Annotated in this window: 55 protein-coding genes (1 of these 55 cut by a window edge); 32 read left to right on the top strand and 23 right to left on the bottom strand. The window is 60.0% G+C overall.

Annotation, left to right across the window (positions count from 1 at the left end; all coding sequences use genetic code 11):
- The 5 genes in view from HMPREF3140_RS13485 to trpA are tightly spaced (at most 9 nt apart) and all read left to right on the top strand, a layout consistent with a single transcriptional unit that may run on beyond the window.
- Window positions 1-368: the 3' end of an anthranilate synthase component 1 gene (locus tag HMPREF3140_RS13485; RefSeq protein WP_004176488.1), read on the top strand. 1195 nt of this gene lie to the left of the window's left edge; 368 of the gene's 1563 nt are visible here — the last part of the coding sequence; its start codon lies beyond the left edge, outside the window; it ends in the stop codon at window positions 366-368.
- Window positions 368-1963: a bifunctional anthranilate synthase glutamate amidotransferase component TrpG/anthranilate phosphoribosyltransferase TrpD gene (gene trpD, locus HMPREF3140_RS13480; RefSeq protein WP_004148109.1), complete on the top strand. Its 1596-nt coding sequence runs from the start codon at window positions 368-370 to the stop codon at window positions 1961-1963. Before HMPREF3140_RS13485 ends, trpD begins: the two co-directional genes overlap by 1 nt.
- 3 nt (window positions 1964-1966) lie before the next feature.
- Complete coding sequence (trpCF, locus tag HMPREF3140_RS13475) at window positions 1967-3325, top strand: bifunctional indole-3-glycerol-phosphate synthase TrpC/phosphoribosylanthranilate isomerase TrpF (protein ID WP_014907770.1); 1359 nt, start codon at window positions 1967-1969, stop codon at window positions 3323-3325.
- Window positions 3326-3334: 9 nt separating this feature from the next.
- Complete coding sequence (gene trpB / locus HMPREF3140_RS13470) at window positions 3335-4528, top strand: tryptophan synthase subunit beta (RefSeq protein WP_002901730.1); 1194 nt, start codon at window positions 3335-3337, stop codon at window positions 4526-4528.
- The gene (gene trpA / locus HMPREF3140_RS13465; RefSeq protein ID WP_002901728.1) at window positions 4528-5337 is read left to right on the top strand and encodes a tryptophan synthase subunit alpha; all 810 of its coding nucleotides are present in this window, start codon (window positions 4528-4530) and stop codon (window positions 5335-5337) included. The genes trpB and trpA overlap by 1 nt, the downstream gene beginning before the upstream one ends.
- A 3-nt stretch (window positions 5338-5340) precedes the next feature.
- Here the strand turns inward: trpA and HMPREF3140_RS13460 are convergent, their stop codons facing one another.
- On the bottom strand, window positions 5341-5823 hold the full coding sequence (locus HMPREF3140_RS13460; protein WP_023279917.1) for a MarR family winged helix-turn-helix transcriptional regulator: 483 nt from the start codon (window positions 5821-5823) through the stop codon (window positions 5341-5343).
- Between the two features lie 74 nt (window positions 5824-5897).
- Here HMPREF3140_RS13460 and HMPREF3140_RS13455 point away from each other — a divergent pair, with 74 nt between their 5' ends.
- A complete protein-coding gene (locus HMPREF3140_RS13455; RefSeq protein ID WP_023279916.1) occupies window positions 5898-6845 on the top strand; it encodes a quinone oxidoreductase family protein in 948 nt (315 codons plus the stop codon).
- A gap of 35 nt (window positions 6846-6880) precedes the next feature.
- Here the strand turns inward: HMPREF3140_RS13455 and HMPREF3140_RS29125 are convergent, their stop codons facing one another.
- Window positions 6881-7153, bottom strand: coding sequence for a hypothetical protein (locus HMPREF3140_RS29125; protein ID WP_004163829.1), 273 nt, complete (start codon window positions 7151-7153; stop codon window positions 6881-6883).
- A 118-nt stretch (window positions 7154-7271) separates the two neighbouring features.
- On the opposite strand from HMPREF3140_RS29125, the gene HMPREF3140_RS13445 reads away from it, so the two are divergent.
- The 3 genes from HMPREF3140_RS13445 (at window position 7272) to ybiX (ending at window position 11300) form a co-directional block, all read left to right on the top strand.
- The gene (locus HMPREF3140_RS13445) at window positions 7272-7979 is read left to right on the top strand and encodes an SDR family NAD(P)-dependent oxidoreductase (protein ID WP_004183694.1); all 708 of its coding nucleotides are present in this window, start codon (window positions 7272-7274) and stop codon (window positions 7977-7979) included.
- 309 nt (window positions 7980-8288) lie between these two features.
- Window positions 8289-10574: a catecholate siderophore receptor Fiu gene (locus tag HMPREF3140_RS13440; protein ID WP_032411350.1), complete on the top strand. Its 2286-nt coding sequence runs from the start codon at window positions 8289-8291 to the stop codon at window positions 10572-10574.
- A gap of 48 nt (window positions 10575-10622) precedes the next feature.
- Window positions 10623-11300, top strand: coding sequence for a PKHD-type hydroxylase YbiX (ybiX, locus tag HMPREF3140_RS13435; RefSeq protein ID WP_004140326.1), 678 nt, complete (start codon window positions 10623-10625; stop codon window positions 11298-11300).
- 84 nt (window positions 11301-11384) lie between these two features.
- Here the strand turns inward: ybiX and ompW are convergent, their stop codons facing one another.
- Window positions 11385-12023 carry an outer membrane protein OmpW gene (ompW, locus tag HMPREF3140_RS13430; protein WP_002901634.1) on the bottom strand — a complete coding sequence of 213 codons (639 nt, stop codon included), beginning with the start codon at window positions 12021-12023 and terminating at the stop codon, window positions 11385-11387.
- Window positions 12024-12292: 269 nt separating this feature from the next.
- Between ompW and HMPREF3140_RS13425 the strand changes: the two genes are divergently transcribed.
- The 5 genes from HMPREF3140_RS13425 (at window position 12293) to yciA (ending at window position 17022) form a co-directional block, all read left to right on the top strand.
- On the top strand, window positions 12293-12706 hold the full coding sequence (locus HMPREF3140_RS13425; RefSeq protein ID WP_002901633.1) for a YkgJ family cysteine cluster protein: 414 nt from the start codon (window positions 12293-12295) through the stop codon (window positions 12704-12706).
- A 25-nt stretch (window positions 12707-12731) separates the two neighbouring features.
- The gene (locus HMPREF3140_RS13420) at window positions 12732-13475 is read left to right on the top strand and encodes a YciC family protein (RefSeq protein ID WP_002901632.1); all 744 of its coding nucleotides are present in this window, start codon (window positions 12732-12734) and stop codon (window positions 13473-13475) included.
- Between the two features lie 54 nt (window positions 13476-13529).
- Window positions 13530-14069 (top strand): septation protein A, encoded by a 540-nt coding sequence (locus HMPREF3140_RS13415; protein WP_023279914.1) that lies wholly within the window; start codon window positions 13530-13532, stop codon window positions 14067-14069.
- A gap of 271 nt (window positions 14070-14340) precedes the next feature.
- Window positions 14341-16524, top strand: coding sequence for a TonB-dependent siderophore receptor (locus tag HMPREF3140_RS13410; RefSeq protein ID WP_032412986.1), 2184 nt, complete (start codon window positions 14341-14343; stop codon window positions 16522-16524).
- Window positions 16525-16623: 99 nt separating this feature from the next.
- On the top strand, window positions 16624-17022 hold the full coding sequence (gene yciA, locus HMPREF3140_RS13405) for an acyl-CoA thioester hydrolase YciA (protein ID WP_002901629.1): 399 nt from the start codon (window positions 16624-16626) through the stop codon (window positions 17020-17022).
- Between the two features lie 29 nt (window positions 17023-17051).
- Here the strand turns inward: yciA and HMPREF3140_RS13400 are convergent, their stop codons facing one another.
- Window positions 17052-17588, bottom strand: coding sequence for a YniB family protein (locus tag HMPREF3140_RS13400; RefSeq protein WP_023279913.1), 537 nt, complete (start codon window positions 17586-17588; stop codon window positions 17052-17054).
- A gap of 188 nt (window positions 17589-17776) precedes the next feature.
- Between HMPREF3140_RS13400 and hxpB the strand changes: the two genes are divergently transcribed.
- From hxpB to HMPREF3140_RS13380, 4 genes are all read left to right on the top strand, one after another.
- Complete coding sequence (gene hxpB, locus HMPREF3140_RS13395; protein WP_004140335.1) at window positions 17777-18445, top strand: hexitol phosphatase HxpB; 669 nt, start codon at window positions 17777-17779, stop codon at window positions 18443-18445.
- A gap of 149 nt (window positions 18446-18594) precedes the next feature.
- Window positions 18595-19356, top strand: coding sequence for a 2-dehydro-3-deoxy-D-gluconate 5-dehydrogenase KduD (kduD, locus tag HMPREF3140_RS13390; protein WP_004176511.1), 762 nt, complete (start codon window positions 18595-18597; stop codon window positions 19354-19356).
- 91 nt (window positions 19357-19447) lie between these two features.
- A complete protein-coding gene (locus HMPREF3140_RS13385) occupies window positions 19448-20038 on the top strand; it encodes a metal-dependent hydrolase (RefSeq protein ID WP_002901611.1) in 591 nt (196 codons plus the stop codon).
- 135 nt (window positions 20039-20173) lie between these two features.
- Window positions 20174-21565, top strand: coding sequence for an L-cystine transporter (locus HMPREF3140_RS13380; protein WP_004151918.1), 1392 nt, complete (start codon window positions 20174-20176; stop codon window positions 21563-21565).
- A gap of 59 nt (window positions 21566-21624) precedes the next feature.
- Here HMPREF3140_RS13380 and cedA read toward each other — a convergent pair whose 3' ends face one another.
- Complete coding sequence (cedA, locus tag HMPREF3140_RS13375; protein WP_008807754.1) at window positions 21625-21879, bottom strand: cell division activator CedA; 255 nt, start codon at window positions 21877-21879, stop codon at window positions 21625-21627.
- Between the two features lie 190 nt (window positions 21880-22069).
- Between cedA and katE the strand changes: the two genes are divergently transcribed.
- The gene (gene katE / locus HMPREF3140_RS13370; RefSeq protein ID WP_002901554.1) at window positions 22070-24328 is read left to right on the top strand and encodes a catalase HPII; all 2259 of its coding nucleotides are present in this window, start codon (window positions 22070-22072) and stop codon (window positions 24326-24328) included.
- A 57-nt stretch (window positions 24329-24385) separates the two neighbouring features.
- Here the strand turns inward: katE and chbG are convergent, their stop codons facing one another.
- From chbG to osmE, 8 genes are all read right to left on the bottom strand, one after another.
- Window positions 24386-25144 carry a chitin disaccharide deacetylase gene (gene chbG / locus HMPREF3140_RS13365; protein ID WP_023279912.1) on the bottom strand — a complete coding sequence of 253 codons (759 nt, stop codon included), beginning with the start codon at window positions 25142-25144 and terminating at the stop codon, window positions 24386-24388.
- A 12-nt stretch (window positions 25145-25156) separates the two neighbouring features.
- Entirely contained in the window at window positions 25157-26503 is a 1347-nt protein-coding gene (locus HMPREF3140_RS13360; RefSeq protein ID WP_004209901.1) for a 6-phospho-beta-glucosidase, read from the bottom strand.
- 110 nt (window positions 26504-26613) lie between these two features.
- Complete coding sequence (chbR, locus tag HMPREF3140_RS13355; RefSeq protein ID WP_002901552.1) at window positions 26614-27438, bottom strand: transcriptional regulator ChbR; 825 nt, start codon at window positions 27436-27438, stop codon at window positions 26614-26616.
- 27 nt (window positions 27439-27465) lie between these two features.
- Window positions 27466-27813, bottom strand: coding sequence for a PTS N,N'-diacetylchitobiose transporter subunit IIA (chbA, locus tag HMPREF3140_RS13350; RefSeq protein WP_004140356.1), 348 nt, complete (start codon window positions 27811-27813; stop codon window positions 27466-27468).
- A gap of 53 nt (window positions 27814-27866) precedes the next feature.
- Window positions 27867-29225, bottom strand: coding sequence for a PTS N,N'-diacetylchitobiose transporter subunit IIC (chbC, locus tag HMPREF3140_RS13345; RefSeq protein ID WP_004148091.1), 1359 nt, complete (start codon window positions 29223-29225; stop codon window positions 27867-27869).
- 11 nt (window positions 29226-29236) lie between these two features.
- On the bottom strand, window positions 29237-29353 hold the full coding sequence (locus HMPREF3140_RS28805) for a hypothetical protein (protein ID WP_004217133.1): 117 nt from the start codon (window positions 29351-29353) through the stop codon (window positions 29237-29239).
- A gap of 19 nt (window positions 29354-29372) precedes the next feature.
- Window positions 29373-29693 carry a PTS N,N'-diacetylchitobiose transporter subunit IIB gene (gene chbB / locus HMPREF3140_RS13335; RefSeq protein ID WP_002901547.1) on the bottom strand — a complete coding sequence of 107 codons (321 nt, stop codon included), beginning with the start codon at window positions 29691-29693 and terminating at the stop codon, window positions 29373-29375.
- Between the two features lie 278 nt (window positions 29694-29971).
- The gene (osmE, locus tag HMPREF3140_RS13330; RefSeq protein ID WP_002901544.1) at window positions 29972-30310 is read right to left on the bottom strand and encodes an osmotically-inducible lipoprotein OsmE; all 339 of its coding nucleotides are present in this window, start codon (window positions 30308-30310) and stop codon (window positions 29972-29974) included.
- A gap of 282 nt (window positions 30311-30592) precedes the next feature.
- On the opposite strand from osmE, the gene nadE reads away from it, so the two are divergent.
- The gene (gene nadE, locus HMPREF3140_RS13325; RefSeq protein WP_004151921.1) at window positions 30593-31420 is read left to right on the top strand and encodes an ammonia-dependent NAD(+) synthetase; all 828 of its coding nucleotides are present in this window, start codon (window positions 30593-30595) and stop codon (window positions 31418-31420) included.
- A 100-nt stretch (window positions 31421-31520) separates the two neighbouring features.
- The gene (gene cho / locus HMPREF3140_RS13320) at window positions 31521-32384 is read left to right on the top strand and encodes an excinuclease Cho (protein ID WP_023279909.1); all 864 of its coding nucleotides are present in this window, start codon (window positions 31521-31523) and stop codon (window positions 32382-32384) included.
- A gap of 87 nt (window positions 32385-32471) precedes the next feature.
- Here cho and spy read toward each other — a convergent pair whose 3' ends face one another.
- The 6 genes from spy to HMPREF3140_RS13285 all read right to left on the bottom strand — a co-directional run bounded on the left by spy (window position 32472) and on the right by HMPREF3140_RS13285 (window position 39324).
- The gene (gene spy, locus HMPREF3140_RS13315; protein ID WP_004217130.1) at window positions 32472-32957 is read right to left on the bottom strand and encodes an ATP-independent periplasmic protein-refolding chaperone Spy; all 486 of its coding nucleotides are present in this window, start codon (window positions 32955-32957) and stop codon (window positions 32472-32474) included.
- Between the two features lie 343 nt (window positions 32958-33300).
- The gene (gene astE / locus HMPREF3140_RS13305) at window positions 33301-34266 is read right to left on the bottom strand and encodes a succinylglutamate desuccinylase (RefSeq protein WP_004224242.1); all 966 of its coding nucleotides are present in this window, start codon (window positions 34264-34266) and stop codon (window positions 33301-33303) included.
- Window positions 34267-34275: 9 nt separating this feature from the next.
- The gene (gene astB / locus HMPREF3140_RS13300) at window positions 34276-35601 is read right to left on the bottom strand and encodes an N-succinylarginine dihydrolase (protein ID WP_023279908.1); all 1326 of its coding nucleotides are present in this window, start codon (window positions 35599-35601) and stop codon (window positions 34276-34278) included.
- Window positions 35598-37076 carry a succinylglutamate-semialdehyde dehydrogenase gene (gene astD / locus HMPREF3140_RS13295; RefSeq protein WP_023279907.1) on the bottom strand — a complete coding sequence of 493 codons (1479 nt, stop codon included), beginning with the start codon at window positions 37074-37076 and terminating at the stop codon, window positions 35598-35600. The genes astB and astD overlap by 4 nt, the downstream gene beginning before the upstream one ends.
- Window positions 37073-38107 (bottom strand): arginine N-succinyltransferase, encoded by a 1035-nt coding sequence (gene astA, locus HMPREF3140_RS13290; protein ID WP_002901491.1) that lies wholly within the window; start codon window positions 38105-38107, stop codon window positions 37073-37075. Before astA ends, astD begins: the two co-directional genes overlap by 4 nt.
- Window positions 38104-39324: a succinylornithine/acetylornithine transaminase gene (locus tag HMPREF3140_RS13285; RefSeq protein ID WP_002901489.1), complete on the bottom strand. Its 1221-nt coding sequence runs from the start codon at window positions 39322-39324 to the stop codon at window positions 38104-38106. Before HMPREF3140_RS13285 ends, astA begins: the two co-directional genes overlap by 4 nt.
- Window positions 39325-39762: 438 nt before the next feature.
- Here HMPREF3140_RS13285 and xthA point away from each other — a divergent pair, with 438 nt between their 5' ends.
- The 8 genes from xthA to HMPREF3140_RS13245 all read left to right on the top strand — a co-directional run bounded on the left by xthA (window position 39763) and on the right by HMPREF3140_RS13245 (window position 47415).
- A complete protein-coding gene (gene xthA, locus HMPREF3140_RS13280) occupies window positions 39763-40569 on the top strand; it encodes an exodeoxyribonuclease III (RefSeq protein ID WP_016946405.1) in 807 nt (268 codons plus the stop codon).
- Between the two features lie 213 nt (window positions 40570-40782).
- Window positions 40783-41439 (top strand): TVP38/TMEM64 family protein, encoded by a 657-nt coding sequence (locus HMPREF3140_RS13275; protein WP_004190824.1) that lies wholly within the window; start codon window positions 40783-40785, stop codon window positions 41437-41439.
- A complete protein-coding gene (locus tag HMPREF3140_RS13270; RefSeq protein ID WP_004151923.1) occupies window positions 41426-42136 on the top strand; it encodes a TVP38/TMEM64 family protein in 711 nt (236 codons plus the stop codon). Before HMPREF3140_RS13275 ends, HMPREF3140_RS13270 begins: the two co-directional genes overlap by 14 nt.
- Entirely contained in the window at window positions 42133-42693 is a 561-nt protein-coding gene (locus HMPREF3140_RS13265) for a carboxymuconolactone decarboxylase family protein (RefSeq protein ID WP_004176519.1), read from the top strand. Before HMPREF3140_RS13270 ends, HMPREF3140_RS13265 begins: the two co-directional genes overlap by 4 nt.
- 2 nt (window positions 42694-42695) lie before the next feature.
- Window positions 42696-43874, top strand: a complete 1179-nt coding sequence (locus HMPREF3140_RS13260) for an ABC transporter substrate-binding protein (protein ID WP_020802460.1) — start codon at window positions 42696-42698, stop codon at window positions 43872-43874.
- A complete protein-coding gene (locus HMPREF3140_RS13255) occupies window positions 43847-45382 on the top strand; it encodes an ABC transporter permease subunit (RefSeq protein ID WP_031589887.1) in 1536 nt (511 codons plus the stop codon). Before HMPREF3140_RS13260 ends, HMPREF3140_RS13255 begins: the two co-directional genes overlap by 28 nt.
- The gene (locus tag HMPREF3140_RS13250) at window positions 45382-46014 is read left to right on the top strand and encodes an ATP-binding cassette domain-containing protein (protein WP_004176522.1); all 633 of its coding nucleotides are present in this window, start codon (window positions 45382-45384) and stop codon (window positions 46012-46014) included. The genes HMPREF3140_RS13255 and HMPREF3140_RS13250 overlap by 1 nt, the downstream gene beginning before the upstream one ends.
- Window positions 46015-46107: 93 nt before the next feature.
- Window positions 46108-47415, top strand: coding sequence for a sulfurtransferase (locus tag HMPREF3140_RS13245; protein WP_023279898.1), 1308 nt, complete (start codon window positions 46108-46110; stop codon window positions 47413-47415).
- Window positions 47416-47466: 51 nt separating this feature from the next.
- On the opposite strand, the gene HMPREF3140_RS13240 is transcribed toward HMPREF3140_RS13245, so the two are convergent.
- A complete protein-coding gene (locus HMPREF3140_RS13240; RefSeq protein ID WP_004183674.1) occupies window positions 47467-48090 on the bottom strand; it encodes a CDP-alcohol phosphatidyltransferase family protein in 624 nt (207 codons plus the stop codon).
- Window positions 48091-48176: 86 nt separating this feature from the next.
- On the opposite strand from HMPREF3140_RS13240, the gene HMPREF3140_RS13235 reads away from it, so the two are divergent.
- Window positions 48177-48587: a pyrimidine (deoxy)nucleoside triphosphate diphosphatase gene (locus tag HMPREF3140_RS13235; protein ID WP_004183673.1), complete on the top strand. Its 411-nt coding sequence runs from the start codon at window positions 48177-48179 to the stop codon at window positions 48585-48587.
- A gap of 182 nt (window positions 48588-48769) precedes the next feature.
- Complete coding sequence (gene gdhA / locus HMPREF3140_RS13225) at window positions 48770-50113, top strand: NADP-specific glutamate dehydrogenase (protein ID WP_031589882.1); 1344 nt, start codon at window positions 48770-48772, stop codon at window positions 50111-50113.
- A 43-nt stretch (window positions 50114-50156) separates the two neighbouring features.
- Here gdhA and HMPREF3140_RS13220 read toward each other — a convergent pair whose 3' ends face one another.
- From HMPREF3140_RS13220 to selD, 3 genes are all read right to left on the bottom strand, one after another.
- Window positions 50157-51137, bottom strand: coding sequence for an NAD(P)H-quinone oxidoreductase (locus tag HMPREF3140_RS13220; RefSeq protein WP_016946407.1), 981 nt, complete (start codon window positions 51135-51137; stop codon window positions 50157-50159).
- 179 nt (window positions 51138-51316) lie between these two features.
- Complete coding sequence (locus HMPREF3140_RS13215; protein WP_023279896.1) at window positions 51317-53263, bottom strand: DNA topoisomerase III; 1947 nt, start codon at window positions 53261-53263, stop codon at window positions 51317-51319.
- A gap of 4 nt (window positions 53264-53267) precedes the next feature.
- The gene (gene selD / locus HMPREF3140_RS13210; RefSeq protein ID WP_023279895.1) at window positions 53268-54311 is read right to left on the bottom strand and encodes a selenide, water dikinase SelD; all 1044 of its coding nucleotides are present in this window, start codon (window positions 54309-54311) and stop codon (window positions 53268-53270) included.
- A 225-nt stretch (window positions 54312-54536) separates the two neighbouring features.
- Between selD and phoC the strand changes: the two genes are divergently transcribed.
- On the top strand, window positions 54537-55283 hold the full coding sequence (phoC, locus tag HMPREF3140_RS13205; RefSeq protein ID WP_002901387.1) for an acid phosphatase PhoC: 747 nt from the start codon (window positions 54537-54539) through the stop codon (window positions 55281-55283).
- The last annotated feature ends 272 nt before the right edge of the window (window positions 55284-55555 follow it).

The following is a 55555-nucleotide window of genomic DNA, read 5'->3' as shown; positions in this document are numbered from 1 at the left end:
TGGTCTCCCGTGTAGTAGGCGAATTGCGTCAGGATCTCGACGTCCTCCACGCCTATCGCGCCTGCATGAATATGGGCACCCTCAGCGGCGCGCCGAAGGTCCGCGCCATGCAGCTGATTGCCGCCGCCGAAGGTAAACGCCGCGGCAGCTACGGCGGCGCGGTGGGCTATTTCACCGCCCACGGCGACCTCGACACCTGCATCGTCATCCGTTCCGCCTACGTGCAGGAAGGTATCGCTACCGTCCAGGCCGGAGCCGGCATTGTGCTCGACTCGGTTCCCCAGTCGGAAGCGGATGAGACCCGAAATAAAGCCCGCGCGGTGCTGCGCGCCATTGCCCAGGCCCATCACGCGAAGGAGATTTTCTGATGGCTGACATTCTGCTGCTCGATAATATCGATTCCTTTACCTATAACCTGGCAGACCAGCTGCGCGCCAACGGCCATAACGTAGTGATTTATCGCAACTCCGTTCCGGCGCAGGCGCTGATTGAGCGTCTGGGCACCATGGACAACCCGGTGCTGATGCTCTCCCCGGGCCCGGGTACGCCAAGCGAAGCCGGCTGCATGCCGGAGCTACTGACCCGTATGCGCGGCAAGCTGCCGATCATCGGCATCTGCCTCGGCCACCAGGCCATTGTCGAAGCCTACGGCGGCTATGTCGGCCAGGCGGGGGAGATCCTTCATGGCAAAGCCTCCAGCATTGAGCACGACGGCCAGGCGATGTTTGCCGGTCTGGCTAACCCGCTGCCGGTGGCGCGCTACCACTCGCTGGTCGGCAGCAATATTCCCGCCGGGCTGACGATTAACGCCAATTTCAACGGTATGGTGATGGCGGTGCGTCACGATGCGGATCGGGTGTGCGGCTTCCAGTTCCACCCGGAATCGATCCTCACCACCCAGGGCGCGCGACTGCTGGAGCAGACCCTGGCCTGGGCGCTGCAGAAGCTGGAGCATACCAACACCCTCCAGCCGATCCTTGAGAAACTGTACCAGGCGGAAACCCTGAGCCAGCAGGAGAGCCACCAGCTGTTCTCCGCCGTCGTGCGCGGCGAAGTGAAGCCTGAGCAACTGGCCGCCGCGCTGGTCAGCATGAAAGTGCGCGGCGAGCAGCCGCAGGAAATTGCCGGCGCCGCTACCGCGCTGCTGGAAAACGCCGCGCCGTTCCCGCGCCCGGACTACCTGTTTGCCGACATCGTTGGCACCGGTGGCGACGGCAGCAACAGCATCAATATCTCCACCGCCAGCGCCTTTGTCGCTGCGGCCTGCGGGTTAAAAGTGGCGAAACACGGCAACCGCAGCGTCTCCAGTAAATCAGGCTCTTCTGACCTGCTGGCGGCCTTCGGCATTAATCTCGATATGAACGCCGATAAATCCCGCGCCGCGCTTGATGAGCTGGGCGTCTGCTTCCTGTTCGCGCCGAAGTACCACACCGGTTTCCGCCACGCGATGCCGGTCCGTCAGCAGCTGAAGACCCGCACTCTGTTCAACGTGCTGGGCCCGCTGATCAACCCGGCGCATCCGCCGCTGGCGCTGATTGGCGTCTACAGCCCGGAACTGGTGCTGCCGATCGCCGAGACCCTGCGCGTGCTGGGTTATCAGCGCGCGGCGGTGGTGCACAGCGGTGGGATGGATGAAGTCTCGCTGCATGCGCCTACGGTGGTGGCCGAACTGCATAACGGGGAAATTAAAAGCTATCAGCTGACCGCCGACGACTTCGGCCTGACGCCTTACCATCAGGCGCAGCTGGCGGGCGGCACCCCGGAAGAAAACCGTGACATTCTGACGCGCTTGCTACAAGGTAAAGGTGAAGCCGCTCACGAAGCCGCCGTCGCCGCCAACGTCGCCATGTTGATGCGTTTACACGGGCATGAAGATCTGAAAGCTAACGCTCAGCAGGTACTGGATGTGCTGCACAGCGGCGCGGCCTATGACAGAGTGACCGCCTTAGCGGCAAGAGGGTAAAGAATGCAAACCGTTTTAGCAAAAATCGTTGCCGACAAAGCGATTTGGGTGGAAGCCCGCAAACAACAACAACCGTTAGCCAGTTTTCAAAATGAGATCGTTCCGACGCAGCGCAATTTCTATGACGCGCTGGCCGGCACCCGCACCGCGTTTATTCTCGAGTGCAAGAAGGCCTCACCGTCGAAGGGGTTGATTCGCGAGGATTTCGATCCGGCAGCGATCGCCAGCATCTACAAGCACTACGCCTCGGCGATCTCGGTGCTGTGTGATGAGAAATATTTCCAGGGCAGCTTCGATTTCCTGCCGATCGTCAGCCAGGTCGCGCCGCAGCCGATCCTGTGTAAGGACTTCACCATCGACCCTTACCAGATCTACCTGGCGCGCTACTATCAGGCCGACGCCTGTCTGCTGATGCTCTCGGTGCTCGACGATGAACAGTATCGTCAGCTCTCGGCGGTGGCTCACAGCCTGAATATGGGCGTGCTGACCGAAGTCAGCAATGAAGAGGAACTGGAGCGCGCCATCGCCCTGAAGGCGAAGGTGGTGGGCATTAACAACCGCGACCTGCGCGATATGTCGATTGACCTTAACCGCACCCGTCAGCTGGCGGCGCGTCTCGGCCCGGATGTCACGGTGATCAGCGAATCCGGCATCCATACCTATGCCGAAGTGCGCGAGCTGAGCCACTTCGCCAACGGCTTCCTGATCGGCTCCGCCCTGATGGAGCAGGCGGATCTGGAAGCGGCGGTTAAACGCGTGCTGCTCGGCGAGAACAAAGTGTGCGGCCTGACGCGCCCGCAGGATGCCCAGGTGGCCTGGGAGTCCGGCGCCATCTACGGTGGGCTGATCTTCGTCCCGACCTCGCCGCGGGCGGTAAATGACGCCCAGGCCAAAGCGGTGATCGCCGCTGCGCCGCTGCAGTACGTCGGCGTCTTCCGCAATGCGCCGCTGGAGGAGGTGGTCGCCCGCGCGCAGGCTCTGGGGCTGGCCGCCGTGCAGCTGCACGGTGATGAAGACCAGGCCTATATCGACGCGCTGCGCGACGCCCTCGCGGACAACGTCCGCATCTGGAAAGCGCTGAGCGTCGGCGAAACATTCCCGGCCCGTACGCTCCGCCATGTCGACAAGTACCTGCTCGACAACGGCCAGGGCGGCAGCGGCCAGCGCTTTGACTGGAGCCTGCTGCAGGGCCAGGATCTGCGCAACGTCATGCTGGCGGGCGGCCTCGGCGCCGATAACTGTGTGGAAGCGGCCAAAAGCGGCTGTGCCGGACTCGATTTCAATTCAGGCGTAGAGTCGCAACCCGGGATTAAAGACGCCAGCAAGCTGGCCTCCGTATTCCAGACGCTGCGCGCATATTAAGGAGCAATAATGAGCACTTTACTGAACCCCTACTTCGGCGAATTCGGCGGCATGTATGTGCCGCAGATCCTGATGCCCGCCCTGCGCCAGCTGGAAGAAGCCTTTGTCAGCGCGCAGAAGGACCCGGCCTTTCAGGCGGAATTCACCGACCTGCTGAAAAACTACGCCGGTCGTCCGACGGCCCTGACCAAATGCCGGAATCTGACCGAAGGCACCCGCACCACCCTGTACCTGAAACGCGAAGATCTGCTGCACGGCGGCGCGCACAAAACCAACCAGGTGCTGGGCCAGGCTCTGCTGGCCAAACGGATGGGCAAAACTGAAATTATCGCCGAGACCGGCGCCGGCCAGCACGGCGTCGCCTCAGCGCTGGCCAGCGCCCTGCTCGGCCTGAAATGCCGTATCTACATGGGCGCCAAGGACGTCGAGCGCCAGTCGCCGAACGTGTTCCGTATGCGCCTGATGGGCGCCGAGGTGATCCCGGTGCACAGCGGCTCCGCCACGCTGAAAGATGCCTGTAACGAGGCGCTGCGCGACTGGTCCGGCAGCTACGAAAAGGCGCACTATATGCTGGGCACCGCCGCCGGTCCGCACCCGTTCCCGACGATTGTGCGTGAATTCCAGCGCATGATTGGCGAAGAGACCAAAGCGCAGATCCTTGAAAAAGAGGGCCGCCTGCCGGACGCGGTGATCGCCTGCGTCGGCGGCGGATCAAACGCCATCGGCATGTTCGCTGATTTTATCGAGGAAACCAACGTCGGCCTGATCGGCGTGGAGCCCGCCGGACACGGTATCGAGAGCGGCGAGCACGGCGCGCCGCTGAAGCATGGCCGCGTTGGGATCTACTTCGGTATGAAGTCGCCGATGATGCAGACCGCCGACGGCCAGATCGAAGAGTCTTACTCCATTTCCGCCGGGCTGGACTTCCCGTCCGTTGGGCCGCAGCACGCGTTTCTGAACAGCACCGGTCGCGCTGACTATGTGTCGATCACCGACGACGAAGCGCTGGACGCGTTTAAAGCGCTTTCCCGCCACGAAGGGATTATCCCGGCGCTGGAGTCCTCTCACGCTCTGGCCCACGCGCTGAAGATGATGCGCGAGAACCCGGAAAAAGAGCAGCTGCTGGTGGTTAATCTCTCCGGCCGCGGCGACAAAGACATTTTCACCGTACATGACATCCTGAAAGCGCGAGGGGAAATCTGATGGAACGCTATGAGACGCTGTTTGCCCAACTGAAAAATCGCCAGGAAGGCGCCTTCGTCCCCTTTGTCACCCTTGGCGATCCGGGACCGGAGCAGTCGCTGAAAATTATCGATGCGCTGATCGAAGGCGGCGCCGATGCCCTTGAACTGGGGATCCCTTTCTCCGACCCGCTGGCGGACGGCCCGACCATCCAGGGCGCGGCCCTGCGCGCCTTCGCCGCGGGAGTGACCCCGGCGCAGTGCTTTGAGATGCTGGCGGCGATCCGCCAGAAGCATCCGACCATCCCAATCGGCCTGCTGATGTATGCCAACCTCGTCTTCAGCCCGGGCATCGATGCGTTCTATGCCCAGTGCGCCCGCGTCGGCGTCGACTCGGTGCTGGTGGCCGACGTGCCGGTGGAAGAGTCCGCCCCGTTCCGCCAGGCGGCGATGCGCCATAACATCGCGCCGATTTTCATCTGCCCGCCCAATGCGGATGACGACTTACTGCGCCAGATTGCCTCTTATGGCCGCGGCTACACCTATCTGCTGTCGCGCGCCGGAGTGACGGGTGCGGAAAATCGCGCCGCGCTGCCGCTGCACCACCTGGTGGAGAAGCTGGCGGAATATCACGCCGCGCCGCCGCTGCAGGGCTTTGGTATCTCCGCGCCGGAGCAGGTGAGCGCCGCTATTGACGCCGGAGCCGCCGGGGCTATCTCCGGTTCCGCCATCGTCAAAATCATCGAACGCCACCTCGATGAGCCGCAGACCATGCTCGACGAGCTGAAAGCCTTCGTCCAGAGCCTGAAGGCAGCGACCAAAACCGCCTGACCATCAGCCGCCTGGCATCGCGCCAGGCGGCGATGATTTCTGCAAACTGTCGGCGTATTTGCGCGTTAAGCGAAACAGCGCCTGCACTTCATCTTCCGGCCACTGCGCCAGCACCTGATTCATTAACCGCCGCCGCGCTACCGCAATACTGTCGATCATCTGTTGTCCGCTGGCGCTAAGCGTCACTTCGCTGATCCGTCGATCATGACGGTTCGGTTGCTTACAGGCGAGTCCCTGGGCTTCCAGTTTTTTCACCTGGCGGCTGACGGTGGTGTAATCGCGCCCTAAATGATCCGCCAGCTCAACCACCCCCACCGGGCCATGGCGCCCTACCGCCACAAGCAGCGGAAACAGCATCTGTTCCAGCTGGACGCCGGCTGCCTGCAGGATCTGCTCATCGCGCAGCGGCTGATTCATTACGCTGATGATATCCAGCAGCGCGCCGTGAAAGTCGGTAATGTCGTAGTCATTATGTGCATCTTGCATGTATTAATTTTCCGCGTATAGTGCTGCAAAACAATATGTGTATTTTACACATAATTCCCGACAGGAGATAATTTATGAAAGCAGCCGTGGTTTTTGATCTCGCAGAAGGCCCGGTTTGGGCCGATTTTATCGACCCGCAGCCCGCGCCCGGCCAGACGCTCATTGACGTCCGCGCCGCCGCGATAAGCCATGTGGTTAAGGCCCGGGCATCCGGACGCCATTACAGCTTCGACGGCAATCTGCCCTTTGTGCCTGGTATCGATGGCGTCGGCACCACACCTCAGGGCCAGCGCGTCTACTTCGCCTTCCCCACCGCCCCCTTCGGCAGTATGGCGCAGCGGGCGCCGGTCGCCCTGCAGAATTGTCTGCCGCTGCCGGATGCGCTCGATGATATCCAGGCGGCGGCAATGGCCAACCCCGGTATGTCCGCGTGGGCATCGCTGGTGACACGCGCCCAGCTTCAGGCCGGCGAAACGGTGCTGATTAATGGCGCCACCGGCAGCGCCGGTCAGTTGGCGGTACAGATTGCCCGCTATCTGGGGGCGAAAAAAATCATTGCAACCGGGCGCAATGCGCAGTCGCTCGCGGCGCTGGACGCCGATGAGTGTATTCAGTTAACCGCTGATGATAAAACCTTGAGCGGGCAATTTTCAGCGGTCAGCGCCGCGCAGATCGATGTGGTCATCGATTACCTGTGGGGACACAGCGCGGAATTATTATTGCCGGCACTGGCGAAATATACCCCTGCCGGCAGTCCGGTGCGCTATGTGCAGGTGGGTTCCCTGGCTGGCGCCGATATCGCGTTAAATGGCGCAGTGCTGCGTTCCGCCCCGCTCCTGCTGATGGGCAGCGGGATCGGTAGCCTGTCGGTATCGCAGCTGCTGGCGGCGACCGGCGAAATGCTGCAGGCGGCGGTGCCGGGGAAATTGACCGTCGCCACCACCCCGCGGCCGCTGCAGGAGATCGCGGCGGCCTGGCCACAGGACGACAGCCAGAAGCGCACGGTTTTCACCCTCGGATAAAAAATCGCTTCCGCACAAAAGATGGGGTTGATATCTTAAATGAGAAATATTATCTTTCTCATCACTGAATAGTTGAGTAAATCACTCAGGTATTCAGTACGACATTGCTCACATTGCTTCCAGTATTTTTGCCCGCACTTGTGCGGGCTTTTTTTACTCGCGACACACCTCACGCACCCGCTGCCGCAGCCAGCGGTGGCCGGGGCCTGCTCCAGACGCGGATGCCACGCCTGCGAAACCGTAATCACCTCGGTACTGACCGGCAGCGGATCGAGAGCCGCCAGCAAATTAAAATCGGGATCGTTCATTATCGCTCCAGTCGCCAGACAGGGCGTTTGCTGCAAGATATGAGTGCACTGGCGGCGTCTTCCGCCCGATCTCGGGCCTGATTATAGTGAAGACCTCCTTTCTGCAGCGAGAGACATCATGAAATCCGATCAGCACAACACTATCCTCATCGTCGGCGCCTCGCGCGGCCTTGGCCATGCTATGGCGGCGACGTTCCTGCAGCACGGCTGGGAGGTCATCGGCACCGTGCGCGATTTATCATCCCACACGCCGCTCCACGACCTGGCCAAGACGCATCCCCTGCGGCTACGCCTGGCGACGCTCGACATTCGCGATGAAGCCCAGCTGGCCGCGCTGCAGGCGACGCTTCCCCCGGCAAGCCTCGATATGCTGTTTGTCAACGCCGGTACCACCAATCGTGACCCATCGCAGACCATTGGCGACGTCTCCACCGAGGAGTTTTACCAGGTGATGCTCACCAATGCCCTGGCGCCGATGCGGGTTATCGAGCGCCTGCAGCAGGCCGTTAAACCGCAGGGGCTGCTCGGCGTGATGTCCTCTGGCCAGGGGAGCCTGACCAATAACCTTACCGGCCAGCGGGAACTCTACCGCGGGAGTAAAGCTGCGCTGAATATGTTTATGCGCAGCTTTGCCGCTCGCCCCTCCTCGGCCTCCCATCCGCTGGTGGTGATGGCCCCGGGATGGATCCGCACCGAGCTCGGCGGGGCAGATGCCCCGCTGACCATCGAAGAGACGATCCCACGCCTGGTGAACGTCCTGCTCGACAAACGGCAACGTCCGGGACTGGAGTATCTGGATTACCAGGGCCGTACCGTGCCCTGGTAATCCGTGCCGGAACAACCATCATATGGCCGCCCGGAAGTTAACCCCGCCCGGCGCGGCTTGCTACCGACCTTATTCTGCAGCACATTCCCTATATTTCCGCTTTATCGTTCAAAAAATGTGAATTATGTAAATCGAAGTGAAGAAAGTTGTTTTAAGGTCAACTTTTCTATGTAAATATTAAGGCAAATGATAACTATTCTTTTTATCATTTATAGAATCACGCCGGGTCAGCGCAAGCCAGACGACGAATAACGTCGCTTTTGCGCGGTGTGATATGTGCTCATAACAAAAAATAAGCCTGCATTTATCATGGAAAAAAACGCTTCTCTGCCTTTCGGCAGTTTCAACTCATTGGCATTGTTTACAGGTCTGTGTCTGGGAGCCTCGCCGGCAGCAGGCATCGCAGCGGAAAATTCGGTCAAAAATAGTGAAGAGACGCTGGTAGTGGAAGCCGCTCCGCCTTCACTCTACTCCCCCGGCGCTTCCGCCGATCCCAAGTTCAATAAACCGCTGGTCGATACCACCCGCACCATCACCGTGATCCCGGAACAGGTGATTAAAGATCAGGGCGTCATCAACCTGACTGACGCCCTCAAAAACGTTCCCGGCGTGGGGGCGTTTTATGCCGGGGAGAATGGCAGCTCAACCACCGGGGATGCCATCTTTATGCGCGGCGTGGATACCTCTAACAGCATCTATGTGGACGGCATTCGCGACATCGGCAGCGTGACGCGCGATACCTTCAATACCCAGCAGGTGGAAGTCATCAAAGGGCCCGCCGGCACGGACTATGGCCGCAGCGCGCCCTCCGGCTCGATCAATATGATCAGCAAGCAGCCGCGCCTTGACTCCGGGATCGACGGCTCGGCCAGCATCGGCAGCGCCTGGTCGCGCCGGGGCACTCTCGACCTGAACCAGGCGTTTAGCGACAACGCTGCGTTCCGTCTGAACCTGATGGGGGAAAAAACCCATGACGCTGGTCGGGACCGCATTGAAAACGAACGCTATGGCATCGCACCGTCGCTGGCCTTCGGCCTTGATACCCCAACTCGTCTGTATCTGAACTATCTGCACGTCCGGCAGAACAACACCCCGGATGGCGGGATCCCTACCGTCGGCCTGCCGGGCTATTCGGCGCCTTCGCCGAAGTATGCCGCACTCAACTCCGCCGGGAAGGTCGATACCAGCAATTTCTATGGCACCGACTCCGATTACGATAAATCTACTACCGACAGCGGTACCCTGCGCTTCGAACACGATCTGACGGAGAATACCACCGTGCGCAATACCACCCGCTGGTCGCGAGTGAAACAGGAGTATCTTTTGACCGCGGTGATGGGCGGCGCGAACAATATCACCGCCCCCGATATCAATGACGTCAACACCTGGAGCTGGTCGCGTCTGGTTAATACCAAAGATGTCAGCAACCGCATTCTGACCAACCAGACCAATATCACCTCGACCTTCGATACTGGCTCGATAGGCCATGACGTCAGCGCCGGCGTGGAGTTTACCCGGGAAAACCAGACCAACTATGGCGTTAACGCCAGGACCGCGCCGGCGGTGAATCTCTACCATCCGGTGAGCAACCTGTCGATTGGCGGGCTGGACAGAAACGGGGCGAACGCCAACGGCCAGACCGATACCTTCGGGATTTATGCCTTTGATACGCTGACGCTAACCGAGCGGATTGAGATCAACGGCGGGCTGCGTCTCGACAATTACCATACCAAATATGACAGCGCCACCGCCTGCGGCGGCAGCGGACGCGGGGCTATCGCCTGCCCGCCCGGACAGTCGACCGGCAGCCCGGTCACCACTGTCGATACCGCTAAATCCGGCAATCTGGTTAACTGGAAAGCCGGGGCGCTGTACCGCTTAACCGAGCAGGGCAATGTCTACGTCAACTACGCCATCTCACAGCAGCCGCCGGGAGGCAGCAGCTTCGCCCTGGCCGCCAGCGGCAGCGGCAACAGCGCTAACCGAACCGACTTTAAGCCGCAGAAGGCAAAATCCAGCGAGCTGGGCACCAAGTGGCAAATCTTCGACAACCGTCTGCTGCTCAGCGCGGCATTATTCCGCACCGATATTGAAAACGAAGTGGCCGCCAACGATGACGGAACCTGGTCGCAGTACGGCAAAAAGCGCGTGGAGGGGTATGAACTCTCCGCGACCGGAAACCTGACCCCGGACTGGACGATTATCGCCGGCTACACTCAGCAGCATGCGACAGTGACGGAGGGACAGAACGTTGCACAGGATGGATCTTCCGCCCTGGCCTACACCCCGAAACATGCCTTTACGCTGTGGACGCAGTATCAGGCCACCAGCGATCTGTCCGTCGGCGGCGGTGTGCGCTATGTCGGAAGCCTGCGCCGGGGCAGCGATGGTGCGGTCGGTACCCCGGATCACACCGAGGGCTACTGGGTTGCCGACGCCAAACTGGGCTATCGGGTCAACAGAAACCTCGATCTGCAGCTCAATATGTATAACCTGTTTGATACCGATTACGTGGCCTCCATCAACAAGAGCGGCTATCGCTATCATCCGGGCGAACCCCGGACCTTTATGCTGACGGCGAACGTCCATTTCTGAGTCTGCGCGTGGGGCCGTTGCGCCCCACCTTTTAGAGAGAACACCGCGATGATGTATCACATTCCTGACGTGCTATCGACAGACCAGGTGGCGGAATTTACCCGGCAGCTGGCGCAGGCCGAGTGGGTCGACGGGCGGGTTACGGTGGGTAGCCAGGGGGCGGCCGTCAAACAGAACCAGCAGATCGATACCCGAACGCCGCTGTATGCCCGCCTGCAGGCCGCTGTGCTCGATATGCTGCGCGGCCATCCGCAGTTTTTTTCCGCCGCGCTGCCGCGGACGATTTCCGCGCCGTTGTTTAACCGCTATGGGCCAGGGGAGACCTATGGTTTTCACGTCGATGGCGCCGTTCGCCAGAACGGCGAGGCGGGCTGGATGCGCACTGATCTGTCAGCGACGCTGTTCCTTTGCGATCCGGAGAGCTATGAGGGTGGCGAACTGGTGATTGAAGACACCTATGGCCAACATCGGGTGAAGCTCCCGGCCGGGCATCTGGTGCTCTATCCCGCCAGCAGCCTGCACTGCGTCACCCCGGTCACCCGCGGCGTCCGCCAGGCCTCTTTCCTGTGGATCCAGTCGATGGTCCGCGACGATAAGCAGCGTGCGATGCTTTACGACCTGGACCGCACCATCCAGTCTCTGAAGGCCCGCTTTGGCGACGGAGAAGAGGTCCTCTCCCTGCTCAACATGTATCACAACCTGCTGCGCCAGTGGACGGAAGTGTGATCCGCTGTTGATGACAGAGGCTTGCGGCAGACAGGTGTGACGAGACAATGAACTGGCCATCCGTTGGCCAGTTTACAGAAGAATTTAGAACCGATAGCCTGCGGAGAACATAAACACCCACGGATCCAGACGGGTGCTGACTTTCTGGTCCACGCCGCCGGCTTTGAATTTCACATCGGTATCGATATCCATGTACCACACCGACATATTCAGCAGCCAGTCGCGGTTAATCAGATAATCGAGGCCGACCTGCCCCGCCGCGCCCCAGGAGTCCTTCAGGCTCAGATCGGAAAGCCCGGCCGCCTTGCCGGTATCGTTAAAGTCTTCATTAAAGAAGGTGGTGTAGTTGATACCGGCCCCCACGTACGGGCGCACCTTGCTTTGCGCATCGCCAAAGTACCACTGCGCCATCAGGGTGGGCGGCAGCTGATGGACGGTGGCGATAGTCCCGGTTGGCCCGGTGCCGACCTTATGGCGGAACGGCGTCGCGGCAAGCAACTCCACGCCAATGTTATCGGTCGCCATATAGGTAAAGGTTAAACCCAGCTGGGTATTGTTACTGACGTTGAAACTGCCAAGGCTGCCTAACACATTGTCAGAGCCCTCCGTCGGTCGGACGGTGGCGGTCCCGGCACGAATGAAAAACTCACCCGCTTCATGCGCCCAGACGCTGCCGGTAGAAAGCGTGCCAAGAATCAATGCCGCCGCTGCTAACTTCTTCATATCCACTTCCTCATTATGGTTTTTCAGCGCGGCCAAATATACCTATAACGAGTTACGTTTGATCTGTTTTAGATCACACTAAGTCCTCAGATTTAACATTTATTGATCCAGATTAATTTTCGCTACCGATCGCAATGCCTTGAATTGTTCGCACATCAATTTTCACTTTTCGCGCAAAAATTTATTTCTGCCCCTCTTGCCGTCGCTGAGGCGGCTGGATAAGTTAACTGCCGACAATCTGTGTTGATGCGTTTTTTTCAGGTGTAATTATGAGTGAAATCAACCCGTGCATGACGTGCGGTGCCTGTTGTGCGTATTTTCGAGTCTCTTTCTACTGGGCGGAAGCCGACGATGCGGGCGGCCTGGTGCCCTCCGCGCTGACCGAACCGCTGACCCCTTTCCTGCGCTGCATGAGCGGCACCAATCAGCGCCAGAGCCGCTGCGCGGCCCTGTCTGGCGATATCGGCGACGCCGTTCACTGCACTATTTATGAAAACCGGCCTTCGCCGTGTCGCGAATTCGCCATGTCCGGGGAAAATGGCGAGGAAAACGATGCCTGCAACCGGGCGCGGGCGCGCTACGGCCTGCCACCATTGCGGCCTCTTTACAAAGATATACCTGCCCTGACCGGCGCAGAGAGTGCTACGACGGAACGATTTGCGGTACAATCGCCGGCTAGTTAACACCTGCGACACTCAAGGAGAATGCATGTCTATCACGGCGAAGTCCGTCTACCGTGACACCGGGAATTTTTTTCGTAATCAGTTCATTACTATTTTACTGATTGCGCTGTTGTGCGCGTTTATTACGGTAGTACTTGGCCATGCCTTTTCACCCAGCGACGAGCAGCTGTCGATACTCAGCGAAGGCGATAACCTCGCCGGTAGCGCCGGGCTGTTCGAGCTGGTGCAGAACATGACGCCGGAGCAGCAGCAGGTTCTGCTGCGCGCCTCGGCGGCATCAACCTTCTCGGGTCTGGTAGGTAATGCGATCCTCGTCGGCGGCGTCCTGCTGCTGATCCAGCTGGTCTCCGCCGGTCATCGCGTTAGCGCCCTGCGCGCCATCGGCGCCTCGGCGCCGGTACTGCCCAAGCTGCTGCTGCTGATCCTGTTCACCACCTTCCTGGTGCAGATGGGGATGATGCTGGTGCTGGTGCCCGGCGTGCTGCTGGCCATCGTGCTGGCCTTTGCGCCGATCATGCTGGTACAGGACAAAATGGGCATCCTCGGCGCCATGCGCAGCAGCATGCGCCTGGCGTGGGCCAATCTGCGGCTGGTGGCGCCGGCTATTATCGGTTGGCTGGTGGCGAAAACCCTGCTGTTACTGTTTGCTTCCAGCTTTGCCGCCCTGACGCCAAACGTCGGCGCGGTGGTGATTAATACCATCAGCAACCTGATTTCCGCCCTGTTGCTGATCTATTTATTCCGCGTGTATATGCTTATCCGCAGCTAATTTTAACCAGGACCGGGGCCTTCCCCGGTCCGTCCTGAAAGACGGGATCGATGTATGAAGCAGTTTCTGGATTTTTTACCGCTGGTGGTCTTCTTTGCCTTTTATAAGCTTTACGATATCTACGCCGCCACCACGGCGCTGATTGTGGCGACCGCCGTCGTGCTGATCTACAGCTGGGTGCGCTACAGGAAAGTGGAAAAAATGGCGCTGATCACCTTCGTGCTGGTGGCCGTCTTCGGCGGGTTAACCATCTTCTTCCATAATGATGAGTTTATTAAATGGAAGGTGACGGTGATCTATGCCCTGTTCGCCGGCGCGCTGCTGTTCAGCCAGTGGGTGATGAAAAAGCCGCTGATCCAGCGCATGCTGGGTAAAGAGCTGAGCCTGCCGCAGCAGGTCTGGTCGCGACTTAACCTGGCCTGGGCGCTGTTCTTTATTCTCTGCGGGCTGGCCAATATCTATATCGCCTTCTGGCTGCCGCAGAATATCTGGGTTAACTTTAAGGTCTTTGGTTTAACCGCCCTCACGCTGGTCTTTACCTTGCTGAGCGGGATCTACATCTACCGTCATATGCCGCAGGACGACCACCACTAACCCCTCCGCCGGCGCGCCATCGCGCGCCGCGCTCGCCCCCTATAAGCTTACTGCACTGGCAAACATTCCCTGCAACCACACAACCTCAGCGCATACGCTGACAGCTTCCCGGCCACACTGTGCAGGCTCTCTTCACGATTTCTCTCAACTGCATAAAAAGTTGCGGTAATTGTGAGGATTTTATGGAGATTCATCTCGTTACATTGTAATGATAATTGTTATCATTAATATTCTCGATCTCATTTTGCATTGTTTTGAAAAGGATATTTACATGAGATCGCCGCAATATTCTGTGCCCACGACCCTGGCGCTGGTCATATCCAGTCTCCTCGCCCCTAACGCCTTTGCTGAAGAATCAGAACAAGATACCGAAACGATGATTGTGCGCAGTACGGCGGAAGAGGCGCTTAAGCAACAGCCCGGGGTGTCGATTATCACGGCTGAGGATATTGCTAAGCAGCCGCCGGTCAACGATCTCTCAGACATCATCCGTAAAATGCCCGGGGTGAACTTGACCGGCAACAGCGCCAGCGGCAGTCGGGGCAACAACCGCCAGATTGATATCCGCGGCATGGGGCCGGAGAACACCCTGATCCTGATAGATGGGGTACCGGTCACGTCACGTAACGCGGTTCGCTATAGCTGGCGCGGCGAACGCGATACCCGGGGCGACAGCAACTGGGTACCTGCCGAAATGGTCGAACGGATTGAAGTTCTCCGCGGTCCGGCAGCCGCGCGCTATGGTTCCGGCGCGGCGGGCGGAGTGGTCAATATCATTACCAAACGTCCGACCAACACCTGGCACGGTTCGCTGTCTTTCTTCACCAACCAGCCGGAAAACAACAAAGAAGGCACGACCAATCGCGCTAACTTCAATCTCAGCGGCCCACTGGCCGGCGAGGCGCTGACGATGCGCCTGTATGGCAATATCAATAAAACGGAACCCGACGCCTGGGATATTAACCATGCGCAAAACGGCTCTTACGCTGCGGGGCGCGAAGGGGTCCGCAATAAAGACATTAACGCGCTACTGTCATGGAAAATGACCCCGCAACAAATTCTCGATTTCAGCTACGCCTATAGCCGTCAGGGGAATATCTATTCTGGCGATACCCAGTACAGCAACGGCAATCTTAGCCCGAACGGGCTGGTGGACTCCCTGTACGGCCACGAAACTAATCGCCTCTATCGCCAGTCCTGGGGACTGACCTACAACGGTCTATGGGATTGGGGCCAGTCCAAAGCCGGTGTTTACTACGAGAAAACCAACAATACCCGCCTGCAGGAAGGCTCTACCGGCCGCGTCGAAGGCATGATCAACAGTGAAGATTATGCCACCAGCCGTCTGGAATCCTGGCGTACTACCTCGGAATTCAATGTGCCTTTCTTCTGGCTGGCGGACCAGACGCTGACGCTGGGAATGGAATGGAACCATGATCAGCTCGACGACCCGGCATCGATGCAGGCCACTAACAGCAACGGCGAGACTATCCCTGGGACCTCGGGCGACCCTACGCAACGCAGTACCAAAAACAGCGCCACCCTCACCGGTATCTATCTGGAAGATAATATCGAAGCCGTGCCCGGCACCAACCTGATCCCCGGCATTCGCTTCGATTATCATAATCAGTTTGGCAGTAACTGGAGCCCCAGCCTCAATCTGTCCCAGGAGCTCGGCGATATGTTCACACTGAAGGCCGGTATCGCGCGCGTGTTTAAAGCGCCAAACCTCTATCAATCCAGTAAAGGCTATTTGCTCTCCACCCGCGGCAACGGTTGTCCAAACACGATCGCTGAAGGCAGCTGCTACCTGCTAGGTAACCCTGACCTCGACCCGGAGATCAGTATCAACAAAGAGATCGGTATCGAATTTAACCTTAATGGTTACGCTGCCGGGGTCACCTGGTTTCGCAACGATTACAAAAACAAAATCGTCTCCGGAACAGAGGTACTGGGCTATACCTCCAGCGGCAATAATATTTTGCAATGGCAGAACGGCGGCAAAGCCGTGGTCGAGGGGCTGGAAGGAAATCTGCTGATCCCGGTGCTGAGAGATGTCCTCAGCTGGCGGACCAATGCCACCTGGATGCTCAAATCTGAAAGTAAAGAGACAGGCAACCCGCTGTCGGTTATCCCGAAATATACCGTTAACACGATGCTCGACTGGCAGGTAAACGACGCCCTGTCTGCGAATGTGAACTGGACGCTTTATGGCCGTCAGAAGCCGCGTCAGTATGCGGAGATCCGCAACGAAACCGGGACCCTTGCCACCACCGAGGTTGGCGCCTATTCCATCGTGGGTATTGGTACTCAGTATCAGCTAAACCGGGATATTCGCCTGAATGCCGGAATAAGTAATCTATTTGATAAACAACTGTATCGCGAAAATGCCGGCGCCTCGACCTACAATGAGCCTGGCCGCGCGTATTACGCCGGCGTTACCCTCTCCTTCTGAACCACCGCGCCCGCGCCAGCGGGCGTATTCCCCTATTCTCACTGCGCTATTTTCATAGTAGCATCCCGCTGATCGTCTTTGACCACAGCAGAGTAGAGCATGACAACAACAGATCTCGCCCCAAAGGGCGAAATGGTTTTACGCACCCTGGCAATGCCGGCGGATACCAATGCCAACGGGGATATTTTTGGCGGCTGGCTGATGTCGCAAATGGATATTGGCGGCGCCATTATGGCCAAAGAGATCGCCCAGGGTCGCGTGGTGACCGTGCGGGTGGATGGGATGACCTTTTTACGTCCGGTCGCCGTTGGCGACGTGGTGTGCTGCTACGCCCGCTGCGTGAAGCGCGGCAACACCTCGGTGACAATCAATATCGAAGTGTGGGTGAAAAAAGTCTCTTCAGAACCGATTGGCCAGCGCTACAAGGCGACGGAAGCGCTGTTTATCTACGTTGCCGTTGATAATCAGGGAAAACCACGTCCTCTGCCAGCGGAATAAGAAGGTGCCCGGCTTGCCGGGCACCTGACTTACAGAAAGCCCAGCAGCGAAAAGAAGAAGTAACCGATGACAATCACGATCACCGGCAGCACGTACAGTGGGAAATACTGCACCAGGATCGTATGGCGCGGTACCACAATGCGTTCAGCGAGCTGCTCGCGGGTTAACCCATCTGCGCCTTTAGCCTGTTCGAGGATCAGCTGATCCTCAATCCCCTCGCGAAGAAATTTCGCCTGCCGCGCCATTCGCGCGCCGGAAGCCTGCAGGGCCATGCCGACAAACACCAGAATGAAGATGATCCAGAAGCCGATGTTCAGGCTATGGTGAAAATCCGGCAGCGGCGAGTTGTACCAGAAAAAGTTCAGGAACGGCGTGTTAAAGCGCATCATCTCAATCATCACGTGCGCAAAATCCATCATTACCGCATCAATGCCGGGTTTCTTTTCACTGTGCTCATACATAAATTTGAACACAGAAATCAGCGTCGACAGCACGGCGGGAATAAAGATAACCCATCCTAAAATGCGTTTGATAACCGCTATGCGTCCAGCTTGTTGGTACGTCATGAGTTCCCCTTGTTAAAGACGCGTTGGTGGTTCGCCTGCTGCCTGTTGCGTGGCGCTGGCTTCCCTCGCTCCCCCGAGTATGTCGGGTATAAGTCTATCTGCCACGGCGAATTTCGCCCAATAATGCGCGGTATGATATACCATGATTGCCGATTCGTTTATCTGATTACGCAACAGGAGAAGGACATATGTCAGCGAAGCGCCGCATTGAGGCCGCGATATTTGATATGGACGGGTTGCTGATTGACTCGGAGCCGCTCTGGGATCAGGCGGAGGTCGAGGTCATGGAGAGCCTGGGAGTGGATACCCGTCGCCGCGATGAACTGCCCGACCTGCTCGGTCTGCGAATCGACCTGGTGGTGGATCTGTGGTACGCGCAGCAGCCGTGGCACGGCGTAGACCGGGCGGAAGCTACCGCGCGCATTATTCGTCGCGCCATTGAGCTGGTGGAAGCCTCACGCCCGCTGCTGCCGGGCGTACGCGAGGCAGTGGCCCTGTGTAAAGCTCAGGGCTTAAAGGTGGGCCTGGCCTCGGCCTCGCCGCTGATGATGCTGGAGAAAGTGCTCGATATGTTTGAACTGCGCGACCAGTTTGATGCTCTCGCCTCCGCGGAGCATTTACCCTGGAGCAAACCGCACCCGCAGGTCTACCTCAACTGCGCCGCTGCCCTGGGAGTCGACCCGCAGCGCTGCGTCGCGCTGGAGGATTCGGTCAACGGCATGATCGCCAGCAAAGCCGCGCGCATGCGGTCTATCGTGGTCCCGGAAGCGGAGAACAGCCGCGACCCGCGCTTTGCGCTGGCGGACGTCAAGCTTCCGTCACTGCTGGCACTCACTGCTGAGAACTTGCTCGGCTAAGACCGCTGGCGGGTGCAACAATCGCTGTCACGCCGCCAGCAACAAAATCAAAACATTGTTTCATTTTAATTGTAATTTTGTTTTCCTCCCTCTATGCTGGTCACAGGTGGCGTCATCGTACGCCAGTAGATCAGCTGACAGAGGTGAATATGGTACTGAACGCCTTCGACCTGACGGGTAAGGTCGCCATCGTGACCGGTTGCGATACCGGCCTGGGACAGGGAATGACGCTGGGCCTGGCGCAGGCCGGGTGCGATATCGTCGGCATCAACCGTAAAATTCCCCATGATACGGCCGCCCAGGTGCTGGCGCTGGGCCGCCGCTTTCACGCCATTCAGGCGGATCTCAGCCAAGAGAATGATATGAGCGGTCTGGTCGACCAGGCGGTGGCGGCGATGGGCCGGGTCGATATTCTGGTCAACAACGCCGGAATTATCCGCCGCCATGATGCCCTGACCTTCACGGAAAGCGACTGGGACGCGGTGATCGACCTGAATCTCAAAGCGGTTTTCTTTCTCAGCCAGGCGGTCGCCAGGCAGTTCATTCGCCAGGGGGAAGGCGGGAAAATCATTAACATCGCCTCGATGCTCTCGTTTCAGGGCGGGATCCGCGTCCCCTCCTACACCGCCTCGAAAAGCGGCGTGCTGGGTTTGACCCGTCTGCTGGCCAACGAATGGGCTGGCCAGGGTATCAACGTCAACGCCATAGCGCCCGGGTATATGGCCACCAATAACACCCAGGCGCTGCGCGAAGATGAAGAGCGTAACCAGGCGATCCTCGAGCGCATTCCCGCTGGTCGCTGGGGAGCGCCGAAAGACCTGCAGGGGCCGGTGGTGTTTCTCGCCTCATCAGCGGCCGACTATATTAACGGCTATACGCTGGCCGTCGATGGCGGATGGCTGGCGCGCTGAGAGTTTGTGACAAAGAGTTACACCGTCACCTCTTCCGTACACTGTATAAAAACCCTATACTGTATGAATCGACAGTTTAGGGTGTGTTATCATGACGGCGGAAGGCCATCTCTTCTTTTCAATCGCCTGCGCAGTATTTGCCAAAAACGCAGAGTTAACGCCGGTGCTGGCGCAGGGCGACTGGTGGCATATTGTGCCCTCGGCGGTATTGACCTGCCTGCTGCCGGACATCGATCACCCCAAGTCGTTTCTTGGCCAGCGGCTGAGCTGGATCTCAAAGCCCGTGGCGCGGGCCTTTGGCCACCGCGGCTTCACCCACAGCCTGCTGGCCGTCTTTGGCGCGCTGACGCTGTTCTATCTGAAAGTGCCTGACAGCTGGATTGTCCCGGCAGACGCTCTCCAGGGCCTGGTGCTGGGCTATCTCAGCCACATTCTCGCCGATATGCTCACCCCCGCCGGTGTGCCGCTGCTGTGGCCCTGTCGCTGGCGCTTTCGGCTGCCGATCCTTGCGCCGCGCAAGGGCAATCAGCTCGAACGCGCCTTGTGTATGGCACTGTTCGTCTATGCCGTCTGGATGCCGCAGACGCTGGCGGATAACAGCGCGATACGCTGGTCATCCGGGGTGATCAATTCCCTGCAGATCACCTTCAATCGCTTTATAAGTCACCAGAGTGGGCGATAAAGCGGCGGAAAACGCCATTTGGTTATAACCCATTCCATTTGAATATAAGTCCTTGATAACGCCTTCTGCTAACCTTGCCGTCATAAGAGCTGGTTATCCACCAGCCCAGGTTATAAAAATATCAGGAGAACGGGGATGAACTTTCCATTAATAGCGAACGTAGTCGTGTTCGCCGTATTACTGTTTGCGCTGGGGCAAACACGCCATAAACAGTGGAGCCTGGCCAGAAAAGTGCTGGTCGGTCTGGCGACTGGCGTGGTATTTGGTCTGGCGCTGCAGCTGATCTACGGGTCTGACAGCCAGGTGCTGAAGGATTCCATCCAGTGGTTCAATATCGTCGGCAACGGTTACGTCCAGCTGCTGCAAATGATTGTTATGCCGCTGGTCTTCGCCTCCATCCTTAGCGCGGTGGCCCGCCTGCACAATGCCTCGCAGCTGGGGAAAATTAGCTTCCTGAGCATCGGTACTCTGTTGTTCACCACCCTGATCGCCGCCCTGGTTGGCGTGCTGGTGACCAATATGTTCGGCCTCACCGCCGAGGGTCTGGTCCAGGGCAGCGCGGAGACCGCCCGTCTGAACGCCATCCAGAGCAACTATGTGGGGAAAGTAGCGGATCTCAGCGTCCCGCAGCTGATCCTTTCCTTCGTGCCGAAGAACCCGTTTGCTGACCTGACCGGGGCTAACCCAACCTCCATCATCAGCATCGTCATTTTCTCGGCGTTCCTCGGCGTCGCAGCGCTTAAGTTGCTGAAAGAGGATGTGGAAAAAGGCCAGCGCGTGCTGACCGCGATCGATACCCTGCAGGGCTGGGTAATGAAGCTGGTTCGTCTGGTCATGCAGCTGACCCCTTACGGTGTGCTGGCCCTGATGACCAAAGTGGTTGCCGGGTCGAATTTGCAGGACATCATCAAGCTTGGCGGCTTCGTGGTAGCCTCGTACATTGCGCTGGGTATTATGTTTGTCGTCCACGGCCTGCTGCTGGCGATTAACGGCGTCAGCCCGCTGAAGTACTTCCGTAAAGTCTGGCCGGTGATCACCTTCGCCTTTACCAGCCGCTCCAGCGCCGCCTCCATTCCGCTGAACGTTGAGGCGCAAACCCGTCGTCTCGGCGTACCGGAGTCGATTGCCAGCTTCTCCGCCTCCTTTGGTGCCACCATCGGCCAGAACGGCTGCGCCGGTATCTATCCGGCAATGTTGGCGGTGATGGTCGCGCCGACCGTGGGCATCAACCCGCTGGATCCGATGTGGATTGCCACCCTCGTGGGCATCGTCACCGTCAGCTCGGCGGGCGTCGCCGGGGTGGGCGGCGGCGCGACCTTCGCCGCGCTGATCGTCCTGCCGGCGATGGGCCTGCCGGTGACCCTGGTAGCCCTGCTCATCTCCGTCGAACCGCTGATCGATATGGGGCGTACCGCGCTGAACGTTAACGGCTCAATGACCGCCGGGACGCTGACCAGCCAGTGGCTGCGCCAGACCGACAAGTCGATCTTCGATAGCGAGGAAGAAGCCGAACTGGCGCATCGCTAAACGGCAAGCACAAAAAAAACCGCTGATCATTCAGCGGTTTTTTTATTTCTGCAGCCGACTCAGGCTTCAATCTCACCTTCCTGACGCACCTGGTTAGCCCAGCGCTGCGCCGACTCCGGCACGCTGAATGCCGGTGAGCGACGGAAATGCTCCCCCATCAGCAGAAAAGCGACATACTTCCCGCGCAAAATCCAGACATCGCGAAAATGGTCCATTTTCACGGCATGTTCCGGGGGCGCAGGCTCCACGCGCGGCACGTAGCTAATGACAGGGCGATTTTGTTGGCGCAATGGTTTCATAACAAATGGATTCACTAAACATAGCGGGAAACAGAAACCTCTATCATAGCCGATTGTGGCCCCGTTCGTCGCCCCTTCGCCGCCGATGCGCATTTTAGGATAACTCCCTGCCCCCTCGCCGGGCGCAGACAGCGTAATGTTCTATAGTTAGAAGGGTTTTGGTCTATCAACGACCACTTTTAGCAATGAAAGCAGGAGACGAGTAATGTCTGATAAGCACCCGAACCCTCACCAACAGCAGGCACCGGTCCACGACAGCGAGGAAGCGCAGCCGGGTCTCGATTCGCTGGCGCCGGACGATCGGGAGTGGCGCCCCACGCCGAAACCTACCGCTCCGGGCGTCGAACCCACCGCCCCAGGCAGCCTGAAAGCGCCCGATACTCATAACAGCAAACTGGATTCCCTGGAGGCGCAACGCAAAGGGGGGGAAGATTTTCCGCTGACCACCAACCAGGGCGTGCGCATTGCTGACGATCAGAATTCGCTGCGCGCCGGTAGCCGCGGCCCAACGCTGCTGGAAGATTTTATCCTGCGGGAGAAGATCACCCACTTTGACCACGAGCGTATTCCGGAGCGTATCGTTCATGCCCGCGGCTCTGCCGCCCACGGCTACTTCCAGCCCTACAAAAGCCTGGCTGCGTTGACTAAAGCCGATTTTCTTTCGTCAGCCGATAAAATCACCCCGGTGTTTGTACGCTTTTCCACCGTGCAGGGCGGCGCGGGGTCGGCGGACACCGTCCGCGATATTCGCGGCTTCGCTACCAAGTTTTACACTGACGAAGGGATTTTTGACCTGGTGGGCAACAACACACCGGTCTTCTTCATCCAGGACGCGATGAAGTTCCCCGACTTTGTCCACGCCGTGAAGCCTGAACCCCACTGGGCCATCCCACAGGGGCAGAGCGCCCACGATACTTTCTGGGACTATGTTTCCCTGCAGCCGGAAACGCTGCACAACGTGATGTGGGCGATGTCGGATCGCGGCATCCCGCGCAGCTATCGCACCATGGAAGGCTTCGGGATCCATACCTTCCGTCTGATTAATGCCGAGGGCAAAGCCACCTTCGTTCGCTTTCACTGGAAACCGGTCGCCGGCAAGGCGTCGCTGGTGTGGGATGAAGCGCAGAAGCTGACCGGCCGCGACCCCGATTTTCATCGCCGCGATCTATGGGAGGCCATCGAAGCCGGGGACTACCCGGAATTTGAGCTTGGCCTGCAATTGATCCCCGAAGAGAATGAATTTGCTTTTGACTTCGACCTGCTCGATCCCACCAAGCTGATCCCCGAGGCGCTGGTGCCGGTGCAGCGGGTTGGCAGAATGGTCCTCAACCGCAACCCGGATAACTTCTTTGCCGAAAATGAACAGGCGGCCTTCCATCCCGGACATATCGTCCCGGGCATTGATTTCAGCAACGATCCGCTGCTGCAGGGGCGTCTCTTCTCTTACACCGATACGCAAATTAGCCGCCTGGGTGGGCCGAACTTCCATGAAATCCCCATCAACCGTCCGACCTGCCCGTATCATAATTTCCAGCGTGACGGGATGCACCGGATGGACATTGACACCAATCCGGCCAACTACGAGCCCAACTCGATTAACGACAACTGGCCGCGCGAGACGCCGCCTGCCGCCAAACGCGGTGGCTTTGAGTCCCTCGCCGAGCGCGTCGACGGCGAAAAAATCCGCCAGCGCAGCCCTTCGTTCGGCGAATATTACGCCCAGCCGCGTCTGTTCTGGCTGAGCCAGACGCCGATTGAACAGCAGCATATTATCGATGGTTTCAGCTTCGAACTCAGCAAAGTGGTCCGCACCTGGATCCGCGAGCGGGTGGTCGATCATCTGGCCCACATTGATACTAAGCTTGCGGAAGCGGTTGGGGCGAACTTAGGCATCGAACTGAGCGACGATCAGCGCAACATTACCCTGCCCGCCCCGGTCAATGGCGTGGAGAAAGACCCCAGCCTCAGCCTCTACGCCGACGCCGAAGGCGATGTGAAAGGTCGCGTGGTGGCAGTCCTGCTCAACGAACGCACCTCAGCGCAGGATCTGGTTCAGCTCCTGCAGGCGCTGCAGGCCCAGGGCGTGCACAGCAAGCTGCTCTACTCGCGAATGGGCGAAGTCATTGCCGACGATGGTTCTCCGCTGCCGATCGCCGGCACCTTCGCCGGCTCCCCGTCGCTGACGGTGGATGCGGTGGTGGTGCCCGGCGGCGACCTCAGCGCCCTGAGTCAGAGCGGTGACGCGCGCTATTACCTGCTGGAAGCCTATAAACATCTGAAGCCGATCCTGCTGGCAGGGGATGCGCGGCAGCTGACGTCCGTTCTGCATGTTCCGACCCAGGGTGAAGAGGGGGTCATCGTCACCGATGCGCTCGACACGCCAGCGGCGGACAAACTGCTCGCCCTGATGACGGCCCACCGCGTGTGGTCGAGAAGCCCGAAAATCGCCGCTATTCCGGCGTAGTAAAAAGCCCGGCACGCTGTGCCGGGCTTGATTCACTTTCCCTTTCCCCCGTCGGGCTTACACGTCGCGGTAGGTTCCCAGACGATAACCCCGCTCGGCCACCGCCGCTTTCAGCGAGGCAGATGTCAGCACATCAAGCTCATCCAGTCGCGGATAGCAGTAGGCGCTGCCCATAATGATCCGATCGACATAAGCCGGATGACACATCACCTCCAGGGAGCGCTCCCCGCGGGCGATGGAGGCATCCAGCGTCTGCAGAAACAGTTCCTCAGAGACCGCTTCGCCGTAAAACTCGCTGCTGAAGCCGGCGCTGCTGCGCGCCGCCTGCTGGTCGAGCCCACTCTGCGCCGCCACCTGGCGGTCAATGCGTAACGCAATGCCCTTCTCGCGGGCAAAGGCCGCGACGATGGGATAAATCTGGGCGAACATATGCACATGGTGATGGCTGTCGATATGCGTCGGCTCATGGCCGAAGAGTTCGACAAAACGACGGTACTGACACGCCAGCTCGTGGGCGATCTCTTCCAGCGGCAGGCTATCTTCTTCCGCCTGCTGCCAGATCCATTTGCCCAGCCGGCCATCGCGGGTTAATCCCGGCATGGCCGACAGCGGCTCGCCCAGCGTCAGCACAAAGTGCATACCGACCGCCAGCTCCGGAGTACTGCGGCTCAGCTGGGCGGCGTGGTCAATGGCCGCGCCGTTGACCAGCGCGGTGGTCGATGTCACCACGCCGTTGCGACAGGCCTCGATAATGCCGTAGTTCTGCCCTTTACTGAGGCCGAAGTCGTCGGCATTGACGATCAATACGCGTTCCATTTGCTACTCCCGTTACGATTTTAGTTTTTCGATCGTCGCCGCAAAGTTCGGCAGCCATTTTTCATGCGCCAGAATCATCTCCCGCGCCAGCTGTTCGGCGTCACGATCGGAATGGATCAGCGGGCTTAAGTTCAGCGCCAACAGGACATCGTTCAGCTCACCGCTGATCGCCGCCTGGCTGGCCGCCACTTCGAACCCCTTGATGGTGTAGATAAGCCCTAACACCTTCTCATCGAAATGAGTAATGCGCGGCGTCGGCTTCGCGCCGTCGCGGCCTAAGGTGCAGCTCATCTCTACCGCCCAGTCCGCCGGGATATTATCGACATGACCATGATGCGGGATATTCACATAGTGCTCAGTCTGCTTGTCGTTATAGATGGCATTGATTACTTCGCAAGCGGCATCAGAGTAATAGGCCCCGCCGCGCTGCTCCAGCTCCTTCGGCTTAACGTTAAGATCCGGGTTTTTATACAGCTCGAACAGCTGTTTCTCCACCTTCTGCACCACCTGGGCGCGCGCACCGCCTTTGTAGTACTCGCCCATCTCAATCGCCAGCATCTCTTTTGGCTTAAAGTAGTAGAGCAGGTAAGAGCATGGGATCAGGCGCAGGGAGCGGATCAGCCCTTCGCTAAACGGCAGGTCGAAGATGTTTTTCACCGAGTTCGCGGTCAGACGGCCGGAGGCCACGCCGTCCAGCAGCTCATCGAAGCGCGAGACACCGTTAACCAGCACGTCGCGGACGAACACCAGGTGGTTCAGACCAAACAGGTCGATATTCAGCTCATCGCTCGGGCTCAGCTGCAGCACGTCGGTGATGAACATCTTCATGCCGATAGGAATGTTGCACACGCCGATAAAGCGTTTGAAATTGGTGTGGCGATAGACCGCCTCGGTGACCATGCCCGCCGGGTTGGTGAAGTTGATGATCCATGCGTCGGGGCAAATTTCCTGCACATCTTTCACGATATCGAAAATCACCGGGATGGTGCGCAGTCCTTTAAACAACCCGCCCGCCCCGTTGGTCTCCTGGCCCAGGTAGCCGTGACTCAGCGGGATGCGCTCATCTTTTTCACGCGCCTTCAGCTGGCCCACGCGCAGCTGGGTGGTGACGAAATCTGCGCCCTGCAGCGCTGCGCGGCGATCCAGCGTTTTATAGACTTTCATCGGCACGCCGGCTTTTTCCACCATCCGCTCGCACAGCGCGTGGATAATATCGAGCTTCTCCTGTCCCTCTTCGACGTCTACCAACCACAGTTCGCTTACCGGCAGTTCATGATAACGTTTCAGAAATCCTTCCAGTAATTCCGGGGTATAGCTGCTGCCGCCGCCAATAGTGACTACTTTTAATTTCTGGCTCATCTTTTTCTCCCTTAGGCGCTGCGCCTGGACGCAGGCCGCTCTCCGCAACAATGCGGACAGTTAACTTGAATGATTTTCGGTATAAACCTGGCGGCGAACGCCGCGCGGGTTTAATTAATACTGGTCAAATGTTTGCGATAACTGCTCGGCGTAAACGACGTCAGTTTTTTAAAGGTTTTAATAAACAGGCTCGGGCTGCTGTACCCTGATTCATACGCAATATCCGTCACCGAATAATTGGTAATTTCCAGCTGTTTTTTGGCAAAGTTGATACGGATATCATTAATTATCTGCATCGGCGTTTTACCATAATAGCGCTGGGTCGCCCGGGTTAAATATTCCTGCGTTTTTCCGGATAAGCGAACCATATTTTCGAGAGCGCCTTCACCGAATTTCAGCTTATCATGCATGGCTTCCACGGTATTTTTTAACCATTGCGGCGTCACGTCGGCAACCGGCTCTTCACGATAGTGACGTAAACGGTTAATGACATAAAAGGAGACCAGCTCGATAAATTCGTCAAATTCCGTTTCGCGAAAATTGAGTGAGGCGATGACCGACTCAACGTAGCCGAGAAAAGCGCTCTGCACGGCGTAGACTTGCGAAGCCACCAGACCAAACGGCAGCAGCGGCAGGTAGTGTTTCTCAAAGAAGCGTCTGCTGATGCCGACGTTAAGGATGCGCGTCGCCCCGAACTCGTAAAAGCTCTGGTGGTGCGAGCCCATCGGGATAAAGACGAAATCCCCGCGCTCCAGCAGCACCCGTTTGCCATTGATCTCCTGGTAATAGCGCCCGGTTAACACCACGGTAAATTCGTAGTAATCATGCTGGTGAAGCCCGCTCACGCTTTCCGTTTTGTTATAGATGACCACATGAAAGTTCTTCCCGTTGAACAGCTGTTGTTCTCTGGCGGTACTGATCTCGGTGGTCATCATTCTGGGCTGCCTCATCGTCGCGATGGCCTATTGTACCTTCTCGTGCAGCTCAATCAATTCGGCCACCAGCTCACGAGCCAGCATGGAGGTCATCAGATGGTCCTGGGCATGCACCAGCACCAGGCTGACCTTCATTTTCCCTTCGCCCTCGTCGCTTTCGATAAGCTGGGTCTGCACGCGATGCGCCTCGCTCAGCGCCTGGCGCGACTGCTCCATCATCGCTTTCGCTGCGGCAAAGTCGCCCTGCTTCGCCTGCTTCAGCGCGCCATAGGCCAGGCTACGGGCTTGTCCGGAGTTGATAATCAGCCCCATCACTACCTCTTCGAGGTCATTTTCCGGGGTCTCTACCGCGTCGATGTTGTCCAGATCAAACATAATATTTCCCTCATTTATCAGGCGGTACGGGACGCTGCCCGTACCGCGCGGTATCAGAATTTCAGTGCGTTAGCGATGTCTTCTTCGCTCTCTTCCTGCTCGATAACGGTCTGCGCTTTATTCGACAGCACCACAAACGGCAGGTAGACCAGGGTAGCGACGCCAAGGTTGAACAGGGCCACCAGCAGGGCGGCAACGCTGCCGTTACTGTTAAAGAACGCTCCCAAACCGGTCGGCATAGTCCACGGCGCCAGGTTGGTCACCGGTGGGATAATCCCCAGGCTGTAGGCCGCCAGCGTAATGGCCGCCAGAATCGGCTGAACCAGCACGAACGGGATGAACATCACCGGGTTCATGATGATCGGCAGACCAAACAGAATCGGTTCGTTAATCTGGAAGATGCCTGACGGCAGCGCCAGCTTGGCAACCTGACGATGGTCAGCGCGGCGAGAAGCGATAAAGATGGCGATAATCAGACCCAGCGTCGCCCCGGAGCCACCCAGCAGGATGTAGGAGTCGAGCATCGGTTTAGCCCAGAAGTGGAACTGTTTGCCCGCTTCGATGGCCGCATCAACAGAGCCGTACTGGTTGTACAGCGCGATGTTTTCCAGCGCCCACGGCGTCATGATGCCGTTATCCAGGGCGGTAAGCGCCAGAGAACCGTGCACACCGAAGAACCACAGCAGAGAGTTAAAGATAACGTATGCCCAGCCAACCACGCTGCCCATCGCCGCCAGCGGCGTCGAGATAGAGTCCATGATGATCTGGTGGAAGTTGCTGCCATAGCTCGCCAGGGCCCACGAGATAATGCCGAAGATGGAGAGGATCAAGAAGCCCGGGATCAGCGCTGAGAAAGAGCGTGATACCGACCCCGGCACGCTGTCCGGCAGTCTAATCACCCAGTTGCGACGGATCACGAAGGTGAACAGTTCCGCAACGACCAGACCGATAATCATCCCGGAGATGATGTTCTGCCCGCCCAACCAGTTGGCGCCCACCGCATAGGCTTCGCCCACGCTATACGGGGTCACGGTCATGAAGGCCGCCACCGCCAGCAGGCCAGCTGCCATCGGGTCAACTTTGCGCTCTTCCGCCAGCGCGGAGCCGATAAAGAACGGCGCCATTAGCGACATAATCCCGAGGGTGCCGTTATAGACGTTTCCGCCGATAGCCTTAAAGCCGTTTAAGGTTTCAATGGTGGAGGCATCCAGGCGAATGCCCATGGAATAAAAGAAAGAGCCTTCGCCGAAGCTCAGAAAAACGTTGTTAATTAACACAAACATGGCCCCGGCGAGGGTCAACGGCATTAATTTAATAAATCCATTTTTTATTGCATTAATATGCGGCTGCTTTCCTATTTTCACTGCAAAAGGAAGGAGTACCTTTTCAAGCGAATCGATCACTTTACTCATAGTCAATACCCTTAAAAGCCGCAATAAACTATTACGGCGATGATGTATGAAATTACTCTTTGACGGGAAAATAAACTCATTATTTTTTGACGTCCGGCAACAGTCAGCCGCCAGGCGTCAAAATACATCGAGTTTTAAAAGTTAAAATTATTGTGCTGCAGCTTTCTTAATAGCCGCGACGGCGGCTTTCAATACCCCTAAACCATCAACTTTGCCATAGAGAAGGGAGTCGATAACTTCAACCGGTTTATTCGGCAGCAGGCGCTGAATTTCCGGTAACATATACGCAATTTGTGGCCCTAATAATACTACGTCGGCTTCCGGCCCTTTTTCGCCCGCGAGGGTTTCGGGATAGGCTTCAATAATGACCGGGACTTCATATTTTTCCGCCTGCGCCCGCATTTTGGAGACCAGCAGTGACGTGGACATGCCTGCCGAGCAGAAGAGATAAATGTGTTTCTTTTCCATGAACGCTTCCTCAATGTGTGAGACCAGGGCCTTCAGTAACCGCTGAGAGCCGGTAAGACTGGTAACATCCGGTTAATTCTGTTTATGAGTTGAGTATACGGCAAGCTGAGCCGCCAGGATAATTCGCTGTTGAACAGAATTGTCTCTCATTGACCTCCGGTTTTGACTACCCTCACATTTTCATCCAAATAATTCGCGCAATTAAATAAGCATCATGACTCACAAAAAAGCCCGACCAGTGGTCGGGCTTACGTAGAAGTCAGTAAACAGTAGGAAGCTTACCTGGCGTTGCGCGGGTCGGTATCATACTCGGCGCAGGTCTGGTAGCCGGAGTTCATGACGTGACCCGTTTCGTCGAGGGCCACAAAGTAGGTTTCAACTTTACCATCTCGTTGACCGAGGATATAGGTCTGGCAGGTGCCGCGGGCATGGACCATGGTGACTTCCGTTGAAGGTTTGCCGGCGATCTGCATCACCTGCTGACGCGACATCCCTTTCTTCACATCTTTCACCACCGGCTGGGTAAACTGGTCTTTGGTACGATCGTAAGCGGTACAGCCCGCCAGTAAGGTTAACGCGACGGTGACGCCCAGTATTCCTGCTAAGCTTTTGTTCATTTTGGTTCCTCTTTTCTACTGTGTAACGATAAGCCTGGAATAAATAGTGTTATTTTTCAAGCCGAACAGCGAAATCATGTCAGGTTATGTTATTGCGTAAACAGGATTGTTCTGCCGACGTCGGATGGCGGCGCAATGCGCGGTACAGCATCTATAATGAAAACCTATGTCATTGATTGCCTTCTTTTCCGGCAGTCAAAACCCCGGTCCTTGTCGTTTCAGCGGCAAAGAGGTAGCTTTAAGCCAACAGCTTGCCAAACAGATTCACTTTCGGAGGGCGCGATGACGCTACAACAAGAGATTATTCAGGCGCTGGGCGCAAAGCCGCAGATTGATGTCGCAGGCGAGATCCGCCGCAGCGTCGATTTCCTGAAGTCATACCTGCAGACCTACCCGTTTATTAAATCGCTGGTGCTGGGTATCAGCGGCGGTCAGGACTCCACCCTGACGGGAAAACTGTGCCAGATAGCGATTAACGAACTGCGTGCCGAAACCGGCGACAGTAGCCTGCAGTTTATCGCCGTCCGTTTACCCTATGGCGTGCAGGCTGATGAGCAGGACTGCCAGGACGCCATCGCATTTATCCAGCCTGACCGGGTGTTGACAGTCAATATTAAAGCTGCGGTGCTGGCCAGCGAACAGGCGCTGCGCGAAGCAGGCATCGAACTAAGCGACTTCGTTCGCGGAAATGAAAAAGCCCGTGAGCGAATGAAGGCCCAGTACAGCATCGCCGGAATGACCAAAGGAGTTGTGGTCGGTACCGACCATGCGGCGGAAGCGATTACCGGCTTTTTCACCAAATATGGCGACGGCGGCACCGACATCAACCCAATTTTCCGCCTGAACAAACGTCAGGGCAAACAGCTGCTGGCCCATCTCGGCTGCCCGGAACATCTGTATAAGAAGCTGCCCACCGCCGACCTGGAAGACGATCGCCCCTCCCTGCCGGATGAAGTGGCCCTGGGTGTCACCTACGAGAACATCGACGATTATCTGGAAGGCAAAACGCTGGACCCGAGCATCGCCAAAACGATCGAGGGCTGGTATCTGAAAACCGAACACAAGCGTCGGCCGCCGATCACCGTCTTTGACGATTTCTGGAAAAAATAGTCTCTCCCCCCGCCCCGGCCTGCGCCGGGGTTATTTTTTGCCCTTTTCGCCGCAAAAATGGCCTGCTATACTGGATGGATAGACAGTATCAGGAGTTATTGTGGCCAGAAAGCAATCAGCCCCGCGTCTCGAGTTTGAGGCGGCGGCGATCTATGAATATCCCGAACATCTTCGCCCGTGGCTGGAGGCGCTGCCGAAGCTGCCGGGCGTCTATCAGTTTCACGGCGACAGCGACACGATGCCGCTCTATATCGGTAAGAGCGTCAACCTCCGCAGCCGGGTGTTATCCCACCTGCGCACCCCTGAAGAGGCCGCGATGCTGCGTCAGTCGCGGCGTATCACCTGGCAGCGTACCGCTGGCGAGCTGGGAGCGCTGCTGCTGGAGGCGCGGTTGATTAAAGAGCAGCAGCCGCTGTTTAACAAGCGGCTACGGCGTAACAAGCAGCTCTGCGCCTGGCTACTTGCGGACGACCGGCCGCAGATTGTCTATGCCCGTGAGGTTGATTTCTCGCACCAGCAGCATCTCTATGGCCTGTTCGCCAACCGGCGGGCGGCGCTGCAGATGCTGCAGAGCCTCGCTGACGAACAGCGCCTCTGTTATGGCCTGCTTGGTCTGGAACCGCTTAGCCGCGGCCGCGCCTGCTTTCGCTCCGCGCTGGACCGCTGCGCCGGGGCCTGCTGTGGAAAGGAGAGCGTGGAGGCGCACAGAGAGCGCCTGCTGGCGCAGATGAGCAGACTGCAGCTGGTGTGCTGGCCGTGGGCGGGGCCCGTGGCGCTGGAGGAGCGCGGCCCGGACATGACGCAGTATCACGTCATTCATAACTGGCTGTGGCTGGGCGCCGTTGAATCGCTCGACCAGGCGGCGGAGTTGACCCGTCTGCCCGCCGGATTTGACCAGGATGGTTACAAGATCCTCTGTAAGCCTTTGCTCAGCGGAGACTATCCGCTGCATCCGCTTGGCTGAGAAGCCACCAATAAAAAACCGCCGGCCCTGCCCAACGCCTGATGGCATTATTGGGCAAGACCGGCGGTCTTGATTCAGTGCGCTACATTATTCAGCAGGTGCAGGCATTTTACCTGCCGGCGCGTTGCGTTCTGTCAGATGCTTCTCAAAATTAGCATTGAACTGTTTTTTCTGCTCTGGGGTCAGAATGTTGTAGATCTTGTTCTGCGTTTCCAGGCGGGACAGCGCCATCGCTTTATGCTGCGCTTCCATCTTATCGATCTGCGCTTCCGCCTTCGCCTTATCGAAGGTGTCGCTGGCGATCAGATCGTGCATCGCGCGGCGTTCTTCAAGGGACGGACGTTTCATATTTTCGCGCTGGCTCTTCATGATGTCGCGGATCTGCTGCTTCTGCGCATCGGTCAGGTTCAGGCCTTTAAACATCATGTCATGCTGACCCGGGCCGCCTTTATGATGCATCATCATCGGCTTGCTGTCGCTCGGCGCGGTGGTGGTATCGGCGGCGTGTGCCAGGTTAGCCGCGCCCAGAGCCAGAGTAGAGGCAACAAACAGTGCAGTGAGTTTCTTCATCATTCAATCCTTACTTTACGTTATTCTTACGGCGCGTTGCCGTGTTGACGAGATTAACTTTACGACGTTAATCGTCAATTAGTCAGAGCAAGAGTAAAACAATGAAAGTGTAAAAAACAGTTTCTCGCCAATTATGGAGAAAATAAGGAATTTAGCCGAAGAATTGCAATAAAAAATAAATAACTTACTGTTTTGCATAGAAATTATGGAGAGTATAAAGGAGGGGAGATTAAAAACAAAGCATTTTACCAGGAATAATCTGCAAATTTACAGTGGAGCACGAAAAAATAAGATGGCGAAAAAAGACGCGCGCAATAAAGCAGGCCGCCCGGCGGACGGCTTGCCCTCAGGATAATTTCTCCAGCATCAGGCCGGCGCGCAGTCCTTTCGCCACCGTCGGGTTAGGAAACAGAACATACTCCGTCTCAGGCCCCACCACATACCGCGTCTCGCCCTCCTCCGCCAGCAGCGTGCCGGGTTCGAAGGGGGTGAAGTTCAGCGTCTGATCCGCCATATGCAAGCGGAAATCATCACTATGGCGGGTTAGCTGCTGTACCACCCGGTAGCGCAGCGGCGCCGGGGCGTCGGCAATGGCCAGATCCCCCACCAGCAGCCGGGAGAGCGCCCGCTGGACGGCGGCAAACTGCGTCAGATCGTTTTCCCCCAACGGCAGCGCTTTGCCCAGCTCAAGGGTGCAGGCCAGCGCCGCGAACCGTTCGCAGCTGAAGTGGGTGAAGGTCCCGCCGGGCTGGCGATGAAACACCAGCGCCTCCAGCCCGGCGCCGCCCAGCCAGTGAAGAAAATCCTCCTCCCACGGCGTATCGCGGGCCGGGAGCACGCCGAAGCGCGGATGTAGCGACCCGCGGATCGCGGTATGCAGATCGAGGTGCCAGCGCGGGCCATCGTGGTCGCGATAAAAGCGGGCTACCGCCTGCTCCAGCCGCTGCGCCCGCTGCGTCTCCTCACTGAGCGGAAACTGCCGCCAGCGCTCGCCAAACATGCGGTTCATATCGCTGTGCAGATAGCGCTTATTCGCCCGCAGCGCTGGTGGGTTGCCGACGATCACCAGCAGCCGCCAGCGCAGCGGGAGCGCCTCCCGGACCAGTCGCTGCACCAGCTGGTCGACTATCTCCACCGGCGCCGTTTCGTTGCCATGAATGGCGCAGGAAAGTACCAGCCCGCGCTCGCAGCGCGCATGCGGCGTCAGCTCAAGGATCCCTTCCCCGAGCCAGTGCCAGCGGAAATGGGCCGTCTCGCCGTGAAAGTGATGGGGCAATCGCCCCGCCAGGGTTAATGCCAGAAAATGTTCCACCGCGCCCCCTTATTGCTGAAATGGATAAACCGAACCGAGCTGCAGGATCTGGGTCAACCGATCCAGCGCGTCGCGCCCTTCCCGAAGCAGCTGCGGGTCGGCGAGGTCGGCCTGGGTGAGACGATCGCGATAGTAGCGATCCACCCAGTCATTGAGGGTGGCAAACAGCGTATCGTTCATCAGGACGTGCGGATTGACCGCCTGATACTCCTCGGCCGTCAACACCACCCGCAGGCGCAGGCACGCCGGACCGCCGCCGTTGGCCATGCTCTCGCGCAGATCGAACACCCGCAGGTCGGCGATAGGGTTATCCCCGGCCAGCAGCTCATTGAGGTATTCCCAGACGCCGGCATGCTCCTGCGCTTCCTGAGGCAGGATAAGCGCCATGCTGCCATCCGCCCGGCTCACCAGCTGGCTGTTGAACAGATAGGTGGCAACCGCCTCTGCCACCGAGACCCGGCTGGCGGGTACCACCAGCGGCGTAAAACCCGGCACCCGCTGCGCCAGCTGCTGGAGAAGCGCGGTCTGGTCGGCAAAGGCCTGCTCATGGCAGAACAGGACCTGACGGTTGCTCACCGCGATGACGTCGTTATGAAAAACCCCCGTGTCGATCGCCGCCGGATGCTGGCGGGCGAAGATCAGCTGGCGGGGATTGACCTGATTGAGGCGCGCTACCGCCTGGCTGGCCTCAAGGGTTTGCCGCGCCGGATAGCGACGCGGCGCCTCCTCGCTCCCCCGGCGGCGGCCATAGACAAAGAGCTGGACGCCGGGAGCGCCATACTCGCCGCCGAGACGATTATGGTTCGCCGCCCCTTCGTCGCCAAACCAGGCCGAGGCGGGCAGCGCCGAGTGGATAGCAAATCGCGTGCGGTCGGGGAAAATCGCCTGCAGCAGCGCCTCTGTAGTCGGTGCTTCGCTGGCGCGGTGGAATTTATCCTGCAGATTCGCCACCGTCAGGTGCACCAGGCCATCCAGCGAATCGGCGGAGGGACACACCGTCGCCGCGTTCGCCACCCACATCGCCGAGGCCGAACTCACCGCCGACAGCAGATCCGGCTCCTGCTGCGCCACCCGGGCCACCACCTGCTCATCGCTGCCGCTAAAGCCCAGCTGGCGCAGAAGCGGCACGTTGGGACGCTCCTGCGGCGGGATCACCGCCTGCGGGTAGCCAGCGTCGGCGAGGGCTTTCATTTTTTTCAGCCCCTGCTTTGCCGCCAGCTGCGGATTAGACACCCGATAGCGATGCCGGGTGGAAGCCTCATTGCCAAAGGAGAGCCCGGCGTAGTGATGGGTCAGCCCGGGCAGACCGTCAAAGTTGACTTCGCGGGCGGTCATGACGCCTCCCCGGCCAGAAAGTCGAGACCCGGGCTCAGGCTGGCGGGCAGCGTCAGGGTCGGCGATTCAAGGCTGGCCATCGGCCAGGCGCAATAATCGGCGGCATACCAGGCCCCCGGACGATGGTTACCGGACGCCCCGGTGCCGCCGAACGGCGCGGTACTCGCCGCCCCGGTCAGCGGTTTGTTCCAGTTAACTATCCCTGCCCGCGCCTCAAGCAGCAGTCGATCGAACTTCTCCCGTTCCGGGGAGATTAACCCACAGGAGAGGCCGAAGCGGGTAGCGTTGGCTAAGGCAATCGCCTCCTCGAAAGTGTCGTAGCGCCAGACCCCAAGCAGCGGGCCAAACACCTCTTCATCTTCGACATTGGCCACGTCGCTCATGTCGACAATCCCCGGCGTTAGCAGCGACGTCCCGGCCTGCAATAACCGCGGCTCCAGCAGGGTGACCGCGCCAGCGGCGACCCGCTGCAGCCAGGCCTGATGCACTTTCTGCGCGGCTTGTTCAGAGATAAGCCCGCCGAGAAACGGCTGCGGCTCGGCGTCCCACGCCGCCGGGATCAGCCGTTGGCTCACCGTCACCAGCCGGGAGAGGAAGGCATCGCCCGCCTCTCCGCGTCGGACCAGCAGACGCCGGGCGCAGGTGCAGCGCTGGCCAGCGGTAATAAAGGCGGACTGGATGGTCAGATGCACCGCGGCATCCACGTCCCGCGGATCGTCGACGATCAGCGGGTTATTGCCGCCCATCTCCAGCGCGAGGATCTTCTGCGGCTGCCCGGCCAGCTGGCGATGCAGATGAAAACCGGTGGTTGAGCTGCCGGTAAACAGCAGTCCGTCGATATCCGCCTGGCCGCTGAGCGCCTCGCCGGTTTCCCGACCGCCCTGCACCAGGTTGAGCACCCCGGCGGGCAGGCCGGCCTGCTGCCATAGTTTCACCACTGCTTCGCCGCTGCGCGGGGTGAGTTCGCTGGGTTTAAAGACCACGGTATTGCCCGCCAGCAGCGCCGGCACGATGTGCCCGTTCGGCAAATGGCCGGGAAAGTTATAGGGGCCAAACACCGCCAGTACGCCGTGCGGCCGGTGACGCAGCGTGGCGGCGCCGTCGGGCAGGTCGCTGTGCTGTTCGCCGGTGCGGACGTGGTAGGCCTTCACCGAGATCGCCACCTTGTTGATCATCGCCGTCACTTCCCCGGCCGCCTCCCAGCGCGGCTTTCCGGTCTCGGCGCCGATAACCGCCGTCAGCTCCGCCTTACTGGCTTCCAGCAGAGCGGCAAACTTTTCAACGATCGCCTGACGGGCGGCAAACGGCAGCCGCGCCCAGGACGGGAACGCCTGGCGGGCAGCCGCCACCGCCTCGGCAACCTGCCCGGTATCCGCCGCCTCGCCCTGCCAGACAACCTTCAGGTTAACCGGATCCTGTTTACTGAAACCTGGCCCACGGCCGGGCCGCCACTCGCCGTTAATCCACAGACTCATGCAGTTTTCTCCTCAGGGATCAGGCGCACCATGCGCACCTGGTCGCCGGCATGACACTTCAGCATATCCAGTTCGCGGGCGCTGAGGGTCAGGGTGTCGCCATCCGGATCGGCATGCACCAGCAGAGCGCGGAACTGGTGATACTGTTCATTCGCCACCAGGCACAGCGGCCAGTCACCGGGCGGGGTTTCGCCGGCCTCGGTGGTCACCAGACGGCTTTTGCGGATCGCCCGCACCCGGTCGATGTCGCACTCCAGAGTCGGGCCGCCGTCGAAAATATCGATGTAGTTCAGGTAGCGGAACCCCTCTTTCTCCAGCACCGTCCGGGCCGGGGCGGTCTGCGGATGAACCTTGCCGATCACCGCCTGTGCCTCAGGGGAAAGGAAATCGATATACAGCGGATGCTTGGGCATCAGGGCGGCAATGAAAGCCTTCTGTCCGGTGCCGCACAGGTAGTCGGCACGGGAAAACTCCATGGCGAAAAAGCGTTTGCCCAGGCTCTCCCAGAACGGCGAGTAGCCCTGCTCGTCAATCACCCCGCGCATCTCGGCGACCACCTTCTCATTGAAGCGCTCGCGAAAGGCGGCCATAAATAAGAAGCGTGATTTCGACAGCAGATAGCCATTGCCCTCTTTGCGCCACTGCGGGTCGAGGAACAGGGTACACAGCTCGCTGCTGCCGGTATGATCGTTGCTGAGAAACAGCGTCGGCAGCGCCTGATAGACGTTGAGCTCCTTCGAGGCATGGACCTGGGTGCCGACCCGGTAGTTATACCAGGGATCGTTGAGCCCCACCGCCACCTCGATCGCGCAGATGCCCACCACCGCGCCGCTTTCGCTCTCCTCCAGCACAAAGACATAGCCCTGCTCGCTTTTCGGTAGCTCGCCGCGCCAGGTCTGCTGCGAGCGGGCGATCCGCGCCGCGAGGGTCGCTTCATCCACCGGCAGCGAGGTCAACCCGCCGCCGGTCTCCGCTGCCAGCTTCAGCAGCCCGGGCAAATCGCCCGGCTCCACCGGTCGAATAACCATCATGATGAGACTCCTGCCACGAAACGCGCGCAGGCCCGCTCGACGCGATCCAGCCCGCTGTTCACCTCTTCTTCACTAACGTTCAGCGCCGGCGCGAAACGCACCACGTTGGCGCCGGCGATCAGAATCATCACCCCCTCTTCCGCCGCCAGGTTACTGAGGGTTTTCGCCTTCCCGGCCCAGGCGTCGTTTAGCACGCAGCCGAGCAGCAGTCCCAGGCCGCGGATCTCCTTGAACAGGCCATAGCGGGCGTTAATTGCCTGCAGGCGTTCACAAAACCACTGATGGCGCTGTCTGACGCCGGAGAGCACTTCCGGGGTGTTGACGATCGACAGCAGTTCGCCGGCCACCGCCCCGGCCAGCGGGTTACCGCCGTAGGTGGTGCCGTGGGTGCCGACGGTCATCACGCTGGCGCAGGCCTCTGTCGCCAGCAGCGCGCCAATAGGGAAACCACCGCCCAGCGCTTTGGCGGTGGTCAGCACATCGGGCGTCACGCCGTAGTGCATATAGGCATACAGCTCGCCGGTGCGCCCGACCCCGGTCTGCACTTCATCGAAAATCAGCAGGGCGTTGTGCTGGTCGCAAAGCTGACGCAGGCCGCGTAAAAACTCGACGCTGGCCGGCACCACGCCCCCTTCGCCCTGCACCGGCTCGACGATCACCGCGCAGGTCTGGTCATTGATTAAGGCCTTTGCCGACTCGAGATCGTTAAATACGGCATGCTGGATCTGCGGCGGCAGCGGGGCGAAATCCCGGGAATAGGCCGGCTGACCGCCCGCCGAGACGGTGAACAGCGTCCGCCCGTGGAAAGCGTTCTGAAAGGCGACGATGCCACTTTTCTCGCTCCCAAAGCGATCGTGGGCATATTTACGCGCCAGCTTGAGCGCTGCCTCATTGGCCTCGGCGCCGGAGTTACAGAAGAAGACCCGGTCGGCGAAGGTAGCATCGATAAGCATTTTGGCCAGACGCAGGATCGGCTCATTGGTGTAGCCGTTGCCGGTATGCCAGAACTTGCCGGCCTGGTCGGTCAGGGCTTGCACCAGACGCGGATGGGCATGCCCCAGCGCGTTCACGGCGATGCCGCCGGCAAAATCGATATACTCTTTGCCCTGCTGATCCCACAGCCGTGACCCGGCGCCCCGCACCGGAATAAACGCCGCTGGCGCGTAGACCGGCATCATCCATTCATCAAAGTGGTTACGCGTAATTGACTGAGACATATCGACCTCTTCCGGTAAATTAAAAGTAGCAATAATGTTAATAAATATGAGTTATTACGCTGTAAATGTAGATTGCACGGTTCGTGCCAGCCAGCGATAAAAATGCATAAACCGGATGAGATAACGCAGAATCAATGAGTTACAGCCGAACGCTATTCAGATAAAATGCATATTTAGTGAATAAGTATCCGACAAAGGGGGATAAACAGTGATTAAAGAAGATAAATTATGCAACGGTAAGATATAATTCTGTAATTGTGATCCTCTGCGAAATTTATCGTAGCTATTTGCCCTTTTTTGGCGCGGCATGCCCGCAAAAGGGGCACCCACGGCACGCTCATGCGCAGCGATTGGCAGAATGACGCATCCGGTGGCAGCCAGCCTGGCGAATTTCTGCTACCATCCCTGCACTATTCACCTTGCACAGTGGCAGCGACTATGAAATTCGTCTCTTTTAATATCAACGGCCTGCGTGCCCGCCCGCACCAACTGGCCGCCATCGTCGAAAAACACCAGCCGGACGTGATTGGCCTGCAGGAAACCAAAGTTCACGACGACATGTTCCCTCTCGAAGAGGTCGCCAGGCTCGGCTATAACGTCTTTTATCACGGGCAGAAAGGCCATTATGGCGTCGCGCTGCTGACCAAAGAGACGCCGATTGCCGTCCGCCGCGGTTTCCCGAACGATGGCGAAGAGGCTCAGCGCCGCATCATTATGGCGGAGATCCCGTCGCCCTTCGGCAACGTCACAGTGATTAACGGCTATTTCCCGCAGGGTGAAAGCCGCGATCATGAGACCAAATTCCCGGCCAAAGCGGCGTTCTATCAGAATCTGCAGAACTATCTGGAGACCGAGCTCAACAAAGAGAATCCGGTGCTGATCATGGGCGATATGAACATCAGTCCTACCGATCTGGACATCGGTATCGGTGAAGAGAACCGCAAACGCTGGCTGCGCACCGGCAAATGTTCCTTCCTGCCGGAAGAACGGGAATGGATGGACCGCCTGCTGGGCTGGGGCCTGGTGGATACCTGGCGTCAGGCTAACCCCGACAATCATGAGCATTTCTCGTGGTTTGATTACCGCTCCAAAGGCTTCGACGATAACCGTGGGCTGCGCATCGATCTGCTGCTGGCCAGCCAGCCTCTGGCGCAGCGCTGCGTGGAAACCGGGATCGATTACGAGATCCGCGGGATGGAAAAACCGTCCGACCACGCGCCGGTGTGGGCCACCTTCCGGCCATAATTCACGCCCTTCTCTCGCCTCCCGCTGTGCGGGGGGCAGAATTTCCTGAGCAAAATCAACAAAGCGACGGTAAACCATTGTGACGGTCGTCGGAACAGGATACTGTCGCGCGCACTTTTTGATGTCCACTGCGTCCAGACTGTACAGGAGCACCTCTCATGCAAAAGAAGCCGTCATCCGGCCATTGGTAAAGGGCTGGGACTTCTCGCGCTGGTGGCCACGCTGGCCGTTATCAGCCACCGCGTCGGTCTCCACGATCTGCTGACTCACCTGCATCTGCTTCAGGACACCCTCCGCCATCAGGGCGCCTGGGGATATCTGGTCTATGCTGCGCTGTTTATCATTGCCACCCTGTGTCTGATCCCCGGCAGCCTGCTGGTGATCGCCGGCGGGATGCTCTTCGGCCCGCTAACAGGCTCCTTGCTCTCGTTTGCCGCCGCCACCCTCGCCTCTTCGCTGTCGTTTTTAATCGCCCGCTGGCTTGGACGCGATCTGCTGCAGCGCTATGTCGGCCATACCACCGTCTTTCAGGCGATTGAGCGCGGTATCGCCCACAGCGGCTGCGATTTCCTGATCCTCACCCGCCTGGTGCCGCTCTTTCCCTACAATATTCAGAATTACGCCTACGGCCTGACGGCGATCCGCTTCTGGCCCTTTACCCTGATCTCGGCCGTGACCACCCTGCCGGGTCTGGTCATCTATTCGGTGATGGCCAGCGAACTGGCCCGCGAGGGGGTGACCCTCGCCTTCGCGCTCAAACTGAGCCTCGCCGGCGGGCTGCTGTTTGCCCTGGTGCAGATAGGCAAACGGTTTGCCCGCGCCCGTCGCGTGGCGGCGTGCAGTGAGGAGGTGCGCCATGACCCAACCTGATCGCCGTCACCTGCGCCGCGCCCGGCTGGCCCTTGCCGTCGTGGTCGCCGCCGCTCTGGCCGCCTGGCTGTGGTTCCCTGGCGGGCGTACCTTTCTGCAGCAGAGTCTGACGGCGTTAGCCTCCCTGGATCCGCAGCAGGTCAGAGGGTTTATCGCCGCCTGGGGGCCGCAGGCCGCGCTGGTCTCATTTGCGCTGATGATCCTCCAGGCGATCGTCGCTCCGCTGCCGGCTTTCCTGATTACCCTGGCGAACGCCGCCCTGTTCGGCGCCTTCTGGGGCGGGGCGCTGTCGTGGTTCAGCGCTATGGTCGGGGCCGGGCTCTGCTTCTGCATCGCCAGAGCGCTGGGGCGCGAAGTGGTGGAGAAACTCACCGGCCGCGCGGTGCTGCGCAGTGCCGACGGCTATTTCACCCGCTTTGGCCCGCAGACGATCCTGGTCTGCCGCCTGCTGCCGTTTGTCCCGTTTGACCCGGTCAGCTATGCCGCCGGACTAACCTCGCTGCGCTTCTGGCCCTTTATGCTGGCCACCGGCGTGGGCCAGCTCCCGGCGACTATCGTTTATTCCTGGGCCGGGAGTCTGCTCACCGGGGGCACCTTCTGGCTGGCCACCGGGCTTTCGCTGCTTTTTGCCCTGGCGGTGGTCATCTCTATCGCCAAAAATATTTACCGTGAACGTCATAAGAGATCGTCGCCATGAGCTTACCCCCGCTGGATTCTGTCCCCCTGATCCTTCGTCCGCAGGCCTGGCTGCACCGCCGGCATTACGGCCAGGTGCTGAGCCCCATTCGCTGGTGGGGTCGGATCCCGTGGCTGTTTTACCTGGTTTCGCTGTTCGTGGGCTATATTGAACGCCGCCGCTCGCCGCTGGATCCGGTGCTGCGCTCGCTGGTCAGCGCCCGCATCGCCCAGCTGTGCCACTGCGAATTCTGTATCGATATCACCAGCATGACCCTCGCGGCGCGGAGCGGGAGCCAGGACAAGCTGCTGGCGGTCGCCGACTGGCGCAGCAGTACGCTGTTCAGCGAAAAAGAGCGCCTGGCGCTGGCCTATGCCGAAGCCGCCACCCAGACGCCGCCGGCGGTGGATGATGCCCTGCGTAGCGCGATGGCCGCGCATTTTGACGCCCGGGCGCTCACCGAGCTGACCGCCCTGATCGGCCTGCAAAATTTATCAGCGCGGTTCAATGCCGCGATGGCGATCCCGGCTCAGGGGTTGTGCCAGATACCCACCTCTTCCTCGCAGAATAAGGAGTAACGATGCGCCGTTTGCGTGATTACAGCCTCTGTCTGTGCCTGCTGCTGCTCTGGCCGCTGGCGGTTAATGCCGACGACAGCTGGCGGCAGATTCAGACGGAAGCCCACGGACAGACCGTCTGGTTTAACGCCTGGGGCGGCGACCCGGCCGTCAATCGCTATCTGGCGTGGGTCAGCGAAGAGGTCAAACGCTATTACGCAATCGACCTGCGTATTGTGCCTGTCGCCGACGCCGCCGACGCAGTGAAACGCATCCAGACCGAGGCGCAGGCCGGTCGTCGCCAGGGCGGGTCAGTGGATCTGCTGTGGATCAACGGCGAAAACTTTCGCACGCTTAAGCAGGCCAACCTGCTGCTCACCGGCTGGGCCGAATCGCTGCCCAACTGGCGCTATGTCGATCTGCAAAAGCCGGTACGGGAAGATTTTTCAGTCGCCACCGAGGGCGCGGAGTCGCCGTGGGGCAGCGCCCAGCTGACGTTTATCGCCCGCCGCGGACAAACGCCGCAGCCGCCCAGCAGCCCGCAGGCCCTGCTGGCCTTCGCCAGAGCCCATCCGGGCAGCGTAACCTACCCGCGGCCGCCGGACTTCACCGGTACCGCCCTGCTGGAGCAACTGCTGATCGCGCTCACCGACCAGCCAGCCGCCCTGCGCCAGCCGCCGCAGCCAACGACCTTCGCGGCGGTCACCGCCCCGCTGTGGCGCTATCTCGATGCGCTGCACCCGGCCCTGTGGCGGGCGGGCAAGGATTTCCCGGCGTCGCCGGCGCGGATGGACGCCATGCTCAACCAGGGCACCCTCCGCCTGTCGCTGACGTTTAACCCGCTGCACGCCCGGCAGAAAGCCGCCAGCGGCGAATTACCGACGGACAGCTACAGCTTCGGCTTTACCGCGGGGACCCTCGGCAACGTCCATTTCGTTACCATCCCGGCTAACGCCCGCGCTGTCGCTGGCGCCAAAGTAGTGGCCAATTTCCTGCTCTCCCCTGAGGCGCAATTGCGCAAGGCCGATGCCGCCGTCTGGGGCGATCCGAGCGTACTGGATCCGCAGCGTCTGCCTGACGGCCAGCGCCAGGCGCTGGCGGCAGCCCTGCCGCAGGATCTGCCGCCGGTGCTTGCCGAGCCTCACGCGGCATGGGTTGACGCGCTGGAGCAGGAATGGCTGCGCCGCTACGGTACCCACTGATCCTGCTGGCCTGGGGGGCGATGGCGGCGATCTATCTGCCGCTGCTCCCCGCCGCCGGGGAACTGGTGGGCGCTGCGCGCTCCCCGGCCCACTGGCGGGCGCTGTTCGCCGACCCGCAGCTGAGCCAGGCGCTGGCCGCCACCCTCGTCTCCACGCCGTTATCCGTCGGCGGCGCGCTGCTGATCGCCCTGACCATCGTCGCCGCCCTCTGGCCTTCGGCCCGCTGGCGGCGGCTGGCTTCCCGTCTGCCGCTGCTGCTGGCGGTGCCCCATCTCGCCCTGGCGACGGCGGCGCTGCTGCTGTTCGCCGAAGGGGGCTGGCTCTGGCAGCGGCTGCCGTTTCTGACGCCGCCGGTTGACCGGTACGGCATCGGGCTTGGCCTGACGATGGCCCTGAAAGAGAGCGCCTTTGTGCTGTGGGTGATTTATGGCCTGCTGGGAGAGAAACGCCTCGCCGACCAGGCGACCGCCCTGAAGAGCCTCGGCTACGGCCGCTGGCAGTGCCTGCGTTGGCTGGTGCTGCCCGCCCTGCTGCCCGCCCTCGGCATGGTGCTGCTGGCCACCACCGCCTGGAGCCTGTCGGCGGTAGACGTCGCCCTGGTGCTGGGGCCCGGCAATCCGCCCACCCTCGCCGTGCTGGCGTGGCAATGGTTAAGCCAGGGCGATGAGCTGCAGCAGGCCAAAGGGGCGCTGGCCAGCCTGCTGCTGATGGCGATCCTCGGCGGGCTGGCGCTGGTCGCCTGGGGCGGATGGCGGCTACAGCGCCAGTACCAGCCCGATCTGCACGGTGTTCGTCACCCGCATCCTCATGCCCTGCCCGGCCGCCTGCTGGCGGCGCTGCTGCCGCTGAGCGGTCTGCTGGGCGCGCTATTGCTGGCGGGGCTGGCGCGCTCGGCGCCGCCGCAGATGGATGCTCTGGGCAACAGCCTTGGGCTGGCGCTGGCGGCCTGCGCCCTCGGCGCGGCTGTCTGCCTGCTGTGGCTGGCCTGCGGCCCGGCGCGAGGCGATGGCTGGGTCTGGCTACCGCTGGTCCTGCCGGCCCTGCCGCTGGCCGACGGGCAGTACCGGTTGGCGCTGTATGCCTGGCTTGACGGTGACTGGTGGACCGTCCTGTGGGGCCATCTGCTGTGGGTGGTGCCCTGGATGCTGTTTATTTTGCGCCCGGCCTGGCGCCAGCGCGATCCGCGGCTGACGGTTGTCGCCCGCACGCTCGGCTGGGGATCGACGCGTATTTTCTGGTTGCTGACCCTGCCTTCGCTAACTCGCCCACTGCTGACCGCCCTGGCGGTGGGCTTCTCAGTAAGCATCGCGCAGTATCTGCCAACGCTATGGCTGGGGGCTGGCCGAATTCCGACGCTCACCAGCCAGGCGGTGGCGCTCAGCAGCGGCGGCGAGGCGCAGACGCTCGCCGCTCAGGCGCTGTGGCAATTATTGCTGCCGGCGGTATGCTTTACCCTAACGGCTCTGCTGGCCTGGCTGGCAGGCCGCTATCGACGAGGACTTCGCTAGTGCTAACCGTAAACCATCTGACTCTGAGCGTGAGACGCCAGCCGCTGCTGCGGGAGGTCGCCTTTTCGGTAGCCCCGGGGGAGGTGCTGACGCTGATGGGCCCCTCCGGTAGCGGGAAATCAACACTGTTTGCCTGGATGATTGGCGCCCTGTCCGGCGATTTTCGCGCCCGAGGCGAACTGTGGCTCAACGAACGGCGTTGCGATACGCTGCCGACAGAGCATCGGCGCATCGGCATTCTGTTTCAGGACCCGTTACTGTTCGACCATTTCAGCGTCGGGCAAAATTTACAGCTGGCGCTGCCGGAGAACGTGCGCGGCGAGGCGCGAAAAACCGCGGTGGAGGAAGCGCTTAGCCGCGCCGGGCTGGCGGGCTTCGCCCCGCGCGATCCGGCCACGCTCTCCGGCGGGCAGCGGGCGCGGGTGAGCCTGCTGCGCGCCCTGCTGGCGCGCCCCGAGGCGCTGCTGCTCGATGAACCCTTCAGCCGCCTGGATGCCAGCCTGCGCGCCGGGTTCCGCCGCTGGGTCTTTGAAGAACTGGCCCGCCAGGCCATTCCGGCGATCCTGGTGACCCACGATCGCGAGGACTGCCCGCCGACGGGGCGCTGCCTGGCGATGGAGCGCTGGCAATGAAGGACAATAGCGTGCAAACCTGCGTTACCGCAAAGAAATCGGCGCCTGGCGAGTGGAGAATACGCCCTCCACTTTTTACCGTCGGGCATTTCGATGAAACGTGTTTCTCAATTGACCGCACTCGCCCTGCTCATGGGGCTTGCTGCTTCCACTACCTGCGCCGCTGAAACCATGCCAGCGCTCACTCTCTTCCACCTGCAACAGCAGCACGGCGTGGCCATCGACACCCGGCTCAGCGCTTATTACAACGGCTGGCCGCAGCGCGCCAACGGCCCGGAAGGCCATGAGCCGCAGGCCCTCAATCTTTCCGCCCGCTGGCTCGGCGCCATGAGCGACGATCAGCTCCGCGCCTGGGCTAAGCAGCACCAGCTCCAGTCCGATACCCCCATCGCGCTGTACGGCAGCCCGGAGGATAACGTCAGCGTCGCGGCGCGGCTGAAACAAACGGGTTTCACCCGGCTCAGCACCCTGAGCGATGCGCTGAGCCAGACCGACCGTCTGCAAAAGCTGCCGCACTTTGAACAGCTGGTCTACCCCCAGTGGCTGCACGACCTACAGCAAGGGAAAGCGGTCGCCGCCGCCCCGGCAGGCGACTGGAAAGTGTTTGAAGCCGCCTGGGGAGCGCCGAAGCTCTATCTGCTGAGCCATATCCCTGGCGCGGGCTATATCGATACCAATGAGGTGGAGAGCGAACCGCTGTGGAATAAAGTGTCCGACGCGCAGCTGAAGGCGATGCTGGCGAAGCACGGCATCCGGCATGACACCACGGTGATCCTCTATGGTCGCGACGTCTACGCCGCAGCGCGGGTGGCGCAGATCATGCTGTACGCCGGGGTCAAAGACGTGCGCCTGCTTGACGGCGGCTGGCAGACCTGGTCCGACGCCGGGCTGCCGGTAGAGCGCGGTATGCCGCCGGCGCAGCAGCCGGCGCCTGATTTCGGCGCGCCGATCCCCGGCCAGCCGCAGCTGATGCTGGATACCGAACAAGCCCGCGGGCTGCTGCATCGTCAGGACGCCTCGCTGGTCAGCGTCCGCTCGTGGCCGGAGTTTATCGGCACCACCAGCGGCTACAGCTATATCAAGCCGAAGGGCGACATCGCTGGCGCCCGCTGGGGCCACGCCGGGAGCGACTCCACGCACATGGAGGATTTCCATAACCCGGACGGCACCATGCGCAGCGCCGACGATATCGCTGCCCTGTGGCGCCAGTGGAACATTCTGCCGAGCCAGCAAGTGGCGTTTTATTGCGGGACCGGCTGGCGGGCCTCGGAAACCTTTATGTATGCCCGCGCCATGGGCTGGCCGCACGTCGCGGTGTACGACGGCGGCTGGTACGAATGGAGCAGCAACCCGCACAATCCGGTGGCCCGCGGAGAGCGCGGCCCGGAAAGCAGTCAGTAACTCGCCCCGCCTCAGCGCGTCGCCCTTTGTCGGCGACGCGCGATACCCCGTTTACGCTGTGGTCGTTACCCGCTTTAAGGTCTGGTAGCCACTGCAGATGCGCGTCGCCGTCGTCAGCCAGCACAGCGCGCCAAACAGCCACGCCAGCCAGGCGAAATGCGCCGGAAACAGGCAGCCAAGGACAAACAACAGGATGGTCTCCGTCCCCTCCGTCAGTCCCCCGAGATAGTACAGCGATTTATGGGCGTAGCCGGGATTGGCGATCTGGTGCCTGGCCGCCAGGGCGGCAAAAGCGAGAAAGCTGCTGCCGGTGCCGATAAAGGCAAACAGCAGCCAGCCGCCCGCCAGGGCATTGTTCAGCGGATCCGCCAGAATAAAGCCGAACGGCACCAGGGCGTAAAAGAGAAAATCCAGCGCAATATCGAGAAAGCCGCCCGCGTCCGTGAGCCCGCGCCGCCGCGCCAGAGCGCCGTCCAGGCCATCCAGCAGGCGGTTAAGGAGAATGGCCGCCAGCGCCGCGCCATACCACCCCAGCGCCAGAAAGGGCAGAGCCAGCACGCCGATGGCAAAACCGACCAGCGTCAGCCCGTCCGGTGAGATGCCGGGGCGGTCAAGGACGCCGGCGACAGCGTTAAGCAGGGGTTTAAGGCGCGGATGCAGGTGGCTATCAAGCACGAAGGTCTCCAGCAGGGTTGGCGGTTGTCAGTTACGGTCTATGGCGGTGATAATAGGCCATATTCGTCTTATTAACCTTGATGCTTATGCTAAAAATGATTGATGTTGTCGCCGCCATTATTGAACAGGATGGCCAAATTCTGCTGGCGCAGCGTCCGCCCCACGCCGACCAGCCGGGGATGTGGGAGTTCGCCGGCGGCAAAGTGGAGCCGGGTGAAAACCAGCCGCAGGCGCTGGCCCGCGAACTGCAGGAGGAGATGGGCATCATCGCCCGCCCAGCTTGCTATATCGCTAGCCATCAGCGGGAGGTCTCCGGCCGCCGGATCCATCTGCACGCCTGGTGGGTGCCGCACTTTCAGGGCACGCCGCTGGCCCACTATCACACTCAGCTGCGCTGGTGCCTTCCCACAGAAGCGCTGGCCCTCGATCTCGCCCCGGCCGATATTCCTCTGCTGCACGCCTTTATCGCCCAGCGCCCCACCCTTTCCGTCCGCTGATCCGCCCGCCGCCTCGTCATCGCTTTTAGTTATGACGAGCGGGCAATTATAAATTTTGTTGTCGGCTCAATTTTTCCTTGCTTGCCTAAGGATTAGCGGTGTTATAGTCGGAAAATCGGTTTTTTCAAGGACCGAATCATAATAAATACATGCAACCACAACCATAAGGGGAACTGATATCTATGGATCAGACGTGCACTCTGGAAGGCTTTCTCACCCGCGTTCAACAGCGCGATCCTCATCAAACCGAATTTGCTCAAGCCGTCCGGGAGGTGATGACCACCCTGTGGCCTTTCCTTGAGGAAAATCCGCGCTATCGTCAGCTTGCTTTGCTGGAACGTCTGGTGGAACCGGAGCGCGTGATCCAGTTCCGCGTGGTGTGGGTGGACGACCGCAATCAGGTCCAGGTCAACCGCGCGTGGCGCGTGCAGTTCAACTCGGCCATCGGCCCGTATAAAGGCGGGATGCGTTTTCACCCGTCGGTTAACCTGTCGATTCTCAAATTCCTTGGCTTCGAGCAGACCTTCAAAAACGCCCTGACCACTCTGCCGATGGGCGGCGGGAAAGGCGGCAGCGATTTCGATCCTAAAGGCAAGAGCGATGGCGAAGTGATGCGTTTCTGCCAGGCGCTGATGACCGAACTCTATCGCCACCTTGGCCCGGATACCGACGTACCGGCGGGCGATATCGGCGTCGGCGGTCGCGAAGTCGGCTTTATGGCCGGAATGATGCGCAAGCTCTCCAACAACAGCGCCTGCGTCTTCACCGGTAAAGGACTCTCCTTTGGCGGCAGCTTGATCCGTCCGGAAGCCACTGGTTACGGCCTGATCTACTTCAGCGAAGCGATGCTCAAACGTCACGGCCTCGGCTTCGAAGGCGCTCGCGTGGCGGTCTCCGGCTCCGGCAACGTCGCGCAATACGCCATTGAGAAAGCGATGGAGCTTGGCGCGCGGGTGGTGACGGCCTCCGACTCCAACGGCACCGTCGTTGACGAAGCGGGCTTCACCAAAGAAAAACTGGCCCGCCTGATCGACATTAAAGAGCGTGCCCACGGCCGCGTGGCCGATTACGCCCGCGAATTTGGCCTCACCTATCTTGAAGGCCAGCAGCCGTGGTCAGTGCCGGTGGATATTGCCCTGCCTTGCGCGACCCAGAACGAACTGGACGTCGATGCCGCCCGCCAGCTGATTGCCAATGGCGTCAAGGCCGTGGCGGAAGGCGCCAACATGCCGACCACCATCGCCGCAACCGACCTGTTCCTGGAAGCTGGCGTGCTGTTTGCCCCGGGCAAAGCGGCCAACGCCGGCGGCGTGGCGACTTCCGGTTTGGAGATGGCGCAGAACGCCGCGCGCATGGGCTGGAAAGCGGAAAAAGTGGATGCCCGCCTGCATCACATCATGCTGGATATCCACCACGCTTGCGTGCAGTACGGCGGCGAAGCGAAGCAGACCAACTACGTGCGCGGCGCGAATATCGCCGGTTTCGTGAAGGTTGCAGATGCTATGCTGGCCCAGGGCGTGATTTAACCTCCCCTAACTCCATCCCGGCGGCAGCCCGCCGGGATGCGTCTCACGACGTCATCGTGATCACCACTTTCCCCAGATGCTGACCACTGTCCAGACAGGCATGGGCCTCGGCAATCTCCGCCATCGGGTAGCTGGCGTAGATCAGCGGCTTGCATTTCCCTGCCTCAAGCAGCGGCCAGACGTGGCGGCGCAGCGCCTCGGCAATCTGCTGTTTCTCCGCTGGCGTCCGGCCGCGCATGGTCGAGCCGGTGACGGTGGCTCGCTTGAGCATCAGAGTCTGAATATCAACCTCATGAGCGATTCGCCCGCCCATAAAGCCGATGATGACCAGTCGTCCATCCTTTTTCAGTAGCCCAAGGTTGCGGTTAAAGTAAGGGCCGCCAACAATATCCAGAATGACGTCCACCCCTTCATCGTTGGTCAGCTGGCCGATTTTCTCGGCAAAATCATCTGTTTTGTAGTTAATCGCCGTAGCATAGGGACGTAGCGCAACAATTTTTTCGTCCTGGCCGACGGTGGCATAGACGGTCATCCCCAGCGCGTGGCACAGCTGGACCGCGGTGGTGCCAATCCCGCTGGCGCCGCCGTGGACCAGAATGCTTTCGCCAGGCTGCAGCTTACCCAGCTGGAAGACGTTCGCCCAGACGGTGAAGAAGGTTTCCGGAATGGCGGCCGCTTCGCTAAAGCTGAGGCCCGCCGGGATCGGCAACGTCTGGCCTGCCGGCACGGCGCAGTATTCGGCATAGCCGCCGCCGTTGGTCAGCGCGCAAACGCGATCGCCGGGCATAAACGCTGTGACCTGCGCGCCGACCTTAACAACCACGCCCGCCACCTCGAGGCCGGGCACGGGGGTGACGCCCTCAGGCATGGGATACAGACCCTGGCGCTGCAGAATATCCGGCCGGTTGACGCCCGCCGCCTTCACCTCAATGAGCACCTCATGCTCCCCGATGATGGGGATCTCCCCTTCGCGGATCTGCAATACCTCCGGGCCGCCCGGTTGGCTGATAGCAATATATTTCACGGGTCCTCCTTATCGCCTGTGAGAGAAATGGGGCATCGGCCTCAGGAAAAGCGCAGCGGGCATCCCCTGCTCAGGGGCCCCGCGTCCAGGCTCTTCCCGGCTGTTTAGTGTAGACCATTGGCCTGGCTGGCGGAGAAGCGGTGGCCGCGGGGTAACGCATCCTCGCGACCACCGGCGGGTTACTGCGGCGGCGGCGCGGTATCGTCTGCCGCTTTTTTGCCTTTCGGCTTCCCTTTACCTTTGCTGAACGACTTCTTCGCCCCGCCCGGCGCCACCAGGCCGCGGAACTGACGCACCGGCGTGCTGCGCGCCTGATCGATCAGTTGATACAGCGTCCCCACCAGCGGCTGCATAAAGTCCTGATAGCGGCACTGTTTCTCGCTGATCTGCGTCAACACCGACTCCCAGTGGGCGGTCATGTCCGGTCGCCCGGCCATCTCCGGCAGGGAATGAATGAGCGCCCTGCCGGCCTCCGAGGAGTGGATATAGCGCCCCTTTTTGCTCAGGAAACCACGCTTGAACAGCAGCTCGATAATCCCTGCGCGGGTCGCTTCCGTGCCGAGGCCGTCGGTGGCGCGGAGGATCTTCTTCAGATCTTTATCCTGCACGAAGCGGGCAATCCCGGTCATCGCCGACAGCAGCGTGGCGTCGGTAAAGTGGCGCGGCGGCTGGGTCTGACGCTCCACCACCTCGCCCCTCTCGCACAGCAGTTCATCGCCTTTGGCCACCACCGGCAGCGGCGTGCCGTCGTTCTCTTCATCGCGCTCTTTGCTGCCAAGCAGCGTCCGCCAGCCCGCCTCGGCCAGAAAACGCGCCTTGGCGACAAACTTGCCGTTGGCGATCTCAAGATCAATCTGGCATTTGCGGAACACTGCGTCAGGGCAGAACTGCATCAGATACTGGCGGGCGATCAGGGTGTACACCTTCGCTTCGTTATCGGTGAGCTTCACCTGGCTGCTGCGGGCGGTTGGGATAATCGCATGGTGCGCGTCGACCTTTTTATCATCCCAGCAGCGGTTGCGGATCTCCGGATCCACTACCGGCTGCGGCAGCAGGTCCGCCGCATGGACGGCAATCGCATTCAACACCGCATGGCGGCCAGCGAAGTGCTCTTCCGGCAGATAGCGGCTGTCCGAACGCGGATAGGTGATGAGTTTGTGGGTTTCGTACAGCTTCTGGCAGATATCCAGCACGTTCTGCGCGCTGAAGCCGAAACGTTTGGCCGCCTCAATCTGCAGCGCCGACAGCGAGAACGGCAGCGGCGCGGGTTCGGAATCGCGCTTATCGTTATAGCCGGTCACGATTGCCGGCTGGCCTTCGATGCGCTTAACCACATGCTCGGCCAGCGGACGATGCAGCAGGCGCCCTTCTTCATCCTGGTAAGGTTCGCAGGCTTCGCTCGGCACCCAGGTGGCGACAAAACGCTCCTCCTGCGGCGTGACGATATGCGCCTTCGCGTCGAAGAAATCTTTGGCGACGAAATTTTCAATCTCTTCATCGCGACGGACCACCAGGCCAAGTACCGGGGTCTGCACCCGCCCCACCGAGAGCACCCCCTGATAGCCGGCGTTGCGCCCCAGCAGGGTGTAGGCGCGGGTCATATTGATGCCGTACAGCCAGTCGGCGCGGGCCCGCGCCAGCGCCGACACGCAGAGCGGCACGAACTCGCTGTTGGCGCGCAGACGGTTGATCGCCCGCTCCACCGCCTGCGGGTTGAGATCGTTAATCAGACAGCGCTGCACCTGCTGACGCTTCTCCGGCGCCAGCTGCAGGTAGTCGAGTACTTCGTCCACCAGCAGCTGCCCTTCTCTGTCCGGGTCGCCGGCGTGGATAACCTCCTCGGCGTCGCCGAGCAGGCGCTTGATGACATTCAGCTGTTTGGTGACCGAGGGCTTTGGCTGCAGCTGCCATTTCTCCGGCACAATCGGCAGATCGTTGAGATTCCACCGGGCATAGCGGCTGTCGTAGATGTCCGGCTGCGCCTGCTCCAGCAGGTGGCCGATACACCAGGTGACCACCTGCCCGTTGCCGCACTCAATATAGCCATCGCCTTTGCGGTGCGGTTTAGGCAACACATCGGCGATAGCCCGACCGAGACTCGGTTTTTCTGCAATAAACAACCGCATCGAATCAACGGATCTCGATCATGGGTCGCCCGCCGCGGGCGGTCACCAGCTCGCCGATGGCGGCCAGCTTAATGCCGAACTCCGCCGCGGCGGCCTGAACTTCCGCCTCCGCCTCCGGGGTCACCGCCAGCAGCAGGCCGCCGGAGGTCTGCGGATCGCACAGCAGATCCCGCCACTCCGTCGGCATCTCGCCCATGAGATGGCCGTAGCTGGCAAAGTTGCGCCCGGTGCCGCCCGGCACCGCGCCGGCGGCGATATAGTCCTCCACCCCCGGCAGTTTTGGGATATCGGCATAGCGCAGCTGCGCCTGCACGCCGGCCCCGCGGCACACCTCGCTGAGGTGGCCGAGCAGGCCAAAGCCGGTGACGTCGGTCATCGCCTTCACCCCGTCGATGGCGGCAAACGCGGCGCCGGCGAGGTTTATCTGGCACATGGTCTCCGTCGCTAACCCTTGATGCTCTGGCTTGAGCAGCGATTTTTTCTCCGCGGTGGTCAGTACGCCGATCCCCAGCGGTTTGGTGAGATACAGTTTGCAGCCCGCCTGGGCGGTGCTGTTTTTCTTGATGCGCTCGGTGGGCACCACGCCGGTGACCGCCAGACCGAAGATCGGCTCCGGGGCGTCAATGGAGTGGCCGCCCGCCAGCGCGATCCCCGCCTGCTGGCAGGCAAAGCGCCCGCCCTCCACCACTTCGCGAGCGATTTCCGGCGCCAGGGTGTTGATCGGCCAGCCGAGGATGGCAATCGCCATAATCGGTTTCCCGCCCATAGCGAAAATATCGCTGATGGCGTTGGTGGCGGCGATGCGGCCAAAGTCGAACGGGTTATCGACAATCGGCATAAAGAAATCGGTGGTGCTGACGATCGAGGTGCCATTACCGAGATCGTAAACGGCGGCATCATCGCTGGTTTCGTTGCCGACAAGCAGGTTTGGATCGACAAACTTCGCCTGCTCGCTATGCAGGATAGTTTCCAGCACTTTCGGGGAAATTTTACAACCACAACCGGCTCCGTGGCTGTATTGCGTTAAACGAATGGCTTGCTCGCTCATGGACATCTCCTGTCATTGCAATCCCGCTATGTTAGCGCCCAAACGCCAGGGTGGTAAGTACGACAGTCTGAAATCGCGTATGGTTGCTCATTAAGCAGACAAAAAGCCGTTTTTGCGAGACGCGACAATTTTTTCCCGACCATTTTCACTTTTACTTAAAGATGACAGAAATGTGACAGCACAGGACTGTCTTCTCTGGAATGATTATGACGTAAGGAAATTCTAATGAAAAAGCGTGTTCTTGCCCTTTGCCTGGCCAGTTTCTTCTCCGTTAACGCCTTTGCTCTGGTTCCCCCCGGGAACGATGTCACCACCAAGCCCGATCTCTACTATCTGACCAATGCCCAGGCCATCGACAGCCTGGCGCTGTTGCCACCACCGCCGGCGGTGGGCAGTATCGCATTTTTAAACGATCAGGCGATGTATGAGCAAGGACGTCTGCTGCGCAATACCGAGCGCGGGAAGCTGGCGGCAGAGGATGCCAACCTCAGCGCGGGCGGCGTGGCCAACGCCTTCTCCAGCGCCTTTGGTTCGCCGATCACCGAGAAAGACGCGCCGCAGCTTCACAAACTGCTGACCAATATGATTGAAGACGCCGGTGACCTGGCGACCCGCAGCGCGAAAGAGAAATACATGCGCATTCGCCCGTTTGCGTTCTATGGCGTCTCCACCTGCAACACCACCGAACAGGACAAGCTGGCGAAAAACGGCTCTTACCCGTCCGGGCATACTTCTATCGGCTGGGCCACCGCCCTGGTGCTGGCGGAGATCAACCCGCAGCGGCAAAACGAAATTTTGAAGCGCGGCTATGAGCTCGGCGAGAGCCGGGTGATCTGCGGCTATCACTGGCAGAGCGATGTCGATGCGGCGCGCATCGTCGGCTCCGCGGTGGTCGCTACGCTGCACACCAACCCGGCCTTCCAGCAGCAGTTGCAGAAAGCCAAAGATGAATTCGCGAAAAGGCAGAAGTAACGTCATCGCCGTTGCATTCCCGGATGCGGCGCCTGGCGCGTCTTGTCCGGGCTACAAAAACCGCGATTGATTCGAATGGTAGGGGTTGTAGGCCGGGTCAGGCGCGAGCCGCCACCCGGCATAGATGCGGCTCCGAGCCTGCTGCCATCGCCCGGCGGCGCTGCGCTTGCGCGGCCAGCCGGACGGTTCCCTCTCCCTCCGGGAGAGGGCCAGGGTGAGGGGAAGCACTGCAGTGTGGTTGTTTATGTTATCTGTGGCTTCAGCGTAGTTTG

Origin of the sequence: Klebsiella sp. HMSC16A12 (assembly GCF_001808265.1) — a bacterium.
GTDB classification, from domain to species: domain Bacteria; phylum Pseudomonadota; class Gammaproteobacteria; order Enterobacterales; family Enterobacteriaceae; genus Klebsiella; species Klebsiella pneumoniae.
This window is presented reverse-complemented; position numbering and strand designations above follow the sequence as displayed.

What these genes read in the sequence shown, in the direction of transcription:
- xthA (WP_016946405.1), top strand. Translation starts at nt 39,763, where the DNA reads ATGAAATTCGTCTCTTTTAATATCAACGGCCTGCGTGCCCGCCCGCAC.
- astA (WP_002901491.1), bottom strand. Translation starts at nt 38,107, where the DNA reads ATGATGGTTATTCGACCGGTGGAGCCGGGCGATTTGCCCGGGCTGCTG.
- HMPREF3140_RS13265 (WP_004176519.1), top strand. Translation starts at nt 42,133, where the DNA reads ATGAGCTTACCCCCGCTGGATTCTGTCCCCCTGATCCTTCGTCCGCAG.
- ybiX (WP_004140326.1), top strand. Translation starts at nt 10,623, where the DNA reads ATGATGTATCACATTCCTGACGTGCTATCGACAGACCAGGTGGCGGAA.
- HMPREF3140_RS13260 (WP_020802460.1), top strand. Translation starts at nt 42,696, where the DNA reads ATGCGCCGTTTGCGTGATTACAGCCTCTGTCTGTGCCTGCTGCTGCTC.
- HMPREF3140_RS13380 (WP_004151918.1), top strand. Translation starts at nt 20,174, where the DNA reads ATGAACTTTCCATTAATAGCGAACGTAGTCGTGTTCGCCGTATTACTG.
- HMPREF3140_RS13400 (WP_023279913.1), bottom strand. Translation starts at nt 17,588, where the DNA reads ATGACGTACCAACAAGCTGGACGCATAGCGGTTATCAAACGCATTTTA.
- chbA (WP_004140356.1), bottom strand. Translation starts at nt 27,813, where the DNA reads ATGTTTGATCTGGACAACATCGACGCGGTAGAGACCCCGGAAAATGAC.
- HMPREF3140_RS13415 (WP_023279914.1), top strand. Translation starts at nt 13,530, where the DNA reads ATGAAGCAGTTTCTGGATTTTTTACCGCTGGTGGTCTTCTTTGCCTTT.
- HMPREF3140_RS13425 (WP_002901633.1), top strand. Translation starts at nt 12,293, where the DNA reads ATGAGTGAAATCAACCCGTGCATGACGTGCGGTGCCTGTTGTGCGTAT.
- astD (WP_023279907.1), bottom strand. Translation starts at nt 37,076, where the DNA reads ATGAGTCTGTGGATTAACGGCGAGTGGCGGCCCGGCCGTGGGCCAGGT.
- HMPREF3140_RS13255 (WP_031589887.1), top strand. Translation starts at nt 43,847, where the DNA reads ATGGCTGCGCCGCTACGGTACCCACTGATCCTGCTGGCCTGGGGGGCG.
- chbG (WP_023279912.1), bottom strand. Translation starts at nt 25,144, where the DNA reads ATGGAACGCGTATTGATCGTCAATGCCGACGACTTCGGCCTCAGTAAA.
- HMPREF3140_RS13285 (WP_002901489.1), bottom strand. Translation starts at nt 39,324, where the DNA reads ATGTCTCAGTCAATTACGCGTAACCACTTTGATGAATGGATGATGCCG.
- spy (WP_004217130.1), bottom strand. Translation starts at nt 32,957, where the DNA reads ATGATGAAGAAACTCACTGCACTGTTTGTTGCCTCTACTCTGGCTCTG.
- nadE (WP_004151921.1), top strand. Translation starts at nt 30,593, where the DNA reads ATGACGCTACAACAAGAGATTATTCAGGCGCTGGGCGCAAAGCCGCAG.
- astB (WP_023279908.1), bottom strand. Translation starts at nt 35,601, where the DNA reads ATGACCGCCCGCGAAGTCAACTTTGACGGTCTGCCCGGGCTGACCCAT.
- HMPREF3140_RS13270 (WP_004151923.1), top strand. Translation starts at nt 41,426, where the DNA reads ATGACCCAACCTGATCGCCGTCACCTGCGCCGCGCCCGGCTGGCCCTT.
- chbB (WP_002901547.1), bottom strand. Translation starts at nt 29,693, where the DNA reads ATGGAAAAGAAACACATTTATCTCTTCTGCTCGGCAGGCATGTCCACG.
- HMPREF3140_RS13235 (WP_004183673.1), top strand. Translation starts at nt 48,177, where the DNA reads ATGCTAAAAATGATTGATGTTGTCGCCGCCATTATTGAACAGGATGGC.
- kduD (WP_004176511.1), top strand. Translation starts at nt 18,595, where the DNA reads ATGGTACTGAACGCCTTCGACCTGACGGGTAAGGTCGCCATCGTGACC.
- hxpB (WP_004140335.1), top strand. Translation starts at nt 17,777, where the DNA reads ATGTCAGCGAAGCGCCGCATTGAGGCCGCGATATTTGATATGGACGGG.
- HMPREF3140_RS13410 (WP_032412986.1), top strand. Translation starts at nt 14,341, where the DNA reads ATGAGATCGCCGCAATATTCTGTGCCCACGACCCTGGCGCTGGTCATA.
- osmE (WP_002901544.1), bottom strand. Translation starts at nt 30,310, where the DNA reads ATGAACAAAAGCTTAGCAGGAATACTGGGCGTCACCGTCGCGTTAACC.
- HMPREF3140_RS13445 (WP_004183694.1), top strand. Translation starts at nt 7,272, where the DNA reads ATGAAATCCGATCAGCACAACACTATCCTCATCGTCGGCGCCTCGCGC.
- selD (WP_023279895.1), bottom strand. Translation starts at nt 54,311, where the DNA reads ATGAGCGAGCAAGCCATTCGTTTAACGCAATACAGCCACGGAGCCGGT.
- yciA (WP_002901629.1), top strand. Translation starts at nt 16,624, where the DNA reads ATGACAACAACAGATCTCGCCCCAAAGGGCGAAATGGTTTTACGCACC.
- HMPREF3140_RS13455 (WP_023279916.1), top strand. Translation starts at nt 5,898, where the DNA reads ATGAAAGCAGCCGTGGTTTTTGATCTCGCAGAAGGCCCGGTTTGGGCC.
- HMPREF3140_RS13360 (WP_004209901.1), bottom strand. Translation starts at nt 26,503, where the DNA reads ATGAGCCAGAAATTAAAAGTAGTCACTATTGGCGGCGGCAGCAGCTAT.
- HMPREF3140_RS13420 (WP_002901632.1), top strand. Translation starts at nt 12,732, where the DNA reads ATGTCTATCACGGCGAAGTCCGTCTACCGTGACACCGGGAATTTTTTT.
- HMPREF3140_RS13440 (WP_032411350.1), top strand. Translation starts at nt 8,289, where the DNA reads ATGGAAAAAAACGCTTCTCTGCCTTTCGGCAGTTTCAACTCATTGGCA.
- HMPREF3140_RS13215 (WP_023279896.1), bottom strand. Translation starts at nt 53,263, where the DNA reads ATGCGGTTGTTTATTGCAGAAAAACCGAGTCTCGGTCGGGCTATCGCC.
- HMPREF3140_RS28805 (WP_004217133.1), bottom strand. Translation starts at nt 29,353, where the DNA reads ATGTATTTTGACGCCTGGCGGCTGACTGTTGCCGGACGTCAAAAAATA.
- phoC (WP_002901387.1), top strand. Translation starts at nt 54,537, where the DNA reads ATGAAAAAGCGTGTTCTTGCCCTTTGCCTGGCCAGTTTCTTCTCCGTT.
- trpD (WP_004148109.1), top strand. Translation starts at nt 368, where the DNA reads ATGGCTGACATTCTGCTGCTCGATAATATCGATTCCTTTACCTATAAC.
- katE (WP_002901554.1), top strand. Translation starts at nt 22,070, where the DNA reads ATGTCTGATAAGCACCCGAACCCTCACCAACAGCAGGCACCGGTCCAC.
- HMPREF3140_RS29125 (WP_004163829.1), bottom strand. Translation starts at nt 7,153, where the DNA reads ATGAACGATCCCGATTTTAATTTGCTGGCGGCTCTCGATCCGCTGCCG.
- ompW (WP_002901634.1), bottom strand. Translation starts at nt 12,023, where the DNA reads ATGAAGAAGTTAGCAGCGGCGGCATTGATTCTTGGCACGCTTTCTACC.
- chbR (WP_002901552.1), bottom strand. Translation starts at nt 27,438, where the DNA reads ATGATGACCACCGAGATCAGTACCGCCAGAGAACAACAGCTGTTCAAC.
- gdhA (WP_031589882.1), top strand. Translation starts at nt 48,770, where the DNA reads ATGGATCAGACGTGCACTCTGGAAGGCTTTCTCACCCGCGTTCAACAG.
- trpB (WP_002901730.1), top strand. Translation starts at nt 3,335, where the DNA reads ATGAGCACTTTACTGAACCCCTACTTCGGCGAATTCGGCGGCATGTAT.
- HMPREF3140_RS13460 (WP_023279917.1), bottom strand. Translation starts at nt 5,823, where the DNA reads ATGCAAGATGCACATAATGACTACGACATTACCGACTTTCACGGCGCG.
- trpA (WP_002901728.1), top strand. Translation starts at nt 4,528, where the DNA reads ATGGAACGCTATGAGACGCTGTTTGCCCAACTGAAAAATCGCCAGGAA.
- chbC (WP_004148091.1), bottom strand. Translation starts at nt 29,225, where the DNA reads ATGAGTAAAGTGATCGATTCGCTTGAAAAGGTACTCCTTCCTTTTGCA.
- HMPREF3140_RS13385 (WP_002901611.1), top strand. Translation starts at nt 19,448, where the DNA reads ATGACGGCGGAAGGCCATCTCTTCTTTTCAATCGCCTGCGCAGTATTT.
- trpCF (WP_014907770.1), top strand. Translation starts at nt 1,967, where the DNA reads ATGCAAACCGTTTTAGCAAAAATCGTTGCCGACAAAGCGATTTGGGTG.
- HMPREF3140_RS13245 (WP_023279898.1), top strand. Translation starts at nt 46,108, where the DNA reads ATGAAACGTGTTTCTCAATTGACCGCACTCGCCCTGCTCATGGGGCTT.